Origin of the sequence: Kitasatospora sp. NPDC086791 (assembly GCF_040685975.1) — a bacterium.
GTDB lineage: Bacteria > Actinomycetota > Actinomycetes > Streptomycetales > Streptomycetaceae > Kitasatospora.
Map to the genome: position 1 here is coordinate 1 of NZ_JBFBOC010000038.1, position 54752 is coordinate 54752.

General features: G+C 70.7%; 57 protein-coding genes and 3 pseudogenes (1 of these 60 running past the window's edge). 33 read left to right on the plus strand and 27 right to left on the minus strand.

All coding sequences use genetic code 11. The features are described from left to right. From AB0Q99_RS30420 to AB0Q99_RS30435, 4 genes and pseudogenes are all read left to right on the plus strand, one after another. A pseudogene (locus tag AB0Q99_RS30420) lies at positions 1-279 on the plus strand (hypothetical protein); the annotation flags it as partial. Between the two features lie 574 nt (positions 280-853). Then, positions 854-1261: a hypothetical protein gene (locus AB0Q99_RS30425; RefSeq protein ID WP_363576806.1), complete on the plus strand. Its 408-nt coding sequence runs from the start codon at positions 854-856 to the stop codon at positions 1259-1261. Beyond that, positions 1258-1596 carry a hypothetical protein gene (locus tag AB0Q99_RS30430; RefSeq protein ID WP_363576808.1) on the plus strand — a complete coding sequence of 113 codons (339 nt, stop codon included), beginning with the start codon at positions 1258-1260 and terminating at the stop codon, positions 1594-1596. Before AB0Q99_RS30425 ends, AB0Q99_RS30430 begins: the two co-directional genes overlap by 4 nt. A 599-nt stretch (positions 1597-2195) precedes the next feature. Then, positions 2196-2396, plus strand: coding sequence for a hypothetical protein (locus AB0Q99_RS30435; protein WP_363576810.1), 201 nt, complete (start codon positions 2196-2198; stop codon positions 2394-2396). A 127-nt stretch (positions 2397-2523) separates the two neighbouring features. Here the strand turns inward: AB0Q99_RS30435 and AB0Q99_RS30440 are convergent, their stop codons facing one another. Continuing rightward, positions 2524-4545, minus strand: a complete 2022-nt coding sequence (locus AB0Q99_RS30440) for a hypothetical protein (protein WP_363576812.1) — start codon at positions 4543-4545, stop codon at positions 2524-2526. A gap of 399 nt (positions 4546-4944) precedes the next feature. Between AB0Q99_RS30440 and AB0Q99_RS30445 the strand changes: the two genes are divergently transcribed. Both AB0Q99_RS30445 and AB0Q99_RS30450 read left to right on the plus strand, forming a co-directional pair. Further along, positions 4945-6645, plus strand: coding sequence for a hypothetical protein (locus AB0Q99_RS30445; protein ID WP_363576814.1), 1701 nt, complete (start codon positions 4945-4947; stop codon positions 6643-6645). A gap of 131 nt (positions 6646-6776) precedes the next feature. Beyond that, positions 6777-8147 carry a hypothetical protein gene (locus tag AB0Q99_RS30450; protein WP_363576815.1) on the plus strand — a complete coding sequence of 457 codons (1371 nt, stop codon included), beginning with the start codon at positions 6777-6779 and terminating at the stop codon, positions 8145-8147. Between the two features lie 186 nt (positions 8148-8333). On the opposite strand, the gene AB0Q99_RS30455 is transcribed toward AB0Q99_RS30450, so the two are convergent. Continuing rightward, on the minus strand, positions 8334-9758 hold the full coding sequence (locus AB0Q99_RS30455) for a helix-turn-helix transcriptional regulator (protein WP_363576817.1): 1425 nt from the start codon (positions 9756-9758) through the stop codon (positions 8334-8336). 93 nt (positions 9759-9851) lie between these two features. On the opposite strand from AB0Q99_RS30455, the gene AB0Q99_RS30460 reads away from it, so the two are divergent. After that, a complete protein-coding gene (locus tag AB0Q99_RS30460) occupies positions 9852-10754 on the plus strand; it encodes a DNA ligase (RefSeq protein ID WP_363576819.1) in 903 nt (300 codons plus the stop codon). 290 nt (positions 10755-11044) lie between these two features. Beyond that, on the plus strand, positions 11045-11611 hold the full coding sequence (locus AB0Q99_RS30465; protein WP_363576821.1) for a hypothetical protein: 567 nt from the start codon (positions 11045-11047) through the stop codon (positions 11609-11611). 135 nt (positions 11612-11746) lie between these two features. Here AB0Q99_RS30465 and AB0Q99_RS30470 read toward each other — a convergent pair whose 3' ends face one another. The 4 genes from AB0Q99_RS30470 to AB0Q99_RS30485 form a co-directional block, all read right to left on the minus strand. Beyond that, positions 11747-12448, minus strand: coding sequence for a hypothetical protein (locus tag AB0Q99_RS30470; protein WP_363576823.1), 702 nt, complete (start codon positions 12446-12448; stop codon positions 11747-11749). Then, complete coding sequence (locus AB0Q99_RS30475) at positions 12441-13172, minus strand: hypothetical protein (protein WP_363576825.1); 732 nt, start codon at positions 13170-13172, stop codon at positions 12441-12443. The genes AB0Q99_RS30470 and AB0Q99_RS30475 overlap by 8 nt, the downstream gene beginning before the upstream one ends. After that, entirely contained in the window at positions 13162-14253 is a 1092-nt protein-coding gene (locus AB0Q99_RS30480) for a hypothetical protein (RefSeq protein ID WP_363576827.1), read from the minus strand. Before AB0Q99_RS30480 ends, AB0Q99_RS30475 begins: the two co-directional genes overlap by 11 nt. A 450-nt stretch (positions 14254-14703) precedes the next feature. Further along, a complete protein-coding gene (locus AB0Q99_RS30485; protein ID WP_363576828.1) occupies positions 14704-15159 on the minus strand; it encodes a hypothetical protein in 456 nt (151 codons plus the stop codon). 267 nt (positions 15160-15426) lie between these two features. Between AB0Q99_RS30485 and AB0Q99_RS30490 the strand changes: the two genes are divergently transcribed. Both AB0Q99_RS30490 and AB0Q99_RS30495 read left to right on the plus strand, forming a co-directional pair. Next, on the plus strand, positions 15427-15819 hold the full coding sequence (locus tag AB0Q99_RS30490; RefSeq protein WP_363576830.1) for a hypothetical protein: 393 nt from the start codon (positions 15427-15429) through the stop codon (positions 15817-15819). Positions 15820-15944: 125 nt separating this feature from the next. Next, entirely contained in the window at positions 15945-16226 is a 282-nt protein-coding gene (locus AB0Q99_RS30495; RefSeq protein WP_363576832.1) for an HU family DNA-binding protein, read from the plus strand. A 135-nt stretch (positions 16227-16361) separates the two neighbouring features. On the opposite strand, the gene AB0Q99_RS30500 is transcribed toward AB0Q99_RS30495, so the two are convergent. Then, positions 16362-16799: a hypothetical protein gene (locus AB0Q99_RS30500; protein WP_363576834.1), complete on the minus strand. Its 438-nt coding sequence runs from the start codon at positions 16797-16799 to the stop codon at positions 16362-16364. Between the two features lie 327 nt (positions 16800-17126). Between AB0Q99_RS30500 and AB0Q99_RS30505 the strand changes: the two genes are divergently transcribed. Continuing rightward, the gene (locus AB0Q99_RS30505) at positions 17127-17765 is read left to right on the plus strand and encodes a hypothetical protein (protein ID WP_363576836.1); all 639 of its coding nucleotides are present in this window, start codon (positions 17127-17129) and stop codon (positions 17763-17765) included. Positions 17766-17915: 150 nt separating this feature from the next. Beyond that, positions 17916-18155, plus strand: coding sequence for a hypothetical protein (locus AB0Q99_RS30510; RefSeq protein WP_363576838.1), 240 nt, complete (start codon positions 17916-17918; stop codon positions 18153-18155). On the opposite strand, the gene AB0Q99_RS30515 is transcribed toward AB0Q99_RS30510, so the two are convergent. The 6 genes from AB0Q99_RS30515 to AB0Q99_RS30540 form a co-directional block, all read right to left on the minus strand. Beyond that, complete coding sequence (locus tag AB0Q99_RS30515) at positions 18145-18390, minus strand: hypothetical protein (RefSeq protein ID WP_363576840.1); 246 nt, start codon at positions 18388-18390, stop codon at positions 18145-18147. The two genes, AB0Q99_RS30510 and AB0Q99_RS30515, sit on opposite strands and share 11 nt — an antisense overlap. 77 nt (positions 18391-18467) lie before the next feature. Then, positions 18468-19190: a DUF1524 domain-containing protein gene (locus AB0Q99_RS30520; protein WP_363576842.1), complete on the minus strand. Its 723-nt coding sequence runs from the start codon at positions 19188-19190 to the stop codon at positions 18468-18470. A gap of 491 nt (positions 19191-19681) precedes the next feature. Continuing rightward, positions 19682-20071, minus strand: coding sequence for a hypothetical protein (locus AB0Q99_RS30525; RefSeq protein WP_363576844.1), 390 nt, complete (start codon positions 20069-20071; stop codon positions 19682-19684). A 210-nt stretch (positions 20072-20281) separates the two neighbouring features. Further along, positions 20282-20809 carry an NUDIX hydrolase gene (locus AB0Q99_RS30530; protein WP_363576846.1) on the minus strand — a complete coding sequence of 176 codons (528 nt, stop codon included), beginning with the start codon at positions 20807-20809 and terminating at the stop codon, positions 20282-20284. Between the two features lie 65 nt (positions 20810-20874). Further along, complete coding sequence (locus AB0Q99_RS30535; RefSeq protein ID WP_363576848.1) at positions 20875-22266, minus strand: sporulation protein; 1392 nt, start codon at positions 22264-22266, stop codon at positions 20875-20877. 104 nt (positions 22267-22370) lie between these two features. Then, positions 22371-22589: a DUF2283 domain-containing protein gene (locus AB0Q99_RS30540; protein WP_363576849.1), complete on the minus strand. Its 219-nt coding sequence runs from the start codon at positions 22587-22589 to the stop codon at positions 22371-22373. Between the two features lie 122 nt (positions 22590-22711). On the opposite strand from AB0Q99_RS30540, the pseudogene AB0Q99_RS30545 reads away from it, so the two are divergent. Beyond that, positions 22712-23643, plus strand: a pseudogene (locus AB0Q99_RS30545) (IS5 family transposase). Between the two features lie 83 nt (positions 23644-23726). Here the strand turns inward: AB0Q99_RS30545 and AB0Q99_RS30550 are convergent. The 4 genes from AB0Q99_RS30550 to AB0Q99_RS30565 form a co-directional block, all read right to left on the minus strand. Continuing rightward, positions 23727-24494 carry a transposase gene (locus AB0Q99_RS30550; RefSeq protein ID WP_363576851.1) on the minus strand — a complete coding sequence of 256 codons (768 nt, stop codon included), beginning with the start codon at positions 24492-24494 and terminating at the stop codon, positions 23727-23729. Between the two features lie 7 nt (positions 24495-24501). Further along, a complete protein-coding gene (locus AB0Q99_RS30555) occupies positions 24502-24966 on the minus strand; it encodes a hypothetical protein (RefSeq protein ID WP_363576853.1) in 465 nt (154 codons plus the stop codon). A 304-nt stretch (positions 24967-25270) separates the two neighbouring features. Further along, entirely contained in the window at positions 25271-25486 is a 216-nt protein-coding gene (locus tag AB0Q99_RS30560; RefSeq protein ID WP_363576855.1) for a hypothetical protein, read from the minus strand. Positions 25487-25564: 78 nt separating this feature from the next. After that, positions 25565-26926 (minus strand): transcriptional regulator, encoded by a 1362-nt coding sequence (locus AB0Q99_RS30565; RefSeq protein WP_363576857.1) that lies wholly within the window; start codon positions 26924-26926, stop codon positions 25565-25567. A 486-nt stretch (positions 26927-27412) separates the two neighbouring features. Here AB0Q99_RS30565 and queC point away from each other — a divergent pair, with 486 nt between their 5' ends. The 14 genes from queC (at position 27413) to AB0Q99_RS30635 (ending at position 37991) form a co-directional block, all read left to right on the plus strand. After that, positions 27413-28114 carry a 7-cyano-7-deazaguanine synthase QueC gene (queC, locus tag AB0Q99_RS30570; RefSeq protein WP_363576859.1) on the plus strand — a complete coding sequence of 234 codons (702 nt, stop codon included), beginning with the start codon at positions 27413-27415 and terminating at the stop codon, positions 28112-28114. 5 nt (positions 28115-28119) lie between these two features. Then, positions 28120-28800 (plus strand): 6-carboxytetrahydropterin synthase, encoded by a 681-nt coding sequence (locus tag AB0Q99_RS30575; RefSeq protein WP_363576860.1) that lies wholly within the window; start codon positions 28120-28122, stop codon positions 28798-28800. After that, the gene (locus AB0Q99_RS30580; RefSeq protein ID WP_363576861.1) at positions 28797-29519 is read left to right on the plus strand and encodes a 7-carboxy-7-deazaguanine synthase QueE; all 723 of its coding nucleotides are present in this window, start codon (positions 28797-28799) and stop codon (positions 29517-29519) included. Before AB0Q99_RS30575 ends, AB0Q99_RS30580 begins: the two co-directional genes overlap by 4 nt. Continuing rightward, complete coding sequence (locus AB0Q99_RS30585; protein WP_363576863.1) at positions 29509-29952, plus strand: DUF6884 domain-containing protein; 444 nt, start codon at positions 29509-29511, stop codon at positions 29950-29952. Before AB0Q99_RS30580 ends, AB0Q99_RS30585 begins: the two co-directional genes overlap by 11 nt. A gap of 2 nt (positions 29953-29954) precedes the next feature. After that, complete coding sequence (locus AB0Q99_RS30590; RefSeq protein WP_363576865.1) at positions 29955-30506, plus strand: phosphoribosyltransferase domain-containing protein; 552 nt, start codon at positions 29955-29957, stop codon at positions 30504-30506. Continuing rightward, the gene (locus AB0Q99_RS30595) at positions 30503-31645 is read left to right on the plus strand and encodes a glycosyltransferase family 4 protein (RefSeq protein WP_363576867.1); all 1143 of its coding nucleotides are present in this window, start codon (positions 30503-30505) and stop codon (positions 31643-31645) included. Before AB0Q99_RS30590 ends, AB0Q99_RS30595 begins: the two co-directional genes overlap by 4 nt. A gap of 86 nt (positions 31646-31731) precedes the next feature. Then, the gene (locus tag AB0Q99_RS30600; RefSeq protein ID WP_363576869.1) at positions 31732-32421 is read left to right on the plus strand and encodes a PIG-L deacetylase family protein; all 690 of its coding nucleotides are present in this window, start codon (positions 31732-31734) and stop codon (positions 32419-32421) included. Next, entirely contained in the window at positions 32421-33155 is a 735-nt protein-coding gene (locus AB0Q99_RS30605) for a WbqC family protein (RefSeq protein ID WP_363576871.1), read from the plus strand. Before AB0Q99_RS30600 ends, AB0Q99_RS30605 begins: the two co-directional genes overlap by 1 nt. Continuing rightward, complete coding sequence (folE, locus tag AB0Q99_RS30610; protein WP_363576873.1) at positions 33152-33763, plus strand: GTP cyclohydrolase I; 612 nt, start codon at positions 33152-33154, stop codon at positions 33761-33763. Before AB0Q99_RS30605 ends, folE begins: the two co-directional genes overlap by 4 nt. Next, on the plus strand, positions 33760-34419 hold the full coding sequence (locus tag AB0Q99_RS30615) for a thymidylate kinase (RefSeq protein ID WP_363576875.1): 660 nt from the start codon (positions 33760-33762) through the stop codon (positions 34417-34419). The genes folE and AB0Q99_RS30615 overlap by 4 nt, the downstream gene beginning before the upstream one ends. Beyond that, positions 34416-35471, plus strand: a complete 1056-nt coding sequence (locus AB0Q99_RS30620; protein ID WP_363576876.1) for a radical SAM protein — start codon at positions 34416-34418, stop codon at positions 35469-35471. The genes AB0Q99_RS30615 and AB0Q99_RS30620 overlap by 4 nt, the downstream gene beginning before the upstream one ends. Beyond that, positions 35468-36589: a DegT/DnrJ/EryC1/StrS family aminotransferase gene (locus AB0Q99_RS30625; protein ID WP_363576878.1), complete on the plus strand. Its 1122-nt coding sequence runs from the start codon at positions 35468-35470 to the stop codon at positions 36587-36589. The genes AB0Q99_RS30620 and AB0Q99_RS30625 overlap by 4 nt, the downstream gene beginning before the upstream one ends. Continuing rightward, positions 36574-37260 carry a 3'-5' exonuclease gene (locus AB0Q99_RS30630; protein WP_363576880.1) on the plus strand — a complete coding sequence of 229 codons (687 nt, stop codon included), beginning with the start codon at positions 36574-36576 and terminating at the stop codon, positions 37258-37260. Before AB0Q99_RS30625 ends, AB0Q99_RS30630 begins: the two co-directional genes overlap by 16 nt. Positions 37261-37274: 14 nt before the next feature. Next, positions 37275-37991, plus strand: coding sequence for a thymidylate kinase (locus AB0Q99_RS30635; protein ID WP_363576882.1), 717 nt, complete (start codon positions 37275-37277; stop codon positions 37989-37991). Positions 37992-38059: 68 nt separating this feature from the next. Here AB0Q99_RS30635 and AB0Q99_RS30640 read toward each other — a convergent pair whose 3' ends face one another. Further along, the gene (locus tag AB0Q99_RS30640) at positions 38060-38572 is read right to left on the minus strand and encodes an NUDIX domain-containing protein (protein ID WP_363576884.1); all 513 of its coding nucleotides are present in this window, start codon (positions 38570-38572) and stop codon (positions 38060-38062) included. Positions 38573-38723: 151 nt separating this feature from the next. Between AB0Q99_RS30640 and AB0Q99_RS30645 the strand changes: the two genes are divergently transcribed. From AB0Q99_RS30645 to AB0Q99_RS30665, 5 genes are read left to right on the plus strand one after another with little or no spacing between them, the layout of a single operon-like run. After that, the gene (locus AB0Q99_RS30645; RefSeq protein WP_363576886.1) at positions 38724-39716 is read left to right on the plus strand and encodes a hypothetical protein; all 993 of its coding nucleotides are present in this window, start codon (positions 38724-38726) and stop codon (positions 39714-39716) included. Beyond that, positions 39713-41344 (plus strand): PEP/pyruvate-binding domain-containing protein, encoded by a 1632-nt coding sequence (locus tag AB0Q99_RS30650; RefSeq protein ID WP_363576888.1) that lies wholly within the window; start codon positions 39713-39715, stop codon positions 41342-41344. Before AB0Q99_RS30645 ends, AB0Q99_RS30650 begins: the two co-directional genes overlap by 4 nt. Next, on the plus strand, positions 41341-41991 hold the full coding sequence (locus tag AB0Q99_RS30655; RefSeq protein WP_363576890.1) for an HAD family phosphatase: 651 nt from the start codon (positions 41341-41343) through the stop codon (positions 41989-41991). Before AB0Q99_RS30650 ends, AB0Q99_RS30655 begins: the two co-directional genes overlap by 4 nt. Further along, the gene (locus AB0Q99_RS30660; RefSeq protein ID WP_363576891.1) at positions 41988-42869 is read left to right on the plus strand and encodes a class I SAM-dependent methyltransferase; all 882 of its coding nucleotides are present in this window, start codon (positions 41988-41990) and stop codon (positions 42867-42869) included. Before AB0Q99_RS30655 ends, AB0Q99_RS30660 begins: the two co-directional genes overlap by 4 nt. Positions 42870-42877: 8 nt before the next feature. Beyond that, on the plus strand, positions 42878-43696 hold the full coding sequence (locus tag AB0Q99_RS30665) for a hypothetical protein (protein ID WP_363576893.1): 819 nt from the start codon (positions 42878-42880) through the stop codon (positions 43694-43696). Between the two features lie 413 nt (positions 43697-44109). On the opposite strand, the gene AB0Q99_RS30670 is transcribed toward AB0Q99_RS30665, so the two are convergent. Together AB0Q99_RS30670 and AB0Q99_RS30675 are read right to left on the minus strand one after the other, a co-directional pair. Further along, positions 44110-44673 (minus strand): transcriptional regulator, encoded by a 564-nt coding sequence (locus AB0Q99_RS30670; protein ID WP_363576895.1) that lies wholly within the window; start codon positions 44671-44673, stop codon positions 44110-44112. Positions 44674-44687: 14 nt separating this feature from the next. Next, positions 44688-46955 (minus strand): DnaB-like helicase C-terminal domain-containing protein, encoded by a 2268-nt coding sequence (locus AB0Q99_RS30675; protein ID WP_363576896.1) that lies wholly within the window; start codon positions 46953-46955, stop codon positions 44688-44690. 239 nt (positions 46956-47194) lie between these two features. Between AB0Q99_RS30675 and AB0Q99_RS30680 the strand changes: the two genes are divergently transcribed. Further along, a complete protein-coding gene (locus AB0Q99_RS30680) occupies positions 47195-48136 on the plus strand; it encodes a hypothetical protein (RefSeq protein WP_363576898.1) in 942 nt (313 codons plus the stop codon). Between the two features lie 26 nt (positions 48137-48162). Here the strand turns inward: AB0Q99_RS30680 and AB0Q99_RS30685 are convergent. The 7 genes and pseudogenes from AB0Q99_RS30685 to AB0Q99_RS30715 all read right to left on the minus strand — a co-directional run. Next, positions 48163-48331 (minus strand): annotated as a pseudogene (locus AB0Q99_RS30685) (BRCT domain-containing protein); the annotation flags it as partial. A 21-nt stretch (positions 48332-48352) separates the two neighbouring features. Continuing rightward, on the minus strand, positions 48353-48655 hold the full coding sequence (locus tag AB0Q99_RS30690) for a hypothetical protein (RefSeq protein WP_363576900.1): 303 nt from the start codon (positions 48653-48655) through the stop codon (positions 48353-48355). 116 nt (positions 48656-48771) lie between these two features. Further along, positions 48772-49239, minus strand: coding sequence for a hypothetical protein (locus AB0Q99_RS30695; protein ID WP_363576902.1), 468 nt, complete (start codon positions 49237-49239; stop codon positions 48772-48774). Then, positions 49236-49637, minus strand: coding sequence for a hypothetical protein (locus AB0Q99_RS30700; RefSeq protein WP_363576904.1), 402 nt, complete (start codon positions 49635-49637; stop codon positions 49236-49238). Before AB0Q99_RS30700 ends, AB0Q99_RS30695 begins: the two co-directional genes overlap by 4 nt. Positions 49638-50044: 407 nt before the next feature. Then, the gene (gene lexA / locus AB0Q99_RS30705; protein ID WP_363576905.1) at positions 50045-50707 is read right to left on the minus strand and encodes a transcriptional repressor LexA; all 663 of its coding nucleotides are present in this window, start codon (positions 50705-50707) and stop codon (positions 50045-50047) included. 111 nt (positions 50708-50818) lie between these two features. Then, positions 50819-54100, minus strand: coding sequence for an error-prone DNA polymerase (locus AB0Q99_RS30710; RefSeq protein WP_363576907.1), 3282 nt, complete (start codon positions 54098-54100; stop codon positions 50819-50821). Positions 54101-54178: 78 nt separating this feature from the next. After that, positions 54179-54752, minus strand: partial view of a DNA polymerase Y family protein gene (locus AB0Q99_RS30715; RefSeq protein WP_363576909.1) — the end only. Its footprint extends 971 nt past the window's final position; 574 of the gene's 1545 nt are visible here — the last part of the coding sequence; its start codon lies off the right edge, out of view; the stop codon is at positions 54179-54181.

The following is a 54752-nucleotide window of genomic DNA, read 5'->3' on the forward strand; positions in this document are numbered from 1 at the left end:
CACCACCCACCACCCACCGGACCAACCACCACCCCCAAGCCGGCCGACCCGAGGTCGGCCACCACCACCCACCATGGACGACAACCCCGACCCCCAAACCCGGCCACCACCGACAACCACGACCAGGACCACCGCGACAACCCCGACCAACAACCCCAAGCCGAGACCCACCAACCACCAGCCCCGACCAAGCCGGACCACCAGGACCACCAGCACCAGGACGACAACCACCCACAGCACAATCGAGGAGTGGGCCTGCGCGGTCCTGGAGCGGCTTAGGACCATGCCGCCGACCAAGAGCCACCACCGGGTACTCATGAGCGCGAACAGGGCCCCCAGGGCCCGGTTCCGGCGGCAGCCGGAAGTTCGCGATCGGCGCGGTGACCTGGGGAACCACCCCTCGGTTGGTTGAATGACCATCAGCAACCGGGGTGGCGGGAGCGGCAAGTGGTGAGCCCGCGGCAGGCGGCCACCCCTCCGAGGTCGCTGAGCGAGGTTCAGGCCGGCGCGTGGGAGCGGAGATCGGGCGGAGCCCGATGCGAGGCCTGAGTTGTCCCCCGCGGTTACAACCCTGAAGAGCCAAACTGGAAAACCGCAGGTCAGGGCGCTGTGGATACGCACTCACAGCACCATTAATACGCATGGTCAGCTGTAGCACTGTTACTTATAGTAACAGTTCGACACGCTGACGACGGTTGTTGCTGGGAGTAACAGTGGTCTGCGAGGATCTGCGCAGCACTGTTACTCAGAGGAAAGGTGTGGACGGCGTATGCGGCCATTGGCACCCCGGACTCGTACGCTCGTCGACCCAAAGACTGGGGAAACGGTCGAGGTCACGGAGACGTTCGACGGGTTGATCCCGTACAACTTCAAGGGTCGGCGCTACACCGCCGTCGCCGACTACCTGATGGTCTTGATCCTGCGGAAGGACAACGGGCTCAAGCCCAGCGACCGGGACGTCCTGCTGCTTCACATCCATGGCTCGGACGACGACGGAGTTCTGAGGATGGTGCAGAAGGCCATCGCAGACGACCTGGGCATCAGCGTCCGGACGGTGTCGAGCTCGATGACCCGACTGAAGAAGTCGGAACTCCTTCTCAAGGCGGAGGAGCACGGGCGCGTGGTCTACTACAGAGTTACGGACCACCTCGCATCGCGCCTTGGCGGCAAGGGGCAGCGGGAGGCGGTCAAGCACCTGCGGTTCCCGGTGCTGCCGGGTCTCGAGGACTTCGACACGAAGAAGGGGAAGAAGTCGGCATGAGCCATTCTCGTGAACTCTTCGATGCTCCGTCGGTAGCGCCGGAAATTCTGCGCAAGGTGATGATCCTTCCTGCCCCGGAAATGAAGATCGTCCTGCACTTCCTCTCCACCAAGAAGACGTCGGACGGCACAGTCCTGCAATCTGGTCAGGCGATCGCCGGTGAAATCGGAATGAACCGAAGCCTGTACGCCCGCAAGATCAAGGACGTGCTTGAGGCCGGCTGGGTCGCCTTCGCCTCGCGAGAGCAGAACATCACCTACTACAGGCTGGGCCCGGAGGCCGGCGAGACGGAGACGGCCACCGTCATCCCCTTCCGGTCGCGAGCAGCCTCCTAACCCACCAGCACCGTGAAGCAGCGGTACGCGAGCCCGCGTACCGCTGCTGCTGTTTTGGGACCTACGCATCACTGTCTCTCGGAGTAACAGTGATGCGCAACGCACCCCGAGCCGGGGTGCCCCCCACCCGTCGCCAAGAGGTGCATATCACTGTTACTGAGAAACACAGTGATATGCACCGAGGGCTTGTTCCCCTCACTGTTCTTCTGGGAAACACTAGGTCTGACGTGGGGAAACGCTTGCTGTTCGCCTAGGGAGGGCGCGTTTGGGCCTCTCTCCCTGGGCCCAGCTCGCGACCAATGGGCCCACCGCGGACATGTCCTTGAGGCCAGGATCGCTGGCCGGCTTTGAGCGAAGGAGTCCGTCGTCGGGCGGTTGCTAGGTGAGGCTCCCCTCGATGCGTATCACTGTTTCTCGTAGTAACAGTGATACGCATCGGTCGCTGCCCGAACCGTCGACTGGCTGCACCAGCGCGGCCCGCCACGCCCCCACCTGATCGCGCCCCAGCGCGAACCGCCAGCAGCCGAGAACCGAGGCCGGTGCACGTGGCCGTGCAGATCACTGTTTCCAGGAGCAACAGCAGCGGTTCCGTCGGCCGCATGTGCCGACGCGTACGGCCGGTCGCACTGGTCCACCCGGGCAAGAAGCCGACGACGATCAAGGTCAGCCGCGACGGCAACCAGACCGCCGTCATCCCCGCAGCCCGGCACCACGCCGTCCTCACCATGATCGACAGCGGCCTCGAACTCGACCACCGCCTCCAGGACGGCCGACTCGTCACCACCCGGCGCCCCTCATAGGCCCTGCTTTCCGCCAGCCCCGAAGGGACTGGTGGGTGCTGGCCGGCTGGGGTGTGCACTGAGCGCAGTGCACACCCCAGCCGGCCAGTGCTACCGATGCGACCTGCACACCGCAAACGGCGACTGCTCAAGAGGAGCGCGGTACCTCGTTGGCCCACTGGCGCAGTCGGTCGACGTCCTCGGGGATGGCGGCTGCGAACTTCGCGATGGCGTCCGGAAGCTGGCGGGGGTCCCGGGCGAGCAGCTCGTCGAAGCCTGCCGCGCGCAGGGCCCGGACGCCGGCGGCGTGACGGTCGGCGAAGTCTGCCAGCTGGGGGTCGCGGTCGGCGGCCGCGAGGTAGCAGGCGGTGAAGGGGTCCAGGGCAGCGCGGTGGCGTGCCAGGTGGCGCCGGAACTCCGGGCTGTCCACGGACGCGGTGTTGGCGGCCTCGCCGCGGCGCGTGGCGGGGATCCCGCCGTATTCCATGAACCAGGAGGTGAGGGAGTTCATGTAGTGCTGGTCGGAGTCGTACTCCCTGGTGCCGGGCGTGAGGTGTCCGGCGGCGGCGCCCGGAGTCTCGCCGACCCGGTGGTCGATGAACGTGAGGACGCCAGCGAGCCCCGTGATGTCCAGGATGCGGGTGTAGGGGGCGGCCAGGATCAGCTCGGCTTCGAGTGGGTCTGCGTCGGGCTGAATGTCCTGGGGGTTGGCGAGGCGGTTGCCAGCCTCCGTCTTGAATGGGTCGGCGATCGTGGCAGTGATCCCCATGTACTCGGCTGCCAGCACGCTCGCGGCGACATGGTGGGTTTTCTCCTTGACGATCGCGTTGTCATCGGGGAGGCCCGCCCAGAGGAGGTGGATCTGGTAGTCGGCGTTCCTGTCGACTTCCGCGCGGATCGTTTCCTGTCCGCCGTTGAGCTGTGCCGTCCAGATTCCGCCTCCACGCCGCCAGTACCGCTCGGGTCCGGCGGGCCGGGTGGCGGCAGCCAAGGCCCAGTTCAGCATCTCCTGCAGGGCACTGTTGCCCCTGCTCCCGGCGGTTTCCGGGTCGCGCCGGTCCTCGGCCTCGGTGAAGTCGGGTGAGAGCTTGCCCAGCTCCTCAGTTTCGCTGAACCGATCGAGCAGGCTCTCCGTCTCCGGAAGCATCCAGATGGGCTTGTGGCCGGCGTCCAGAGGCGTGTCGCTGGCGACGGTGATGCACTGTCCGATCCAGCCGCCGCCGTCGTAGAGGGAGGCGTATGTCGGGTTCTCGAGCACCATCTTCGCGTGCTGCAGGGCGTGTTCGGCAGCACGGCGCGCCAACGAAGAGTCGGGGAAGCTGGCCAGGATGCACAGGGCGTGCGCCGGATCCTCGGGCGGTGCCGCCTCGCTGAACTGGGTGACCAGGCTCAGGACGCGGGCGTGCGGGCTGACGGGGCGCACCCGCCCGGTTGAAGCTGTCGGCCACAGCGGGAACGGGACGCCGGTGGAGATCCAGATGGGTGCGACGCTCGGCAAGGAGCGATCCGCCAGGTAGAGGTGACCGGCGTGCTCGTGGAGGGACAGGTCCACGGTGCGCACGTAGGTGCTCAGCTTGGTGAGTAGGTGGATGCGGCGCAGCGTGGCGGAGAGTTGATCGTTCAGCGGTTGCAGGCGCTCTGCCGGCCAGTGGACCTGGTGGTCGGTGCCGGGGGACAGCTCGCGGTCACGCTGCCGGGGGGTCGGACGGGGGACGGCGGCGGCCTGGTCGAGTGCCTTGTGCCAGTCCCGCTCGCTGCTGCGGGCCAGGACGATCCTGCCGCCGCTCTGGGTGAGGACCGTGTCCTTGCCGTCGCCTGTCCACTCCAGCCCGGGCACGCCGGTGGAGCCCTTGGTGGTGGCGAGTGCGGCCGCCCAGCGGGCGAGCTGGGTGCGTTCGACGTGGAGGACCAGTTCGTCGCGGCGGGGCGTCAACCGCTTGATGCCGTACGGGCCGCCGGTGGAGGAGGGCCAGTGGAAGCCGTACTCGCGGATCAGGGCGGCGAAGACGGCCGCCTCGACGGGCACCTGGCCGGGGGCGGGGTTCGGGATCAGCTCAGGGTTGTCGCGCAGTTCCTGGCGGGCCGTCTGATGGGTCTCGTTCGTCGCCCTGCGGCGAAGCTTGATCTGGTCGCCGAAGGTGGGGTTCTTGGGCCAGGAGTGGGCGTGCACAGTCTCTTCCTTCGCGCGCTGCCCGGCCAGCGCATCTAGGAGGACGCGCGGAGAAGATCAAGGGGTGGTGCCATGTGCAGGTGGTGCGGGGGCGTGGCGTTCTGCCTTCCCGATGTCGCGGTTTCCGGGGGCGACATCCCGGCAAGGCCGGTTGGACCAGCCGCAGGTCATGTTGCCAGAGATCGTTCGTGGAGAAAAGGGCATTCGCGGCGGTGGGCTCGCCCGTCGCGCGGGTCGGGGCCCGGCGTGCGGTTCATGGCGCTGGTACGCGCCGTGCGGCGGGTTCACTAGCCTGGTGGTCGTGATCCGAGGAAGGAACGGTTGGTGAGCGGGAGTTACCGCAGCGGAACGCCGGATCGGCAAGCTCTGGAGCAGGCTGGCGTTGCCCTGCCCGCGATCTTGTCGGCGACGGTGCCGCTCGCCCGGCGCGGCAGCGGGAAGTGGCACGTCGTCGTGCCTCCCAAGGTGCGTTGGAAGGCTTGCCAGCACGCCCGCGACCTGGTGGCGGCCATCGACATGCCGTTCCTGGACACTCAGGCCGACGTCTGCGCGAAGTGTTCCCCCATCGGCGCACTCCCCGACGCGGTGCGCGGCTTGTGGAAGGCGGCGACGGCGATCGTCTCGGCCGACGAACGGGCCCGCGCTCTGGCCGAGTCGACCGGGCCCCGGACGTGGCCCGGGTACGCCCGTGCTCTGGCCGCCGCCGCCCACCACGACGACGACACCGTCCGCGCGTTGCTCAAGCCGTGGCTCGACGACGCCGAGGTCGGCGACCAGGCGTGGACGGCGCTGCGGGCCTGGACCGCCTGCGTGGAGCGATCCAACCTGGCCCTCGCCGCCTACCAGGCCGCCGCGCCCGCCGCCGACACCACCGCCGCTGTCAGTCGGGCCTGCGACGCTGCGGAGCAGGACCGCTCCGTCTTCGCCGTCTCCAATGCCCTGGACTCCGCCCTCGGCCGGGAGCGACGCTACGACTACGACCACGTCTCCTTGTGGCCGCTGGTGCGCACCGCGTGGAGCGCGGCCCGCCGGCAAGGCCGCTCCCCGCGAGAGGCCCTGGACTTCACTATCACCGCGGCAGCGAAGACGTGGGCGCGGGCCCGGGTACGGGACGTCACTGTGCTGCCCGACCCGCCCCTCGTCCCGGCCGGCGACTTCCCGACTCCGGCCGCCTGGGCCGACGCGGTGTTGCAGGCCTGGTGGCGGCACACGGTCACCGCCTGGTGCGCTCTGCTCGAGAGCGCGTTGGCGCCGGGGACGATCGGGTCGGAGGAGCGGGTCCTGCTGCTTGTGCGGGACTGGCCGCTCACGCGGCGCGGTGACGAGGAACTCGCCTACCTAGCCCAGTTCGCGCAGGTCGGTCCGGCCGTCCCCGATCACCTGGCCGCCGACCCGCGCGACCCCTACCAGCACGAGCCCCGCTACGCCGTGGTGCTCTCCGTGCCTCGGTACGCAGCCGAGCACGCCCTGGAGCACGCCCGCCACCAACGCGGCCGAATCACGGCGAGCGCGGCCTGCGCCGACGAAGCCACCGCGTACACCCCGGGTGCCGAGCCGGGCCCGGCGGCCCGCGCCCTACTGCGCATCGCCTACCCCTACCTAGTGCTGGACGCGGCTGCTGACGGGCTCGCCGCCGAGCCCACCGCCGCCGTCCGGGCCGCTCGGGCGGCCGAGCGCGCCGTCCGCGGCAACCAGGAGCAGCTGCACTGGTCGGACAAACGCCGGGAAGAATCCCGGTGGGACTGGATTTCCGCGTTCACCGACGGTGCGTGGACGTGGGTACCCGACGACACCGACAACGGTCCAGCCCGCCAGCAACTGACCGACCTGCTCCCTCGCTGCCACGACTGGACACCGATGCGCCTGCACGTGGAGTCCGGCCCCGCCGACGCCGCCGCGCAGCACACCCTGTTCGGCCACCCCGAGGACTGGGATACCCGCCGCGGCATCCTGCGCTTCCGCCCGGTCGACGGACACCGCGCCCTTGCCGTGGCGCAGCACCGGATCATCGGCCTGAGCGGCGTACCCCACCGGCGCGGGGCCGGGCAGGCCGGACTCTGGGAGAACTACCGGCCGCCGACCGCCGGGCGAACGTGGTGACCGCCTCCGGACCGGTGCTATCCGGTGATGGGCCAGCCTGGCAGCTCGTGTAGCGGTCGGGCCGAGCCCGCCCGAGCCAGCTTGTACGGAAATCACTGCAGGACCCGGTTCTGGGCGGCCAGACTAGGGCGATGTCCCTGTTCGACGCCGCCCACTACGAGGCGGACGACATGCTTGCCCACCCCCGGCACCTCACCCTCCAGCCCGTCCTCGCCCACCTCATCCACCAGCTGCGCGCCTGCGACACCACCGAAGGAGGCGTCGCCTTCCAGAACGACCTGCGAGACCAGCTGCTGGCCGTGGAGAAGGACCGCGACGGCTTCAAGCGCGCCGCCGAACGAGTCCGCCGGGGAAAGGCGCCGCAGCCCGGTGCCCCCGAGCCGCAGTCCGGCCGCGACCCGGCTGATCTGGAGACGTGGCTCTTCGAGCAGGACGTGTGCGAGCGCCTTAGCCGGCAGCTGCGAACGGTGGGCGACGCCCTGGCGTGGCGGGTCTTCAACTTCCACCGGCCGTTCGTGCTCGCCCTCGCCCGCAACGACCCGCCCGGCCCGATGTACGGCAAGGCCGGGCTGCCAGCCGAGCTCGACTTCATCGACCGGGCCTGGAAGCAGGACGGCGCTTTCGCCCTACACCACGACCTGACCAACTGCCTGCGCATCGGCGACGCAACGGTCTTCGACAGCGAGAGCCCGCGCACCGTAGAGATCAAGACCAACCCGAAGAAGACGAAGCCGGTCCAGCTACGGCGCATCAACGAAGCTCGCGCCGCCGTCCTCCACGGCGGCCCCATGCCCGGTGGCCCGGCGGCCGAAGTCCTCTACGACCTCGACCTGCCGCTGAAGACCCACCTCGACATCCTGCGTACCGCGGCCAACCGCGCCCACACCGAGGGCATCGTCGCCACCGAGGTCCCCGGCAGCCGCGCGCTACTGGTCGTCGACCAGTACGCCTGCGACAAGCTCGGCCTGCGCAGCAAGGCCGGCCTGCAGAAGATCAACGAGGAGTTCGTGGCCGCCCTCAACCGCGCGAAGATCGGCCGTCGCGAGGACAACATCCACGCCACGACCATGGACTTCACCGCCCGGGACCCGCTGCGGGTTCCATGGGCGAGCTACCCGCTCGACCCGGTCATCTGCGCCCGCCTGATCGGCGACTACACCATGTTCACCGTGGAGACCAACGGCCCGGCCCTTGCCCGGCAGCTCCAGGCCAGCGGGATGGACGCCCGCTGGGTGAGGCCTCCCGGCAACGGCGACCTGGAGAGGGGTCAGGTAGTGATGGAGATCAGCGACTACCGCCCGCTGCGCGCCGTACTGACGGGCAACAGCCACGCGGCGGTCACCCGACGGCTACAGGTCCGCCGACTGGAGATCGACCGCTACCTGACCGAGCTGATCCGGCCCAGCACGTGGGCCGCGGGCATCCACCACCTGCTCACGATGCCGCAAACCATCCAGACCCCGTGGCCGCACTACCGCGACGAGGAGCAGGTCTGGCGCTGAGTCCGGGTGAAGCGGGTGATCTCCACCCCCGATCCGCCCTGCGGCGCCGTGCCGCAGGGCGTAGGGAGGTCACCAGTTGTGGTGGAAGGGGCCGAAGCCGTGCTCGGCCGCCAGGGCGTTCAGGTTGAACCCGTCGCGGAAGTTGAATCCCAAGTGCTCGGGGACCTGCTGCTTGATCCGCCCGGGTCAGCAGTGGGTGAGGATCCTGGCGGTGATGTCGGCCAGGGACGCGGGGTTGGGCGCAGCTGCGATGACGTCCGCGGCTTCGGCCGCGTCGACGTTCTCGGCCAGCAGGTAGACGGGGCAGTTTGACGACTCGGCCCGCAGATCCAGGGTGGCGACGATGTCGGCTGTCTGCTTCCGCTTGGGCGCGGTGGCCGCGGTCGGGCTGGTGATGGCGATCTGCCACTCGCGGCCGTGCTGGTCGCGCACACGCCGCCCGTCGCGCTCGGAAAGCTGCGCGCCGCCCTGCCCCGGCTTCGCCGCCGCTGCCTGTGCCCCGGCGAGAAGGCGGCGGTCGTGGACGAGGCTGGCGTGGTCCACGTAGAGCCTCGGCGGCGCCAGGGCCGCGGCCAGCTGACCGTCCAGCCACGCGTCGTAGAGCGGATCGACCGTCGCGTGCTCGCTGCGCCAGGCCACGAACGACGGGTGCTCCGCGAGCCGGTCGAACAGTGCCCGGGCCCGGTCTGCGAGCTCGCCGAGCTCGACGGCGAGGTAGCGCTCTCCAGCCAGGCCGACGGCGGTGGAGCCGCCGTTGCGGGCGAGGGCGGCGCAGCGTCGGCTGGCCTTCTCCACGTCGGCGCGGGCCTCCTCGATGCTGAGGCCCCCGCTCGATGCGAGCATTTCGGCTTCCTGGAGGCGGTCGGCCGCCCGCTGGCGACGGCGGGCCGCTTCCAGAGCCTGGTCCATGCGCGCGACGCGGTCGCGGCAGATCGCTTCCTGGGCCCTGAGACAGCACACGACGTGGGCCCAGAGGATGCGCGCGACCCGGGGCTCCTCGGCTGTGTCCTTGCGGCCCCGGCGCCGGGCGGCCCGGTCGGTGCCGTGGTGGATGATGCGGGCAAGGACCGCCGCGGCCTGGCTGGCGGCGACTCCCACCGAGAGCATCTGGTGGATCAGGTCCCGGTCCCGCTCGCTTCCGTAGCGCTCGTAGGTCAGCTGGAGCCGCTCCTCCGGGCGCAGGGCGTCCCGGGCCAGGTCCTGGATCTCGTAGAGATGAAGCAGCGCTTCGGATAGGCGAGGACCGTCGGGTTCGGAAGGTCCGAACCGGCCCGCCACTGGAGCGAGCTGGGCCGGCAGGCGGCACCTCAGGTTCAGGTCCGATACCTCGAATCGCAGCGGGTCATTGCGGAGCAGGCGCTCCACCGGGCCGAGGTCCCGCGGCTCGCGGCGCAGCGTGACTTCGAGGCGGTAGTCGGTGTTGGCGACGATGCGCTGCAGGTCCTCGAACGATGGTGCGCTCCGGCCGGTCTCGTAGCGGCTCAGGGCTGTCTGCCCGACGCCGCTGTCGCCGGCCAGGGCGGACTGGCTGAGGTCTCCAGTGCGGAGTCGGGCTTGCGTGATCAGCCAGCCGGCGGGGATGACCGCGTCCGGGCTCGGGTACCTGGCCATGCTTCCTCCAGCGTTATGCCATTTGAAACTAGCGCTATGCCAGTTTGGCATGGCGCTGGCTCTCATGTCAGGAATTTGGCGCACCCTGGGGATATGGCAGGGAAGATCTCGCGGGCGCCCGCTGTGGTCATCAGGCCGCCGTTCGAGCTGATGCGGCCGCGGCCCGCGGCCGTGCTGCCGCCGGAGGATGCGTTCCCGGGCGGGGTCTTGTACGAGGTGAAGCTGGACGGCGTCCGCTCAGCCGCCTGGCGTGGAGACGGCGACGTCCAGCTCTGGTCACGCCAGGGCAACCAGCTGTCCGACCGCTACCCCGAACTGCTTCCCGCCCTGCGGGCGGTCGTGAAGCCGGGCGTGACCCTGGATGGTGAGATCTGCGCCTGGTCCGGAGGTCGGATCGACTTCCGGCAGCTCCTGCGCTCCCCGGCCAGGCGCCGGGCGGAGGGCGTCGCCCTGAGCTACGTCGCGTGGGATGTGCTCTCGCGCCCGGGTGAAGATCTTCGCGATCTTCCACTCGCTGTACGGCGAGGAATCCTTGTGGGACTGCTGGCCGATGCAGGGGCTCAGGTTCAGCCGGTGATGGCCACCCAGGACAGGGAGCAGGCGCTGGCCTGGTTCGAGGGGCTCGTCCAAGCCGGTGTCGAGGGGGTGGTGGGCAAGGCGCTCGCCGGCCGGTATGCGCCTGCGACGCCGGCGCGCGTTTCGTGGGTGAAAGTGCGCCATCGGACGACGACGGACGGTCTGCTGCTCGGGGTGGCCGGCTCGGCCCGGAGACCGGACGCGGTGCTGGTCCAGCTTCCCGATGGGCGGCGCGAGCTCACGTCGCCGCGGCTCACCGCGGCGCAGGCCGGTCAGGTCGCCGAGGCCATCACCGGGCTCCTGCGGCCGCCCGAGTCCGGGGCGTGCTGGCTCACCGAGCCGTATCCCGTGGCCGAGGTCCTCGTGGGCACCGGGCGCCACGCCACGGTGCGCTTCGTCCGCATGAGGCCACCGGAGTAGGACCGGTCAGCCGTGGTCCAGGGCACCGCTGGCGACGCCCATCGTCCCGCCTCGGCGACGTCGCTCCGCCGCGTCCGAAGTTCCAACGAGGGTGCTCGTGAACCGGTTCGTGACGAACCGGCGCCGTCAACGACTGGCCGCTTCCCTGAGGGTGAATCACGGCAGAGCTGGCCGCCCCGATCCGGACCGGCGTCCGGCACCGTTACGTACGCCGCGCGATCAACCCGCCGCGACCAACCCGCCGCGACCAACCGGTCCGCCGCGCGGCCGGGTTGCGGCATCCTGCCTGCGTGACCACCACCCTGCACATCAGCCTTGCCCAGCTCCGCGCCGCCTGCGCCGCCATGGGCGTGGCCGTTCCGGCCGAGCTGGAGCGTGAGGACGAAGCCGTCCAGCGCGCGGCCCTCGCTGCTCACCTGCACCGGGCCACGGACTGTGTGACTGCCTCCATGGACATGGAGATTCAGGCCGAGGTCCGCGACGCGGCCGGCCGCAGGCCTGAGCTGTGGCCTGAGCCGGAGGACCACACCACCGCGGTGTTCCACCTTCTGGACCGGATCGACCCACACCTCGACGCCATGACCGTCGACCTGTCCGCACCGGGTGCCGTTGCCGTTCCCTGGCCGTTGGATGGCGAGCCCACGGTGAGGCTGGAGGGCTTCGCCTTGACCGCCGTCCGCATGCTCTACGCAATCGGCGACGCCCTCCGCTTCCGGGCGCAGCCGGAGGACCACGGCGACGGCCACCCCGCCGATCAGCTGATCGAGCGCATCCACGACGCCCTCAGAATCTCCAGCGCCACCCTCGCCCGCCGCGAGGCCGCTGCCGTGGGCGTGGACCTGGACGAGGAGCTGTAACCACCTGGCTTCCCAGCGCTCGGGGTGGAGCCTCCCGCCAGCCGTCCGCCAGGCCCCCGGACCGGGCGGGGAGCGAACCTTACCCAGTCCGGTGCCCGAGAGTGCGGGTGGGGCCCGCAGACCCCACCCGCATGCTCAGCTCGTCCCTTGGAGAGCTTCGGCCGCTGGCAACGGATCCTCGTCCTCGATGGACCACGAGAGGGTGATGTAGCGGCCGCCGTGACCGTTGTCGAAGATGTCGGCGCTGGCGCAGCGCACGGCGACGTCCGGCAGGCCGGCGACCCGGACCCGGCTAAGGACGGCGTCCTGGAGGGGGATGTAGGCGGGCGGCTCGGTGTCGCCGCCCAACTCCATCCATCCAGGCGCGCCGGGTTCCCACTTTCCCGGGGTCCTGCGCACCAGCGCGGCGTTGTAGAGAGTCACGCTCGACCCGTTGGGCAGGGTGACGATCGCCGGTTCACGCGGCTCGTAGCTGTTGGACCACCCGTCCTGGTAGAGCCACACGTCGACGGCGGCTCCGTCGAAGAGCGGGTTCTCGTCGCTGCCGCCGACCTGCCGGGGGAAGCCGGCCATCCGGGTGCGCATCCGGGCGACGATGTCGCGCCGCACCGCGATCCGCTGGGAGATCTGGGTGAGCGTCATCGTGTCCGACCGCTGGACTCCCGTGGCGGCCGGGGTGCGGGTGTCGACGTCCAGCCAGGTCCGCCCGTCGTCGTGGATCGGACGCGTGGTGGTGAAGTACTCGCTCAGCAGCGTGGTGAGGGTCTCGACGGTTCGGCTGGTACCGGCGACGCTCAGCCGGGCGATGCCGCGGGGCGGGGTGTCGTGGTCAGACATGGCGGTTCACCACGATGGTCGGGCCCAGCGTGTCCAGTCGGTCGTCCACCCTGGCGGTGGCCTCGTCCAGGCGGACCTTGTGGGGCTGCTCGGAGACGCGGCCGGTGCTGGTTCGGCAGGGGGCACCTTCACCGGCAGCGCACTTCGGGCTTCCGCAGATGATCGCCAGCGTCTCGGCGCGGATCGCCGCGGCGCGCTCGGCCGCACGCCGTGAGGACGCCGCCCGGGACTCGACGAAATGCACGCCGGCCATCGCCGCGGGGAACGTCGTCGTCTCCACCTCTTCGCGGAAGGCGGCGGCGAACGGGTTGCTGGCCGGCTTGGCGCGGTCGGCCAGCAGCTCCAGCTGCAGGTGGGTCGGAACGACGGCAGGACCACCGTACGTGCTCCGGTCACCGTGGGCTGCGGCAGCTCCCCAGGGAGCCCCGTCGGTGGGGAACGTCGTCGCCATGGCGATGTCGCCGGCCGCGATGGCGGTCAAGCGCTGGAACAGCGCGGCCTCCGCGGCGAGCTGCTTGGCGCGGCGACGCCACTCCTCGATCAGGCCTTCGAGCTCGACGGGCTCGGCCACCGTTTCGGCGGCATACGCGAGCTGGCGCAGAAGCACGCCGGCCGCGGAGAGGTGGCCGGTGATCTCTTCCAGGGTGATGCGCTTGCCGGCTCGCAGGTGAGCGGTGTCGGTCTGGTCGGTGCTGGTCTGCCGGGCAGCGGTGTCAGTGGACATCGGCACACAGCTCCTTGAAGAGGCCGTGCTGGAGGGCCTTCGGGTAGCCGGAGGAGCCGACGGCGGTGATGAACAGGAGGCGGGTGGTGCCAGCCAGGACCTCGGAGGGCAGCGCGGCCAGGGCGCGGTCGGCGGCCCGGGCGCCAGTGGCCATGAACGCTGCCATGGCCAGGTGGAAGGCCGTAGTGGAGGGGATGCGCTCGTCGGGGGCGGGCTGCTGGGCCAGGTAACGGGCGGCGGCCTCGTGCCCGACGCCGTAGTGCCCGCCGCAGAGCAGGAACTGCAGCAGGAGCAGTGCCGCTTTGCGCCAGGCGGCCGGGCCACGCTCGTCGAGCGTGTCGAAAACGTCCTCGGCGTGCTCGGTGATCCGGTCCTCGACCGTGCCGTCGATCGCGGCCTGCAGCAGCAGAGGCAGCGGGAACCCGGCGGCCAGGTCCTGCGCCGACATGACCATGAAGCCGCCCGCTGCGAACGGGTTGTCCGGTACCCGCGTCAGCTCCTCCTCCGGCCCGTCGGCCGCCCAGCTCAAGGCACCCAGATCGTCCTGGCCGTCAAGGTCGTACCCATCGGCGTCGGGGCGGGGCTGGTGGAGTTCGGCCATGCCGGCCCAGAGGGTGAGCGCGTCGTCGAGGACCTCGCCGAGATCCGCCTCGGACATCGCCTCGATCAGGGTGCGCACGCGGGAGCCGTCGGTGTCCCCATTGCCGATCATCTGCTGGTTGGCCTCCCACAGGCGCTGGGACGGCGCGGACAACGAGGCCAGGGCAGCGGCGGGCATCTTGGACAGCGCGGCGAGCGGCATGCCGGCGACCGCGGCGACGGCCAGGCGGTCGCCCGCCAGAATGGCCGGAGTGGCGGAGCGCTGGCACGGCTGGCAGCCGGCCATCGCGGCGCCGATCAGGGCTTCGATCGGCCGCATGTTGACCTGCCGGTCGACGCCCCACGGGCGGCCGTCGAGCATGCCGATCTCCGGGCCGAGGTGCTTGTGGCCGGTGCCGTTGGCGGCTGCGGTGTAGGACTGCCCGGTGGCGGCCGCGCGCTTGCGGGCCTTCTTCTTCTGGGAACGCCGGTTCTGCGGCATCGCGAATCCTTCGGCGCGCACGCGGCTAGGGGTGCGGTCCCGCGATTCCGGACCCCGGCGCGCGAAGACCTCAGCGAGCAGGGCGGGTGGACCAGGTGAGCTGACGACGTGTGCGGTGCGGGAGCACGCCCAGGACTTGGGCCACTCCTACCACCTTGGCCGCTGTGCCGCCCGTTCGCGGGCCGTACGGCGGGACTCCGGCCCTCACACCGGCCGTTCCGGCCCTCACACGGGCCGGTCCCGCCATCATAGTGGCCGAAGGGTCCGGCAAGTGGCGAACACGGCTGTCAGGCCGTCACGTCCTTAAGCGGACTTGGCCTCGCGAGGCCAGTGGGCTGATGGCGGTCAAGCCCCGGTCGGCTGCTGCCCGTTCCACGCGAAGGCGGGGCCGCAGCCGCGGTCTGCTACTGGTTGCCTGTCCTGCCGCCAGCGGGCGTTGCTTCGGACCCGTCATGCCCGCGGGTGCTGCGTCAGCCGTTGCTGGATCGAGTCCACCGCTACCCCACCGCCGGGGTGCTCCGCGAGCTTGCCCTCACCGACCAGTGTCGTGACCCGGGGCCGACTGACTCCCAGCATGGCGGCGGCGACGCTGTGCGAGACCGCGTCGGCGCCGGGGTGCCCGACGCTGAGCGCCGCGATCCGTCCGAGCTCGGTCCCCCACCAGGTGTCGGGAATCGGAGTCTCGTCGGGGAAGAAGACGTTCACAAGATCGGTCACAGCTCCGGCGACCTCGTGGTCGTCGCCGCCGCGCAGCTGGAGCGAGAGCGTCTTCGCTGCCTGTTCGAGGCGGAAGCGAAGCTCCATCGTGAACTTCAGGTCGGAGGGTCCGAGGACCGTCTCGATCCTGAGGGCCAGGGCCTCGAACTGCTCGATGATCTCGTGGGTCAGCGGGTCGTCGGGCGTCATCGGTCCTCCGTACTGAGGCAGGTCAACGCGGGTTACCGCTTGCCGGTAACCCCTTGACTGCACCATAGCAGGGGTTACCTGTTCTTGGTAACCCCTGCGCGGAGGGCCTGGCATCCGGGGGTAGCAGCCAGGCGGTCGCAGCTGCCCGCGGGCGACCTAGCCGCTGTCGGCCCTGGTCCGAATGGCGATCCGCACAGGAACCATTCCCGGCCGGCGTCGTTCGGCAGAGGCGATCCGCTCATGCCGATTCGAAGGGACGATCCGCACGTGATTGTGAAGGCCTCCGCCACCACAGCCGCTCTCGTTTTCCTCGCCGTGTCGATGGCCCCGCCCGCCGCCGCGGCGCAGCGCTCCTCCGATGCCTGCACCCACAACTTCTACGGCACCAACACCACGCGCCCGGACGTGTGCATCGAGATCCACGGGGAGGGCACCTGGGCCGAGCGGGTCGTCGCCCGCTGGGTCAACGGCAGTGGCCAGCTCGACCGCTGGGGCGTGCTGCACGAAGGGAACGGCCGTTCCGTCCACGGCGATGTCCGGGCCCACGACGCCGGCAGGGACCTGGTGGCCGAGTGGCGCGACATCCGCCTGGAGAAGGGGAAGGCCTGCGTCTCGTTCACCGGGCTCGAGAGCTGGGCGTGCCAGGAGGTCAAGCCGTAGCCCGCGCCCCGGACGAGCGGAAGCCGCCGCTCGTCGTAGTGGTGCGCCGCCGTCCTGCACCGGTATGTCCAGGGCGTCTGGCACCATACGGCAGAACCCAAGTTCCTTGATCGAAAGTGGGCATGATGAACCGAACCGAACTGGTCGCAGCTCTGGCCGACCGCGCCAACGTCTCGAAGAAGGACGCCGAAGCGGTCGTCTCGGCGTTCGCCGAGGTCGCCGGCGAGATCGTCATGAAAGGCGACGAGAAGCTCGTGATCCCCGGCTTCCTGACCCTGGAGCGTGTCCACCGCGCCGCCCGTCAGGCGCGCAACCCGCAGACCGGGGAGCCGATCGAGATCGCGGCCGGCTACGGCGTCAAGGCCACGGCCGGTTCCAAGCTCAAGGCCGCCGTCGCCGTCAAGTGAACCGCGCGGCCCGGGCACCATTGGGGCCCGGGCCATCGGGCCCAATTCCCCCTCTCTTCCCGCACCGGCACGTCGACCGTGGTCGACCGATCGCTCGGTCACGGCCGCGCTCGTTCGGGGTTCGCGCCCGCGCGGCTACGCCGAGTTGGTCTCCGAGCGCCAGGGCCGCCGGTTGGCCGCCATCCGCGCGATCTGAAGACCGAACACTCCCGAGACCGCTCCGCAGGGCGGGCCCACCCACTGCAGCACCGGGTTCGCCAGGTCGCCGAGATGGCCGTGCAGGTAGGCGAAGAACCCTCCGGCCGTGAGCGCGGCGAACAGGAGGCGCACGCCCCAGGTTGCGAAGCCGTTCGAGCCGATCCGGGCGGCTGCGGCCACGTTCCCGCCGACCACCACCACCGGCAGCAGCCACCAGAAAACGTTGTCCGCGTCGTAGCGCTGGGCCGCGTACCACGACGTCGTCGCCGCGTAGTACAGGTACAGGCCCGAGACGAGGATCCCGAGCAGGGCGATGCCCGTCCACTCGAACCAATCATCGCCACGCGCCGCAATGCGACTGTCACTATTCGTCATGATGGCCAGGATGTCAGCCCCAAGTCCGCGCTGGAACCGGGTTTGCAACACCCAGGGCACGCGTGACCGCCCCGGCCCGGTGCCATCGGGCCCTCCAGGGGTCAGCCGCAAAGAATCTTGGAAATCCACGTGGGGTGCCCGGCCGTGGGCCACATACAAGCGGGCACACCGCGGGACCTACAGCTCGGCGTGATGCGGGAGTTGGTCGTTCATGCGGAGATTGGGCCGTGCCGCCGGACCTAGGCTGATGGCCCCGCAGGTTGACGGACGCGAGTTTCTGCCACTGAAGACCGACCGCGAGGACGGGACGCGACGTAGGTTGTCACGATGACCGAATTCCTGCCGCCCGGCGGCATCGTGCTCGATGCGGACGAACTGGATGCCCGGTGGGCGGATGCATGGCGGCCGGAACAGGTCGTGGAGCGGTTGGGCGGGGTCCGTGCGCCCTGGTGTATTGCGGCAGGTTGGGCGCTGGACCTGTTCCGAGGAGAACAGTCGCGCCCGCACGGCGATCTGGAGGTCGCGGTGCCCGCGGCGGGGTTCCCGGAGGTCCGGAACCGTTTCCCCGGGTACGCGTTCGACGCGGTGGGTTCGGGGCGGGTCTGGCCGGCGGCGAGGGCTGAGGCCCTGGCAGCCACCCACCAGACCTGGCTGCGGGATCCGGCGAGCGGTCAGTTCCTGCTCGATGTCTTCCGCGAACCGCACGAGGGCGGGACCTGGATCTGTCGGCGGAACGAGAGTCTGCGGCTGTCGTACGACTCGATCATCGAGCGGACAGCAGACGGGATCCCCTACCTGATGCCGGAACTGGTGCTGCTGTTCAAAGCGAAGGCGGCGCGGCCCAAGGATCAGGCGGACTTCGACGGTGCGCTGCCGCTGCTGAGCCGAGCGCGGCGTAACGTCCTCAGCGGGTGGCTGGAGCGCGTGCACCCCGGTCACCCGTGGCTGGCAGAGCTGGCGGAATAGCGCCTCCCGGTGCCGGACAAACCTCACCGGCAGAACCTCGCGTCGGCCTGGAAGCAGCGGTCGACCGAACCTGCCGGCAATGGGTGAATCGGCTCCGGGCTCTTCCCCGTCCCGCTATCGTGAGCTGGTCAGCAAGCAGGAGGAGGAGCGATGTCTTGGGTATCCGGTGATCACCTCCGGCGCAGGCGCCACCACTCACTGATCGCCCCCGGGCTGCGTGCGCCGCTGCTGGTGCTCGCCGGGGCAAGCTCGACCGTGGGCTCCCTGATCGCCGTCGACCACCTGCTGCACGGCACCACCCGGACCGTCGCACAGGGCCTGATCCCGGCCGGCTTCTTCTGTCTGACGATGGCCGTCGCCGTCGCCTTCCGCCGCTACTTCACCGCGTAGGCGGGGCGGGCGGGACCAGACCCTGCGCCGTCGCTTCGGCACCGCGGCGGATGGCGGCCGTCATCGCCTCGTGCACCGCCTGCGCGGATCCCCGGTCCAGGGCCGGTACGGGGCTCCCTTCCACGGCGTACCACTCGGCAGCGCCGTCGTACTGGACGCTCAGGATCGCGAAGCGCCCGTCCCAGGCCGTCCGCAGGGTCAGGTCGCCCGTGATGACGCCGACCTCCACGGTCATCACGCCGCCTGGCCCGGCGGTAATGCCGGTTGTCACCAGGGGTGCGCCGTCGCTGGCCGGGCCGGGCCCGCCGCCGCTCACGAGCCGGCCGGGCAGGTGTCGATCATCTGCCCGAAAGCCGTCCTCTGCGCCTCGGTGACGGTGAGCTTGTAGAACGCCAGGACATTCACCTGGGCCTTCGCGTACGGGCACCAGGCGTCCTTGACCGGGGGCTTCCATGCGTCGGCCATCTGGTCGCCCTTCGACCGGTTCGACGCGGACGACACGGGAGCAAGCTGAGGCCGTGTAAGGTCATTCGCGAGCGCGCTTCGTTGATCGTCGGTCCAGGAATCGGCCCCAGCCCGCCAGGCCGCTGCCAAGGGCACTACGTGGTCAATGTCGATCTTGGTCGCGTCGTTGATCACAAGACCGTCGTAGACCGATGTCCAACTCCCCGACGTGGCACGGCACTTCGCATCGGTCGATACGGACTGCCCATCGCGCTTCAGGATGACCTCGCGGGTATCACAACCCTGGCCTTGCATGTTCCAGTGCGGGAACCGGTCACGGCTGTACCCCGTCATCGGCCGCGGCTGGGCAACCGTCAGGGCAGCGAGCTGCGCCCTGGCCTCGTCCGCCGACGAGGGCTGAGGCCCAGGCCATACCACGGTGCCCGCAGCGACGGAGGTCGCGGACGGGGCAGGCTTCGCCGCCGTGCCGGGCGCAGTCGGATGCGAGCACCCGCCGAGCGACGAGACCGCGAGGACCACCGCGCTCGCGCCGACCGCGGCGCCCCGGAATGCCTGAGGCAGGATACGCACGGCGACAGCCTGCCCACCTCTGCACCTCGTCATCAAACCGGCGCGCCGCGCGTGGTCGGAGCCGTGAATCGACAGTCTGGACAAGGCTGTCAGCCTGTCGGCATTGCGGAGCCTGGGAAGCGGACGCGGTACGGGTGCCGGTACTCGGCCTCGCCACTGATGAGGAGCCCGGAGGGGTCCACGAGGCCGGCGGCCCGGGCAATACGCACGTTGGAGGTTCGCCGTGTTCGGTCAGCGGGTGCGCCGGTGCTCCAGCCAGTCCAGCAGCAACTTCAGGGTCAGGTCGTCCAGGGGGCGAACGCGGCCGGCGATGGTCAGCCGCCGGTTGCCGATGTCGACGTCATCGAGCATGAGGGTGCCGATCTGGGCGACTCGCGCGGCGTGGACTGCGGCAAGCCGACGGCGGGTGTGGGGCGGGCGGCGGCCGAAGCCACCGCGAGACGGTCAGGACACGGGCTGCCGACCCTGATTGTCGAGGTGACAGCGAGCGGTCAGGAGTCAGGGTCGACTTCGGGGTGCGTGACCCGCACGGGCTTGCCCAGCGACCGGGCGTAGGCGATTTCGGCTCGGGTGCTGTCTCCGATGTAGTCGCCGACTACAAGCACCTCATCAGCGAGCCGGATCTTCGCCCGGTGCAGATCGTCGAGTCGAACTTTCAGCGCCTCGGCCTCGCCAGGATCAGACCAAAGTTCGTGTGGCGACTTCATGTCACAGCCCGGTTTGACGACAATATGCCCAGCTTTGGTCTCCCGCAGATCGGCCTCGTTCATCTCGGTCATGAAACGGGTGGAGCCGCAGATCACGACGATACGCGGGAGATTCAACAGCTTCTTCGCATCGGCGAGCTTCTCCTCGGGGGTGAGCAGTTGCGGGTATGACACTGGTTCCTCCTGGGGGTGCGCTCCAAGGGATGCCTGCGGAGACGAGAACAAGGGTGTCCAAGATCGTTTTGTGATAGGGCCCGACAAGCGTGTCCATCAACTTGCGGGCAACGGCCCCGACGTCCTCACCACCGATCACACTCACTTCCCGCCAGCCATCACGGACACTCCCATCCCCAGTTCCCCCGACGCTGGGACATGTCTGGTCGTCTACAGCAGGCCGAGGTGGTCGAGTCCGCGGTAGGCGAGCTCGACGTCGGTCATCAGGCCGGCCCGCATGACCTTCTTGAACTCATCGAGTCCAATCAGCTCAACGGTGACGAACTCCATCTCTTCGAGCTCCTGTTCGGCGACGCGGACGCAGTTGCGGGCGACGAAGCCGTGGCGCTTGGCGGTCGATCCGGCGTCGTCCCAGCAGGAGCCCGCAGGCTCGATGTCGCCCTTGTAGCCGGTTTCCTCCAGGAGTTCACGCTGGGCCGTCTCGGCAGGGTCCTCACCTTCCTCGACGAACCCGCCAGGCATCTCGTACAGCGTCGCGTCCGGGCCGGGCCGGTACTGCCTGGCGATGATGACCCGGTTGTCAGGCGTCAGGGCGAGCACCGCGGCGGCCGAGGGCTCCCGACGGATCAGCTTGTCCCGAACGGTGCCGTCCGGCAGACGGTAGGTCACCTTGTCGAGGGACCTGCCTGCCACCTCAAAGATGGTGGTGCGGCCTTCCTCGGTCCATCGCTCGCTCATCGTCTTCGCCTTTCGGTGATTCCTGCGCGTGGGCGCGAATGGTGGTTGGAGTAGTACCTGTGATGTCAGGCAATCGGGCGCAGCACACGGCGGCTCTGGTGGGTGAACTCGCGTACGGCGGGGTCGTTCGCCCACGGTTGGAGGTCCTTCACGACCCGCCTGAGGTAGTCCTGTGCCCTGGTGGATTCGACGCCTCCGAGGATGCCGAGTGCTTGCTGGCCGACGGCGAGCCCTTGGTCGAGGTTGCCCATCTGCAGGTGGGCGCTGGCGGTGACGGCCTGGCGGATTCCGGTGGCTCGGGTGTACTGGTCGGATGGCATCGCGTCCGCCTGCGAGCTCCAGGCGAGCGCGGCCTTCGGGTTTTTCAGGTCGCGCTCGATCTCGGTGGCGTCTGAGGAGAGCCGGGTGTGGCTGTAGTACTCCAGCCATGCCGGGTCGCGGCCGTCGTCGCGGATGGAGTCCAGGAGATCCTCGGCTTCGCGTAGTGCCCAGGCGGCGCTGGCGCTGTCGCCGGCCTTGCCGTGGGCGCGGGCCTGGGCCAGCTTGGCGAAGCTCAGGACGCGGGGTGCCGCGACGTCCTTGGCGCGGTTGTAGGCGCCCTCGGCCATGTCGATGGCTTCGTCGGCAAATCCGCGGATCAGTGCCTGGAGTGCCATGGTGGTCAGGACGTAGCACCCGGTCTCGACGTCTCCGCCAGCCTTGGCCATGCGCAGGGCCTGAATGAAGTGGCGCTGCGCGATGCCGTGCTGGCCGATGTCGAAGGCGCTCCAGCCGGCCAGGCGCGAGAGCTCGGCGGTGACCGCGAAGAGCTGGCGGCCGACCGGCTCGCTGAACGTGCTGTTGAGCAGCGGGGCTGCGCGCTGGTCAAGGCAGGCGTTGACGGAGCTCAGCTTCCAGTTCCCGCCGCCGTAGCGGGCGTCCCATTTGCGGGCTTCCTCGGCGGTCTCGCGGAGTTCGTCGATGTCCGCCTGGCCGACCCGGCGACCGCCGCGGGCGGTGCGGACCTCGTCGTCGGGGCTGGAGAGCCAGCGGATCGTGGGGTCGGTGAAGCTGCCGATGGCGAATGACGCTGCGCCGTTGATGAGGGTTCGGCGGTTCACGGTGCTCCAGTACTCGGCGGCGGCGCGCAGGGCGACGGCTGGATCCCTCGGGAAGGCGAGTCCCGTGTCGGCGGGTACCGCTGTGCGGGCGGCCATGCCGATGTCGGCCAGGCTCACTCTCCGTCCGATGCGGTCGCTGAGGAGCGTAGCGATGAGCTCAGGGATCGGAGGCTTGGGAACCATCCCCTTCTCGGTCCAGTTCGTCCAGCTCCTGTAGGTGTAACTGCGGGGCTGGCCGGCCTGTTCACACAGCTTGTTCAGGCGATGGGCCAGCGACTTCTTGGACGAGCCGGACTCCTCGACTATTCGGGCGAGAGCTGTGTTCGGCTTCCTGTCCCGGGGTTCCGCGATCCCCACGTGAGTACCCACTTTCGGATGATCACCCTTGGTGCTGCCACATTGACGGAACGTCAGAGCCTAGGAGCTGTCCGGCCGATCATGAGCGGAGCCAGGGGTAAGGCTCACCCGATTTGCTCGGCGATTGCCAGGAGGTCGGGGTGCAACCGGTCTATAGAGAGCTCAACGCCCAACAGTCGGCCGTTCGTGTCGAAGTCGAGCACCGCAGCCATGTCATCGCCAGCGATCGCTTGTCGTACTGCTTCACCAGGAGCGATGGTGTCGACCAAGTAGATGTAGGCCATGCCTGCCTTGGCGTCATACGTAACCCGCGTTCTCTTCATCCCCGCCCCTCGATCGCACCAGATGCCCCACCAGGCTATCGGCCACAAGATCGCTGGGGCAGGCGCCAGGTTTCGCTTGGTCGATCATGTGACCATCACCCGACCCGGTCGTTGAATCGGGCATGGGGCGGGGTGATCTGACGGATGCCGAGTGGGAACGGCTGCGGCCGTTCCTCCCGGTCAGTAACAGGCGTTGTGGGCGGTGGCGGGATCATCGGCAGGTGATCGATGGGATCCTGCACCGGGTGCGGACCGGTGTGCACTGGCGGGACCTGCCCGAGCGGTTCGGGCCGTGGAAGACGGTCTACGAACGCCACCGGCTATGGTCCGCGGACGGCACTTGGGAGCGCCTGCTCCAGCAGGTTCAGGCCGAGGCGGACGCGGCCGGCGACATCGACTGGGACATCTCGGTCGACTCCACCGCCGTGCGAGCGCACCAGCACGCGGCCGGCGCCCGCACCGACCCACCGCCGACCCTCGCGTCAAAGGGGGTTGGGCCGGCAGAACACCAGGACGAGACGCCGTGGCAGAGCCTCGCCGCCCGCCTGGCGGAGGTGGTGCTGGAGGTGAGGGCCTGGGCCGCTCGCGCGGCGGGTTCACCACCAAGGTCCACCTGAGCGCGGACGGCCGCTGCCGCCCGCTGTCCCTGGTCGTCACCGCCGGGCAGCGGGCGGACTGCACGCAGTTCGAAGCGGTGCTGGAGAAAATCCGCGTCCCGCGGACCGGTCCGGGCAGGCCCCGCAAGACGCCCGACAGTGTGGCCTGCGACAAGGCGTACAGCAACGGGCCGTGCCGCGCCTACCTGCGCAGACGCGGCATCCGCCACACGATCCCGGAAAAGACGGACAGTCGGGCCGCACGTCTGCGCAAGGGCTCACACGGCGGACGGCCACCCGGCTTCGACGAGGAACGGTACAAGAAACGCAACACCGTCGAACGGGCCATCAACAAGCTCAAGCACGCCCGAGCCGTCGCCACCCGATACGACAAGCGCGGCTACGTCTACCTCGGCACCGTCACCGCAGCAGCACTCGTCATCTGGCTCCGCTCATGATCGGCCGGACAGCTCCTAAGGGCTGTCCCGTTATTGATCTTCGGGCGTCTCGGGCGCGGGCCGATGCTCGGTGACCGCCCGCCTCACGCGGCCTGGAGAAGGTTGTGCAGGCGGGCGACGCCGAGCATGGCGTGGTGGACGCCGTTGCCTTTGAGGCGGCAGTCGCGAAGGATCTTCCAGGTCTTCATCCGGGCGAAGACGTGCTCGACACGGGCGCGGACCTGCTTGTGTTCGCGGTTGTGGTCGGCCTGCCACTCGGTGAGCTCGCCGCCGCGTGGCCGGCGGTGCGGGATGACCAGGCCGGTGCCCGGATATCCGCCGTCGGCGATGGTCGTCGTCCGGCCAACGGCTACCTTCGCGCCGGATTCCTCCCAGGCCTTGCAGTCGTTGCGGTTGCCCGGCAGGGGCTTGCCGACCGCGACGATCAGCTGGGTGTGGGCGTCGATGACGACCTGGTGGTTGGTGGAGTAGCGGTAGTTCTTCGACTGCTCGGCGATCGTGTGGTCGCGGGTGGGGACCAGGGTGCCGTCGACGATCAGCACGGTGCCCTTGCGGAACCGGCGCCGCGGATTGAGCGCGAGCAGGGGCCCGATGTGGTCGATGATCCGGCCGGCCGCCGACTTCGACACCCCGAACAGCAGCGCGAGCTGCCGCAGTGTCAGGTTCGTGCGCCAGTAGGCAGCGACCAGCAGGACACGGTCCTCCAACGGCAACGACCATGGGCGCCCTGGCCGGGGCCGATCGGCCCCCTCTCGGCGCAACATCGTGATCAGCTTGCCGAAGTCCTTCGGCCTCAACCCGCTGAACGGGCTTATCCAGGAGCGTTCCGACGCGGTGATCACCTGAGCCACGACAAGATCATGACACCGAGGTGCTTGGACCTCCGGACCGGTCGAGGGCGGTGATGCGGAGGTCGCCGGCCCAACTCTCGCAACGGACCGTCCCCGAGACGAAGTCCAGCTCAAGCGCGGTGCGTCCCGTGAGCGGCTCCCACTCCTCCCGGGCGGCGAGCACGGTGTCGCCGAGGTGACGAGCGAAGGGAGTTTCGTCGGCGTCGAGCTGGACGTCGATCCGACCCCAGTCGCCCATGTCATAGCCCTCGTAGGGCTCGGCTTGGTCAACCACCAGGCACCAGTCCGTTCCGCTCATCACGTGGGTAGAGACGCCGTGATCATCGACCAGCCACAGCTCAACCGGCGTGGCGTCCCTCCGGGCCTCGTACACATGCCAGGACGCCGCCAGGCGGACCAGCCGGCGGCCGACCAGCGACCGCGGATCTACTCCGGGGCCGTGAGCTGGGCATACAGGCTTCGAGGACTCCACACCCAGGACCGTACCGCGACTTGCGTCCCGGCTCATCTGCCTTTACGGGACAGCCCTTAGGGCAGGGGGTGTACATCCGGAGGCCGTTTCGTGGACCGTGACCCCCCTCTGTGACCCTCCCCCTGGCTGGCGCGAACCGGTTCGCTGGGCGCAGGCGACGGAGCCGGTCGAGGTGACCTCGGCCGGCCCTGGTAGCCCCTTGCATCGGCGGGGGCGCCGTGCGTCAGGTGCCGTCGGGGAGGGAGGAGTCGTGACGGTTGTGTCCTTGCCGGGCGGGAGGTGCCGTCCCGGTGCGGGGTCCGCCTCAGGTGGCCAGGGCTTGGGCCAGGTGGTCGGCGGCCCGGCCGTTGAGGGCGAGCTGGAGATCAGTGGCTCGGGAGCGCACCAGGCCGCTGCGGTGCAGGAGCGGCAGTTCGGTCCAGACTCTGGCCGCAAGGTCTGCGGCAGCGCCGTGGTTGCCCTCGATCCGGCGGCAGGCCGCCGCCGTCGCCGCTGCACCGAGGAGTCGCCGCCGGTTCACGCCATCTTCCCTTCACTGCAGAGGTCGGCCTGGTCGGTGGTGGCGATCCGTCCCCGCAGAAGCGCTCGCTCGGCGCGTTCAGCACGTCATCTCGAGGAATTCGCGTACCGGGGCGGCGTTGCTGTGCGCGGCCAACTTGGACCGCAGGCTTTCGAGAGTGCTCGATCCACGGGCGGAAGTCACTCCGCCCATGTTCTCCACCGCTTGATGCGCCGCCACCACCGCGCCAGCCAGGTCGTTCAGGTCGATGCGGGCATCGGCCTGCCGAGCGAGGTAGATGGCGTAGCCGCGGGGGAAGGCATCGCCGTTATAGGCCTCGCTCGAGTGGGCGGTCGTCGCGGCATCGAAGTGCCGAAGGGCCTGCGCGGGATTCTTGAGGTTGAGGGCCGAGGACCCGATCAGTTGGTATGCCTCTCCCAGATTGAACCAGTAGATGCAGTCAGGGTCGTCGGCGATGTCACCGGCCTGGCCGTAGGCATCGAGCGCGGCATTGGCGGCGCGGTCGGCGGCACGGCGGTCTCCGGCGTGGGCGTGGGCGCGGCAGGCGCGCGCGTGCAGCATGGCGGTCATCCGGGCCGAACCGGCCCTGGGTGCGGCGGCGAGCGCGGCTTCGATCAGAGTGATCGCGCCTTGCGGGTCGCCGGTCGAGTAGTGCTGGATCGCCCAGAAGGACAGCGTGTTGATGCCGACGACGGGGTCTCCGGAGCTGGCGGCGGCCCGCATCGCGGTGGCGAAGTGGCGCTCGGCCTGTGCGTGACGGCCGCTGTCGTAGGCGGTCCAGCCTGCCGAACGGGAGGCCTCGGCAGCCGCGGCGTACAGCCGGCGTCCGACGGCCTCGGTGTAGGAGCAGGCCTTGAGCCGGGTCCTAATCATCTTGAGTTCCTGCACGGCCGCGCCGTACACCTCGCCAGATCCGACTTGATCGTCGAGGCGGCGCAGCGCGGCCAGGCGTTGCTCAAAGTAGTCGGCAGTCTCGGCACCGACCCGACGGCCTCGTTCGGCGTCGGTGGCCTCAGCGCTGGGCGCGGTGGCCCAGTTCGCGGTCATGGCCGACAGCCCGACTGCTGTGGTGATGAGGAAGTTCCTGCGGTCCACGGGCGCTCCCACCTTCTCCAGTGTCTTGACGGTACCCGCGGTGGTCCACGGGGAATCGAAGTACAGGTGGTCGTCTCCTTCGGTGACCACCAGGCGCAGCCATTCCGGCCATCCCAGGTCAATGACGTCCTCGGGCGAGATGCCTTCCAAGTCGGCCATAGCGATCTGGGTCTCAAGCTCCGGTTCGGCGCCTCGCTTCCAGCGGGAAAACTTCGTCTTCCCGGCAGCCATCCCTCCGTAGCCAAGCCGTTTGTGACGCTCAGCCACCCGCGTCAGATAGCCCTCCGCGGTGCAGCGGCGCCGAGCGAGCAGGTACTCAAGGCGTCGAGCCGTCGGGCTCTGCATGGCGGACCTCCCGGGAAGCGGACAGCACCAGTGTGGCGGCCGGGAGGTACCTGGCGGGAGGGTCTGCGCGCGGGGACAACTGGAGACAACTGGAGGCCTCGGAGGGCCACGCCCACCTGCTTCCGAATGTCGGCCGGTCCCGGTTACCTGGTCCGGTGCGGAACCGACGGGGCGTCACCTGCGCCGCGCCGTCATCCCGATCCGGCCGCCGGCTTCGGCCGATGCCGCAGGGGCGCGCGGCCGTCAGCGGCTTCCGGTCTGCCTCGAATCGGTGTGGGGCCTCTTCCCACCGCCGGTACAGGCGCCCGTCCGGTCATCTGGGCGAACCGGTCGAGTTTCAAGAGGAGACCGCAGTTGTTGGAATCCGGCGAAATCATCGCCGCCCGCGCCCGACGCGGGGCGCGGCTCGCAGACCTGGCTGGTCACACCGGACATCGTGCCCGCTCACTTCGCCATCGCTTCATTCCTTCCTCAGAAAGGTGCCCGATGCCGCTCTCGGTTCCCCGTCACGCCGCCGTGATCTTCTCTGGCGGCCTCGACTCCAGCACCGCCGCCTACCAGCTGGCCGCCGACGGCACCCGCCTCACGCTCCTGTCGATCGACTACGGGCAGCAGCACCGAACCGAACTCGACCACGCCGTCACCATCGCGGCGCAGTTGGAGGCCCGCCACCATGTTGTGGATCTGCGCTCGCTCGGTGCGCTGCTGGAGGGCAGCGCGCTGACCGACCGGAACGTGGACGTCCCGGACGGGCACTACGCTCACGAGACGATGCGCTCGACCGTGGTCCCGCACCGCAATGCGCTGTTGCTCGACATCGCCGTGTCGGTCGCACTCAGCGAAGGCGCCACCGCTGTGGTGTTCGGTGCCCATGCTGGCGACCACCCGATCTACCCGGACTGCCGGCCGCAGTTCCTCGCCGCTTTCCAGCAGATGGTCGCCGTTGCGAACGAGGGGCACCTTCCTCCGGGATTCGCGGTTTTCGCGCCGTTCCTGCATCTGACCAAGGCGGACATCGTGCGGATCGGAGCAGGCCTCGGAGTCCCGTTCGAGCTGACCTGGTCGTGCTATAGGGGCGGCACGGTGCACTGCGGCACCTGTGGCACCTGCGTGGAGCGCCGTGAGGCGTTCTGCCTGGCGGGCGTCGCCGACCCGACCGAGTACGCCGCCGCGTGGGCGGGTGCGTGATTGCCGTGGGCGTCTACACGATCGGCAAGCGGATGCGGTTCGAGGCCACCCGGCGCATCGACGGCGTGGTGGATGGCAACTCGATGACGGCCCAGGTCCTGCTGTCGGCGGACCGGCTCACCGACGTCGGGTTCGTGACCGACTTTGGGGACCTCGCCCCGTTACAGGAACACGTCGATCAGGCCCTCGACCACCGGGATCTCTCCGACGTTCTGGCGGACGCAAGCGACGAGGGCATCAGCCGGTACCTGTTCGACTGGGCCGCCGTCCACCTTCCGGCGGTAGCACGCAGGCGGCTGGCAGCGGTACAGCTGCTGACGGGCCGTCCCGTCACACCGGTTCGGCCCGTCGCCGTGCACTTCTCGGCCACCCACTGGCTGGAAGGCCTGAGCACAGGTCACAAGTGCGGGCGCCGCCACGGTCACGCCTACGTCGTCACCCTCCCCGGTCCCATGGGCGACCTGCTGCCGATTCCGTCCGAGCTGGCCGATCATGTCCACTCGACGCTGCACCGCCAGCTCCTCAACCGGGTCCTGGACCTCAATCCGACGTCCGAACAGCTCGCGGCGCACCTGGCCGGCTGGCTCGCCGACAAGGGGCTCACCGGGCCCGACGGGGCACCGCTTGCGGTCCGGGTGTCCGAGACCGAGAGCACCTGGGCCGAGTACCGCCAGGAGGCACTGTGACGACTCTGCGCACTGATCCGCACCCCAAGCGGCCGCCGCGGCTGCGCATCACGGAGATGTTCCGCGACACCGTCCAGGGCGAGGGGCCTTCGACCGGCCGGCGGGCCGCCTTCATCCGCTGTTGCGGCTGCAACCTGACGTGCGGCTGGTGTGACACGCCGGAGACCTGGGACAGCTCCCGGTTCGACCTGGCCGCGGAGTCGTCGTGGTGGGCGGTCGATGACCTCGCCGAGTGGGCGCTGGAGGGGACCGAGCCGATCATCGTGATCACTGGCGGCGAGCCGCTGTTGCAGCCGGGCGTCGTACCGCTGGCCGAGCGGCTGGTCGAGGACGGCCGTGAGGTCGAGTTCGAGACCAATGGCACCCTTGCCCCGCCGAGGCGCCTGGTCGACGCCGGCGTGTACTGGAACGTTTCGCCGAAGCTCAGCGGCGCCCACGTCGCCAAGGAGAGACGGATCGTCCCGGAGACGCTGCGCGCGTTCGCCGCACTGGAGCGAGCCCGCTTCAAGTTCGCGGTGACCGCGCTCACGGAGCTGGACGAGATCGCGGCCCTGGAAACCGAGTTCGGCCTGGACCCGGTGTGGGTGATGCCGGAGGGCACCACCCGGGAGGCCGTCCGGACCGGGCTGCAGAAGCTCGCGCAGCCCGTGATCGCCCGCGGCTGGAACCTCGGCACCCGCCTGCACATCGAGATCTGGGGGAACCGCCGTGGCAAGTAGCACCGGCACGACAGCACTCGTCGTCGTAGGCTGCTCCGCCCGCAAGAGTCCGTCCGAGCGGCCCATGGCCGCACTGGACCTGTACCAGGGCTGGTGCCTCCCGCACCTGCGGGCGCGTCTGCGGGGCCGCGGCGAGCTGCGGCAGCGGACGCTGATCCTCTCGGCCCGCCACGGGCTGCTGAAAGCCGACAACCCGATCCTGCCCTACGACCAGCCCCTCACCCCCGACCGGGCCGCCGCCCTCGAGACCGAGGTGCGCGCCGGACTCGCCGACCACCTCCGGGCGCTCCCGGCGGCCGAGGCGCTGCTCCTCCTCGAACCCGTCTACCTGGCACTCCTCGGCTACCCGCCGGTGCCGCTGGTGCACATCGTCACGGACCCCGTGCGGCATTGGTCGGCCGCCGAGGGCGTTCTCGACGCCTGGGGGTGGTGACGATGACGCCGACCGCCGGCCGCGTCTTCAACGGCCGCGCAACGTGGTTCCTGACCGAGGAGGCGTTCACCGTGGCCGCGGCCCTCATCGCCGAGCAGGAACGTCCGCGACAGCCGGACGTGGTGATCGGCCTGGCCCGAGGGGGTGTGCCGCTCGCCCGCCGTGTGGCCGAGCTGCTCCAGGTGCCCGTCGCCGAGGTGAACGCCCGCCACAACAGCACCGATGACCTCGCCGTGCCCGCGAGCGGCCAGGTCATCCTCGACGAGCCGGCGCTGCTGGAGGCGGTCGCCGGAACCCGCCGGGTCCTCGTCACCGACGACATCTGCGGCTCGGGCGCCACCCTGCACGCCGTGCGCGACCTCCTGCTCTGGCACACCGAGGCCGAGCTGCGCACCGCCGCGCTGTGCCGCAACGCCAGCGCCGCCTTCCCTGTCGACACCTGGGTGTACGGCGTCGGCGACTGGGTCGTTTTCCCCTGGGAGACGGCCCCGCCGCCCGACCACGCCCTGCTTCCCGTCCCCGCCCGGCTCTTCACCACACCGGAGGTACCGTGACCACCACTGCCCGCCCCGGGCCGGTCCGCACGATCGCGTTCGTCCTGTTCAGCTACCGTCCCGACGAGCCCGCTGGCTATGAGCGGACCGTCGGCGCGCTGGCCGCCGGATGCCGCGAGCTGGGCATCAACCCGCTGATCGTCACCGCCGGCCCGGCCGAGCCCGGCGACGGCGACTACCCGGAGATGGTCCGGCTCTCCTCCCTCGCGCTGCCCCGCCCGATCATGAAGCCGGGCATCCTCGCCGCCCTCGAGAAACCCGAGCCGGTCCGCGCCGAGCTGCGCGAGCTCCTCATCCGCCACGAGGCCGACCTGGTCGTGTGGGTGGACGCCCTGTACGGCCTCGGCTACCTGGACGCCGCCCCCACGGGCGTGCCCAGCGTCCTACAGGTCCACAAGGTCCGCGCCGACACCTACTTCGACCAGGCGATCGCCGCCGCCGGAGCGGTCCTGCCGATCAGCCCGTACATGGTCGAGGAAGCCCGCGCGCACGGCTACGACACCAGCGCCTGGACGATCGTCCCCAACCCGCTGATGGAAGCCATCGCCCCGGTACCCGTCCTGGCGCGTGAGAAGCTGCGGCACGACGGTCCGGTGCGGATCGTCTCGCGCGCCGAGCCCTACAAGGGCCTGGCCGAGCTGCTGTCCGCGATCCCCGCCGACTGGCAGCGCCCGGTCGAACTCGTGCTGGCCGAGGCCGGGTTCGAGTACTGGCCCGGCATGCAGCAGGACGTCGTCAACGCTGTGCGCGCCGCGGCCTCCAAGCGGCCCGACGTCGTCGCGGTCCTGGACCCGCTGCCGTGGGGCGAGGTCCAGCAGTTCTTCGCCGGCGCCGCTGCTACCGTGATCGCCTCCTACGAGCCCGAGACTTTCTGCAACACCGCCGCGGAGGCGATGTCGAACGGCACGCCCGTCGTCGGGTTCGGGATCGGCAACCTCCCGCATCTCGTCGGCGACGCAGGCGTCATGGTCCCGCTGGCGCAGGGCTACGAAGCGCTCTGGCAGGAGACGGGCCGGCTCCTGGACGACCCCGACCGTTACCGCGAGGTCTCGACGAACGCCCCTCGCCGCACCGAGCAGCACGCCCCGGCGGACGTCGTGCGGGCCCTGATCGCCGCCGCCCACGCCACCACCTGCTGAGCCACGCCACCCACGGATGCGCAGTGCAGCCGCACCCTCCGGGCGCTGCCCCGTTCCCCTTCCACGGAAAGAGGAGGGCCACCACCATGGTCTTCGGATTGACCCGCGGCGACCGCGTCCTGGTCGTCGCACCCCACCCTGACGACGAGACCCTCGGCGCGGGCGGCACAATCGCCCGGCTCGCCGAGGCCGGTATCGAGGTACACGTCCTCGCGGTCACCTGCCACTCCCAGCCCGGCGCCGGCGCCGAGGCCCGCCGCGACGAACTCGCCCAGGCCTGCGAGGCCCTGGGCGTGCACAGCCACCACATCGCCTGGACGGGCACCGCTGCAGCCCGCGGCCCCGGCGCCCACCAGGCCGCCCTCGTCCACCTGATCGAAGCCGGTGAGCACCTGTCGATCGCCAGCCTGCGCCCGCACGCCCTTCTCATCCCCGCCGACGGATCCTTCCACCAGGACCACAGGGCCGTTCACGACGCCGGACGCGCCGCCGCCCGGCCCTGCGGCGGCGCGCGTTCGTGCCCGCCGATCGTGCTCGGCTACGCCGGGCCGGAGGACGCCGCGTGGGGCCGCGGCTCCCAGGCCCGCACCGTGGCCGTCGACACCAGCAGCACGTGGCCGACGAAGGCGAAAGCGCTGGGCTGCTACCAGAGCCAGATGCACCCCGCCCCGCACCCGCGCAGCATCGAAGCCATCGCTGCGCGCGACACCGCCGAGGGCAGCACGTTCGGCTTCGCGAAGGCCGAGACGTTCACCGCCTATCGGATGGCGTGCTGATGGGCGCCCCGCGCACGGTGCTGGCCGCCCACCAGCCGGCCTACCTGCCATGGTGCGGGTTCTTCTCCCGCCTCCTGAACGTAGGCGAGTACACGGCCCTCGACCACGTCCAGTTCTCCGAGCGCGGCTGGCAGCACCGCAACCAGGTACGCGGCCCCGGCCAGCCGGTACTGCTCACCGTGCCAGTACGCCGGTCCTTCGGCCAGCCACTGACCGAGGCGCGCACCACCGACGGGCCGTGGCCGCGCCGCCACTGGCGCACCCTGACCGAGACCTACCGCCGGGCCCCATTCTGGACGCTGTACGCGGAGCACCTGCACGCGGTCTACGAGCAGCCGTGGACCCACCTGACCGACCTGAACCTCACCCTGACCCGGCTGTTCCTCGACGTCCTCGGCCTGGAGACCCGCGTGGTGCGCAGCAGCGAACTCTCCCCCCAGGGCACCGGCACCGAGATGCTGGTGGACCTGTGCCGGCTGCGGGGCGCCGACACGCTGCTGGTGGGCACCGGGGCGCTCGGCTACCTCAATGCCGCCCTGCTGCGCGAGCACGGCATCCAGGTGGAGATCGCCAGCTACACCCACCCCCGGTACGGTGCGGATCAGCGTGGCTGGGCCCCGAACCTGTCCGTCCTGGACCTCCTTATGCACGAGGGCCCGCGTGCCCGGGGCGTTCTCGCCGCCGGGGCACGGACCCGGGTGTGGGAGCCGACCCTGGAAGCGGTGACCCTGTGAGCGTCGACCTCGTCCCCCAGCCCGCCGCGGCGAGCCGGTCCTTCGACCACGCGCGCGTTCAGCGGCTGATCGGTGAACTCCTTGAAGCCTTCGGCGAGGATCCGGGCCGGCCGGGCCTGCGGGAGACCCCGCGTCGCGTCGCCGACGCCTGGCGGGAGCGGCTGTGCTACGACCCGGGCCGCACCGGCACGGTCTTCGACCACGAGACGGTGACCGTCGGCGGAAGCGAGCTGGTAATCGTCAACAGCATCGTCCTCAGCTCGACGTGCGAACACCACCTGCATTCCATGCGCCTGGTGGCGACCGTCGGCTACCGTCCCGCCGGTTGCGTCGTGGGCCTGTCGAAGATCCCCCGTATCGCCGAGCTCCACGCCCACCGGCTCCAGCTCCAGGAACGCATCGCCCGCGGCATCGCCGACGACCTGATGGACGTCGCGCAGACCAAGGACGTCGGCGTCATCATCCACGGCGAGCACCGGTGCATGACCCAGCGCGGCGTGCGTGCCGACCAGGCCCGCACCACCAGCGTCCTGCTCCACGGGTGCTTCGAGGAAGACCCGCAGTCGCAGGCGTGGCTGCGCGAGGCGGCGCAGCAGGTGGCCTCATGACCGCCGCCCAGAGGTGGGTCACGCTCGAGGGCACCAACGCCGTCGGCAAGACCCGCCTCGCCGCCCAAGCCGCGGCCGTCCTGGGGCCGGACTGCGTCGTCCTGACCGAACTGCCCGACACCGATCCGGACACGCTGCCCGGCCAGGTCGTCGCCGCGCTGGCCGGCGAGCACGATCCGTTCCTGCGCACCGGGCACCCGCTGACCGAGACGTTCGCACTGCTGGCGCTCGCCGTCAGGCGCCGCGAGCAGCCGCACGGTGCGAGCGTGATCATCGAGGACCGCGGGAGCGACAGCGTCGCCGTCTACCAGGCCCTAGTCGTCGCCGACGCCACCGGCACCGAGCCCTACCCGATCCTGCGTCAGCTCCTGGCCGTCGCCGACCGGTGGCGCCCGCGCGCCGACGTCACCCTCTTGCTGCGGGGTGACCCTGCCGTGTGCCAGACGCGATGGCAGCAGCGGGCTGGACGCCCGCTCACCGCCGACGAGACGGACTACCTGTACAGGGCCGCGGCCCTGTACGACCGCCTCGCCGATGACGACCCGGGCCGCTACCTGGTCGTCGACCTCGACAAGACCACCGACCAGGGGGCACTCGGCATCCTCACCGCCGCCTGCCGCCCGGCACCCGCTGCCACTGCCGGAGGCGCCCCGTGAAACGCCGCATCGTGACCCGACACCCGGTCACCCTGCTCTGGTCGCTGCGCAGCCTCTGCCCGCTGGCCTGCGACTACTGCTACTTCGGTCTGGTCGCCGACCACCAGATCGCCCCGCCCACCAAGGCCGGCCAGCTCTCGCACATCTCCCGCAACGACATGAACCGCAAGGAGGTCCTCGCATTCGCGCGGACCCTGGCGGGCTCCGCCGTGGGCCGGGTGTTCCTCGCCGGCGGCGAGCCGCTCGCCTGGCCGGGCGTCCTCGACGTCATCCAGGTCATCAAGGCGGCCGGAATCGAGGTCGTCGCGTGTACCAACGGCCTGCCGCTGGCGAAAGCCGAGATCCAGGACGCGCTCTTCGACTTGGGCGTGGACGCGATCTCGGTGTCCCTGGACTCCACCGACCCGGCCGTCAACGACGCCCGCCGGCCCGACCGGTTCGGCCGCGGAACCTGGCACGCCGCCGTCGACGGCATCCGCGCCGTCATCGCCCAACGCGCAGCCGGTCCGGCGCCGAGAGTCGGCATCTACAGCGTCCTCACCCGCCGCACCATCGACGACATGCCCGCCATGGGCCGCCTGACCGCCGACCTGGGCTGCGACTACTACGTCCCCCAGCCCATCACCCTCGCCGACGACCACAAACTCCACGCCGAGCTGTCGCTGCGCCCCGACGACGAGCCGCGGCTGCGAGCGGCGTTCGACGCGCTCTACCGCGAGCACCCCGAACTCGTCCTGCCCGCATCCACCTATCCGCAGCAGGTCCTCGACACCCTGCCCCGCACGACCTCCCCGGTCGCCACCTGCTTCGGCGGGCACACACTGCACTTCATCCAGCCCGACGGCGCCATCTGGGACTGCGTCTCCCCCTACCGCATCGACGCCACCGCGCCGGCCGCGCGCCGCAGCATCCGCGGCGCCAGCGCCGCCGACCTGTTCCCCGCACCCACGGGCCACGCCCCGGGCTGCCCGCTGTTCTCCCACGAGTGCGTCAACATGTGGCCGCTCATGGACTTCGACCGCGTCACCGAGCCGTCCGGGAGCCCCCGATGACCACCACGACCAATCCTCAGCCGGCCGGGGGCCTGGGCCCGGCCGAACGGCTCGCCGCCCTGCTGCGCGACATGCCCGACCCCACCGCCGCGGGCGGCAACGCACGCCGCCTCGAGGAGCAGCTCGCCGCCGCGTTCCGCTCCCGGTACGCCGTCGCGGTCTCCTCCGGCACCGCCGCCCTGCACACCGCACTCGCCGGCTACGGCATCGGCCCGGGCGACGAGGTCCTCGTCCCGGGCGCCACGGTCGTCATGACCGTCGCCGCCGTCCTCATGACCGGCGCCACCCCCGTCCTCGTCGACTCCACCCCCGGCCTCGACCTCGACTTCGACGATCTGGCGGCCAAGACCACTACCCGCAGCCGCGCGATCATCCCCGTTCACCTGGCCGGGCGCCCCTGCGACCTCACCCGCCTCGCCGAGTTCGCCGCCGGTGCCGGCCTGCGCGTGATCGAGGACGCCTGCCAGGCCCAGGGCAGCCGGCTCGACGGCCGCCTACTCGGCACGTTCGGCGACGCCGGCTGCTTCTCCCTGAAGGACGGCAAGATCGCGTGGTCCGGCGAAGGCGGCTATATCGTCACCGATGACGGCGACTTCGCCGCCCGCGCCCGCTCCTTCGCCACGCACGGGTTCCTGCCCGCCCCCGGCCGGCCCGCCGGAAGCCGGCTCGGCCACAACTACCGCCTGGCCGAACCCCTCGCGGTGATCGCCTCCGCCAACCTGGAACGCTTCGACGACCTCCTGGAGCAGCGCCGCCAGCAGACGCTCCTCCTCACACGCCTGGTGGCCGACGCGCCGGGCCTGCAGACCGTGCAGCCGGGGCCGCGCGAGCAGTGGAACCACTACGGCCCGCTCTTTCGGCTGACGCTGGCACGACCCCGCGACTTCTGCCGCCGCCTCGCCGACCTCGGCGTCGCCAACAGCACCGGCACCTACGGCCTCACCACCGCCGACCGGCTTCCCGCCCTCGCCGACCACCGCCTCCCCCCGTGCCCGACGGCCCGTCAGAATTGCGATGTGACCCTGGCCGTCGTCGTCCACGGCGGACACAGCGACGAGCAGCTGCGCGCCATGGCCCGCACCATCAACGAGGAGGCACACCGGTGGCCCACGACCTGACCATCACCGACCCCGGGATGCTGGCGACGGCGTTCGTGACGATCGACTTCGAGACCCTCACCCCCGCCGGACGCAGGCCCGAACCGACCGAGGTCGCCGCTCAGGTCCGCCGTGTGACGCAGGACGGCACCTGGAGCGAGACGGCGCGCTTCGACGCGCTGATCCGCCCGCCCGCCGACGTGCCCGTCACCGACTTCGACATGCGCCAGACCGGCATCACCCCCGCCATGCTCGCCACCGCGCGCACCGCCGACGACGTTCTCGCCGACCTGGAGCAAGGCCTGGCCCAGCACACCCCGTACATCCTCGTCGCCCACAACGCCCCCTACGAGGCCGGGCTCATCCACGACCGCGCCGCCGTCTGCCCCGCCCTGGCGCGCACCGCACTCCTGGACACCGTCCGCCTGGCCCGCACCGCCTACCCCGAACTGCGCCACCACCGCCTGGACGACCTGCTGCGCCACCACCGTCTGCCCACCCCGCCCGGCCGGCACCGCGCCATGCCCGACGTCGAGGTGACCAGCGAGATCTTCGCCCGCGTGCTGGCCGACGGCGCCCGGGCCGGGCACTGGAGCACCCTCGCCGACCTTCGCAAGATCGCCGGCATCACCCCCAAGGCCGTCCTCGACGACGAGGAAGCCGCCAAGCCCCAGCAGGACTCCCTGTTCTGAAGGAGCAATCCCCCGTGCCCATCACCAAAGCCCGGCCCGCGGGCGTCCTCGTGTCCACCGAGGGGCTCAGCGGCGTCGGCAAGAGCCACCTCACCGCGCTCGCCGCCCGGCTGCTCGACGCCGACCTGCTGTGCGTGGAGGAGTTCTCCCGCCGCCGCCACCGCCGCGACGACCTCGGCAGCCGCATCATCACCGCCATGGTGGACGCCGCCGCGGGCGACCACTTCCTGCGCGCCGGCCTGCCCGCCAGCGAGACTCTGCTCCTGCTCGCCGTGCAGATGCACACGTGGGAGACGACCTGGCATGCCCTCGCCGCCGGGACCACCGTCATCGAGGGCCGCAGCCTGCACTCCGTCGCCGTCTACCAGGCCGTCGTCCTCCACCCCGACGACGACCGGGCCGCCCTCAACTGCGCCCGCCGCATCCTCGCCGAGGCCGCCGCCTGGCGGCCCCTGCCCGACCTCGTCATCCTCCTCACCGACGACCCCGGCCAGGCCCTGACCCGCGCCGAGCAGCGCGACCGGCGCCCCTTCACCCCCGACGAGCTCGCCGTTCACCACCGCAGCGCCCGCCTGTTCGAGGCGCTCGCCGCCGACGACCCTCACCACGTCCGCGTCCTGGACCGCCGTGCCCAGCCCGACCCGGAGGCCGGGGCCGAGCTCATGGCCGACTGGATCCGCCGCGCCCGCCCTCGACAACGGCACCCCGGCCTCGAGGAGCACCGCGCCTGAGCGCGATCACGTCGGCCCGCGGCGCACCGGCCCCATCCAGCTCGGCCGCACGCACCCGGCCACCGGCACTACACGGCGAGGGAGGCGACGTGCCCGAATAGCTCCTTGGCGAAGACCCGCAGATCGTCGGCCACCTCCGGATCCTGGGCGACTTCGGCCTCACCGAGCCAGCGCACCTCGTGCGCCGGTTCCTGCACTGGACCGTCGCCTTCGGCCAGGGCCAGGAAAAGGTGATCGACGTGCACGTGCGGCGCGCGGGTGTGGTTGTCGGGCGACACCGGGAACTCCACCACCCACCACGGCACCGGAACCCCGACGTGCGGCGCGCCCGGCGGCAGCGCCGCACCCGGCCCCGGCACCAGGCGGGTGGCCCACCCGGTCTCCTCCAGGTTCTCCCGAACCGCCGCCTCAGCAGGGTGCTCGAAGTCCTCAACATGCCCGCCGGCAAGCATCAGGCACTCCAGTCGCGGATGCCAGACCAGGCCCAGCCGCCACCCCTGCGGCGTACGCCGGAAGACGAAGCTGCTCGCCGTGGATTCCTTGACCGTCGTCTGCATCGTCCGCACCAGTCCTGTCGCCATCAGCCTCCGGCGCCCGCTGCCACGGCCGCCGCCCAGCCCCAGAGCCTCCCACAACCCCCCGGTCACACAGGCCACTTCACGCCACTGCCTCCCCCGAACGAGCACCCTTCTTTCCGCCGGCGCGCACCCGGCCCACCCGCTGAGGACCCGCATGCACCCGCACTCGAACGGCACCGTCGTCCAGGACTATGAACTCAGCCGCCCCGAAGCCACCCTGCTGGAACGCGACCTCTACACCTCCTCCCTCATCACCTGGCCCACCGTGCTCATCGGCGACCCCACCCCCTTCGGCATGCTGCGCCGGCCCGGCATCGTCGACATCCCCGTCACCGACCACGACCGCCTCGTCGCCGCCCTCGCCGCCTACCTGGACGACCCGGCCAACGCGCGCACCCTCGTCGACAGGGCCCTCGACCGTGAGCGGCGCTCCGGGCACGCCCTCGCCGCCGCCGACCAGGCCCTCGACCGGCACGACGAACCGGCTGCCGCGCAGGCCCTCTCCGACGCCACGAGCGCCTTCCTGCAGGTGATGTCCACCCACATCGTCAACTGGCTCCTCCCGGAACAGCACTGGGAGGACACGTTCACCCGCCTACTGGCTGATCGGCGGGCGGCCCGCGAATGCCTGCTTGCCCTGGCTACCCCCGGCGAGACCGGCCATCTCCTCGACGCTCACCAGACCGCGCTGCGCGCGGCGGCCGCCGTCCGGGAAGGCCAGCCGCTCCACCTGGCCGCGGCCGAGATCGCGGCCCGCTCCGGCACTCTCTACGGCGCCGGCTCCCCGGCGGCGGCCGCCATGCCCCTCGAAGACCCCGCTAACGCCGCCGACCTGATCCAGGACCTCCTCCAGCGGCCCGGCCACCACACCCAGATCGCCGCGATCACCACCGCCCGCAGCCGGGCGCTCCTGCTGCGCGACGCGTGGGAGGCCGCCGCGCTCCTCGCCGCCGCCGGAAGTGACCACGACGTCCGCACGGTCCGCGCAACCACGCTGGTCCTCGGCTGGGCCGCCGGAAGTGAGGAGCGCCGCAAGGTCCTGCGCCACCGGTACCTCGCAGCCGCCCGCCGCTGGTGCCACCTCACCGGACAGGACCCCACCCGCATCACCACCATGGACCTCCTCGCCCCCGGAGTCACCCAATGACCGCCAACCACGTACCCCTGACGCTCCACCAGGCCGACGACCCCGAGAAGGCAGGCGGCAAGGTCTGCGCCCTCACGCGCCTCCACCGAGCCGGGCTCCCCGTCCCCGACAGCCTCGTGATCCCCGCGGGCATCGCCGACGAGAAGCTGCCCGAAGCCGCCGCCGTCATCCTGCGGTGGGCCGAGACCCGGGCGCCGCACGGACTCATCGCCAGGTCCTCGGCTATCAACGAGGACGGCCGTCACCACTCCTTCGCCGGCCTCTACCTCTCCCGCTTCACGCCCGCCCACCACCCTCTGCTCCTGACCGCCCTGCACGCCGTGCGGGCCTCCGCCCGCAGCGCCACCGCGGCCGCCTACGCTCGGCAGCGCGTCGCCGGGTACAACCCGCGCATGGCCGTCCTCGTCCAGCCCGCCCTGCGCCCGGCCCTCTCCGGCGTCGTCGCGGCCGAAGTCGCCGGCGGCGAGTGCACTACCTGGAGGATCGAGGCGGTCCGCGGGCTCGCCGAACCGCTCGTCAGCGGGAAGCAAAGAGGCGAAGTCCACTGCGGCAGCGGTGACGACCGCCAGCCGGTGATCGCCGCAGACCAGCAGACGGTCCTGCTGCCCGCCACACCCATGGAACTGCTCGCGCCGCCCGGTGAGTGGCTGGTCCTCGACACCCTCACCGGCCCCGTCCCGGCGAAGGTGCGGAGCTCCGGGCAAGGCCTGGTGACGCTGCACCTCCCGCACGAGCTGACGGGCATCGCGGTCCTGCCCGCCGACCACCGTGCTGCGCTGCTCCAGTACGCCGCCCGGGCCGCCGCCGCTCTCGGCGTCGAGCGGGTCGACGTCGAGTGGACGATCAGTTCCAGCGGCACGATCACGATCGTCCAAGCGCGTCCACTCACGGTGCCACTGGCGGCGCTGGCGCCGTGTTCGGGTCCGGCCGGCCCGGAGGACGGCTGGCGCGGACACCCGGCGGTCGCGGGCGTCGCCGTGGGACCGGCCGTCCACCTCGCCGACGACGCCCCGCCCCGGGGCTCGGTGGTGATCTGCGAGGCCCTCGGCCCCGAGGCCGCCGGCGCGCTGCTCAACAGCCCGGCCGCGATCGTGGCCACCAGCGGCGGGCCCCTGTCCCATACCGCCATCCTCGCCCGCGAGCTGGGCACTCCCTGCGTCACCAACGTCCGCGAGGTCCAGAGCGTCGCCCCGGGCACCATGCTGCGAGTCGACGGCAGCGAGGGCACCGTCCGTCCGACAGCCGGGCTGCCAGCCCAGCGCACCGCTCCCTTGCCCTCGCCGGCAAGCAGTGGCGTCGTCACTACCCGGCTGCCCGCGACGATCCCGCACGACGGCCGGTCCGCCACGATCGTCCTCCACGATCCACACGCCGGCTCCGTGACGGACCTCCTCACCCAGATCCGCGCGAAAACGGCGCCCGGCACCATCGGCGTCCTCCTGCTCAACGAACACGGCCGCCCCCCGACCGACACCGCGCCCGAATTCGATACCGTCGACCTGCCCGGCATCGGCTGGCTGCTGTGGCCCGCCGGCAGCAGCCCCGTGCCGGAGCGCCTGGTGGTCCTGGGCCCCGACGGAACCGTGATCCACCAACGCGGCACGGCATGGGCGGGAGGTACCCGGTGAACGGGCCCGACCATCTGCGGGGGATCCGCGGCGTCGTCCTGGACTGGGACCGCACCATGGTCGACAACGGCCGATCCCAGCACCAGTCGCTCGTGCACGCCCTCGCCCCCTACGGCCTGACGGTCACTGCCGACTGGTACGCCGACCATGCCGGCCTGCCGATCCGCGAGACCCTGCGCCTGCTCGCCAGCGACCGGGACCTGCCCATCGAAGACGTCGTCGCCAAGAGCCGGGCCTACCTGCTGCGCGAGTCCGCGCCCGACCCCATCCCGGCCACGCTCGCCCTCGTCCGCCAGGCCCGAGCCCGCAGGCTGCGGCTGGCCATCGCCTCCAGCGCCGAGGCCGTCCTCGTCCACGCCGGGATCCGCCATCTCGGCCTCACCGGGGTGTTCACCGCCGTGGTGACCGCCGAGTCCGTCACCCGGCCGAAGCCCGCCCCGGACCCCTATCTCGAAGCGGCCCGCCGGCTCGACCTGCCGCCCGCACACTGCCTCGCGGTGGACGACGCCCCCGAGGGAATCCACGCCGCACTGACCGCCGGCATGCGCGTCCTCGCCGTCCGCGACGGCGCCCTCCACCCCGTACCCGCAGCCGCTCCCCACCACCCCACGTACACCGCCACCCCAACGGAGAAGCCGACCACATGACACCGGACCGCGATCGCGCACCCGCCCCGGCGGCACCCGGCCCCCAGCAGGGCTACGACCGGCCGGAGCGGATCTTCGCCGGAACCGCCGGCTACTACGCCGCATCACGGCCCGCCTACCCGGACACCCTCATCGACCGCATTGAGGCGTTCACCCGGCAGTTCCCCAGCGGCCGCGTCCTGGACCTGGGCACCGGCCCGGGCACGATCGCACTCGCCCTCGCAGCACGCGGCATCCCCGTCACAGCCGTCGACCCGTCGACCGACATGCTGGACGAAGGACGACGCCAGGCCGACCGGCGCGGCATCACGGGCATCGAGTGGACCGAGGGAAGCTCCTACGACCTGCCCAGCGTCGAGCCGGTATGCCTGACCACAATCGGTGATGCCCTCCACTGGATGATCCCGCGTGCCGCGGCCTTGGCTTCGATCGACCACCTGACCGTCCAGGGCGGCGCCGTCGCGATCCTCTCCCGCCGCTGGCAAGGCGACCCGAAACTGCCCTGGGAGCCCGTCCTGCGCCGCGTGCGCGAGCGCCACATCGGCACCGATCTGGCCGCCGGCGCCTCGGGAGAGCCGAGCCGCCGCGAAAGTGGCAGCCACGAGGAGATCCTGAGCAACTCCCCCTTCCCGCACACCGTCAAAGTGTCGGCCGACTACACCCTGCGTCTCACCGTCGACCAGGTCGTGGCCTGGCAGCTGTCCCACGCACAGACCTCGGTTGCCGCACTCGGTGACCGTCGCGAAGCCTACGAAGCCGACCTCCGCAGCGACCTCCTGTCCTGGGAGCCCACGGGGATTCTGCAGGCGCCAAGCCGCGCCCACCTCGTGCTGGCCTCACGCACGCCATGGCCGTCGTGTCCCGCGGGGGCACGATGACGAAGGCCGTGTCAACCAAGCGGTCCTGGTCGAACCTTCCCGGCCCCGAACTGGCAGCAGTCCTGGAACACACGGGCGAGATCCGGCGTGCCACCGCGGTGTCCGAGGGCATGAACTCCGCCGTCGCGTGCGTGGTCGAGGCCGAAGCCGGCACGTTCTTCGTCAAGGCCACCACAAAGGACCACCCATACGCGCGACTCGCCACCGAGGCCGCCGTCAATCCCTATGTCGTTCCGCTCTCACCGAGAATGCGCTGGCGTATCGACACCGACCGATGGGACGTCCTCGGCTTCGACTACGCCCCCGGTCGGCCGGCCGACCTCAGCCCGGACTCACCAGATCTGCCCATGGTGGCCGCAGCCGTCACCCGACTCGGCTCGATCCGGATCCCTCCCCGATTGCTCCGCCCCGTCCAGGAGCTCTTCTTCGGCACCACCGACGTCCCCGAACTGGCCTCCCTGGAAGGCAACTCTGTCACCCACGGCGATCTCAACCCACACAACTTTCGCATCGCCGACACTGCCCGGATTGTCGACTGGGCCTCACCTACGCTCGCCGCACCCTGGGTTGAGCTGGCCTTCTTGATCATCAGACTCATCGATGCCGGCCACACCCCGAAATCCGCAAACGCCTGGGCACGGCAGTTCGCATGCTGGAGAGAAGCCCCGCCAAACGCAGTGGCCGTCCACGCCCGCATGATCGCCGAACAGTGGCACAGAACAGTAAAAGCCACAGACAGAGCTTGGTCGCGGTCCATGTCCAAAGCCGCAGACCAGTGGGTGCGGCACGTGCTGGGAGGAGAGGCAGCCGGCGTCGGGGGCTGGTAGGGGCTGGTGAAGCTCGGCCTGGCGCCCGCGCAGGACGACGTCCCCGAGCGAAGATTCCCGGTCACGCTGACCGCCGGGATGCGCGTCCCCATGACACCAAGCCGCGACCGCGTACCCGTGCTGACGGACCCGGCGAACACCAGTGCAGGAACGGGAGCTACTTGGCAAAGGTCCCGATTCGGCGCAAAGCCGGGGGTGGCTCAGGCAACAACTCGTTGCCTCACGGCGACCGGCTGGCGAACACGGCTGCGCCCGCGAGCGATCGTCGGCGCAGATGCGAGTCCGATCAGGCGAGCAGGCAGGTGCGAAGGGCATCCAGATCGGCTGCCGTCAGCGATTCGCTCCGGAGACGGTCGGCGGGTCGGGTGGTGCCTCCCTAATCGCACCACCCGACCCGCTTGCCGCTGGACGAGCTACCGAAATCCGAATCCGACGTGTGTGACGTACGTATAGGCGTCGTAGTCGGAGCCGAGCTGGTTGAGGACCTCATCCCAGATGACGTCGAGGGCAGGCTCGTCGCCCTGCATCCACGCCTCGACGAAGTCGTCCCAGATACCGCGCACGGTGATCTGCCGAACCTCGATCGCGCGGCGGTGCTTCTGCTCCACGTGACTCTGGTCGACCGGGTAGATCTCGATCCGGTTGCCAGCCCCAGCGTTGTCGAGCTTCGCCTTGAACCGCGGCGCAGAGTTACGCCGCTTCAGGTCCCAGTACGCTGCATCGATCTTCGCCAGGTTTCCCGCCCGCGGCGTCGTCTTCTGATCAACCCAGTTCTTGATCGTGTCCGGCTTGACGGTGATTCCGGCGCGCGCCATCGCCTCGGCGCCCCCCTTCTTCTCCATCAGGTACTTCAGGCGCGCTGCGAGGCCGCGGCTGCTGGTGACCGGTGACTTGATGCCGCTCACCAGCGTGTCGAGGTGCCGAGCCATCGCAATGCCACCGGGAATCCCGGTGGCCTTGTACTTGCCGAGGTCCATCCACCGTCCGGCCATTACCTACCTCCCCTCCTCGTCTTCATGACCTGCGGAATGGTGTACTCCTCCTTGACCTTGACCTGGGTGACCCCCCTCCCCTCGGCGAAGACATCGCGCCAGGGCCCGATGACGTGCAACTCGTCGGTCCCCTTCATCGCGACCAGTTGCAGGCCTTCCTGATCGGCCTTCAACGCCTTGAGGTACAGGTTGAAGAAGGCCTGAGAACGCAGGTTGTGCTGCCAGGCGGGGTTCGTGATTTGGTTGTTGGCGTTGCTCAGGCCGGCCGTCGAGACGAACTTCGAGTACATGGCCTTGACGTACTCGAAGGTGATGTCATCGCCTTCGTCGATGGCCTGCTGACGAGCGAGGGTCAGGGCGATCCGGACGTACTCGAGCATGTGCTCGGACGTATGGGCGATCCAGGCCTCGTGAACCCGGGGCGCCTGGCAGAGGCCCTTGGCAGCCAGCCTGCGCAGCAGCCGGAGGGTCGTGGAGGTGATCCACACCTTCCCGCTCTCCTCGCGGTTGCCCATTGGGTTCGGCAGGTGAGGGTGCAGCCACTCGGTGGGGGTGATCAGCACGGCGCCGCCCATCTTGGCGGTGTCGCAGTCGCCGCTCGTGTCGTGCTTGAGCTGGCCGATCGGCAGGTGGCATTTCAGCGCGCTCAGGTAGGCCCCGTTCATGTCGAGCCTGGTCACCACCTGCTCAGGGCCGGCTCCGTACATGAGGTCGTGGTTCTCCCAGTGCGGGCGGCCTTCCCAGATGAGGTCGGCGGTGCCGCGCTGCTGCCGCTGGAAGATCTCCAGCAGGGGCGGGTGGGCCGTGTGCTCGTAGCGCGCCTCCACCCGGGAGACCCGAAACAGCTCCATGAAGTCCGGGATGGCCTTCTTGTCCAGGCCTGCGATCGCCTGGGCGATGTCTCCTCCGCTGCGCTCCAGCTCCTCTTCCCGCCTTCGGGCGATCATCCCCAGGAGGTCGTTCACGATGGCGTCCTTGCCCCGGCCCGTGGACAGCTTCTTGGACGCTGCGGTCGTCACGGGCTCTGGCTTCTCGACGGCGGGGGCCGCCGCGGTCACGTCGGGCTGGGCCGGTACGGGAGGCTCGGCAGCTACTCGGACCGCCGGGAGCGCTACAACGTCCGAGACGGTAGCGACGGCCGGCGATGCCGGGGCCGGGGCAGCCGCTGCGGCGGCAGCGACGGGACGATCGACCAGACGAGCGTGCACGGCCTCAAGCCGCAGCGGCACGGCGATGGGCAGGTCCAGGTCGACTTCGGTTGCGGTGAGTTCGACCAGGTCGTCGGTGCGGGTCAGGGTGACGACGATGTCCGCTCCCATCCGGCGTGCGGCCTGGTGGTCTGCGGAGTCGAGGGCGGCCAGGATCGGTACCTGATGTTGGTGAGCGAGGTGGGCGAGATCCTGCACGGCGTGAGGGACCGCCGGGCCGGAGAGGGGCAGGCGAGGGCTGGGTTCGGTCTGGAGACGGTCGACGACCACGAGGGCCAGGTTCTCAACGGCGGGGATGACTTCCGCGACGGCCGCGGCGTCCAGCCCGTCCCCGTCGTCGATGTGCAGGGGTGCTTGGGCCAGTTGTTCCTGGACGGCGGCGACGGCGCGGCGCTCGTCGTCGGTGAGGTTCCCTGCACGAAGGCGGGGGTAGTCGACGGCGGATCGTGCCGCGAGTAGCCGGGTCGTGATGTCGGTGCGCAGCGGTCCGGAGGCTGCGTAGTAGACCGGGGCGCCCGTGTCGAGCGCCACGCTCGCGGCGGCGGACAGGACCAGGAGGCTGGTGCCCGTCCCGGGGGCACCGACAACGAGGGTCAGGCGTCCAGGGCGCAGGAGTTCTGCGGCCGCGTCAACGCCCGCGATGCCGACGCGCAGCCGGCCGGACGGCTTGTCGGCGGCGTCGCTCAGAATCTCGGCTGCGGTCTGTCCCGCGGTGGTAAGCACACGTCGGGTCGTCGGCCGGCTGGGGCTGTCGGCTGCGACCAGAAGTGCAGCCGGCTGACGGTTCCTCGTGATGACGTAGACCGGCGACCCGGGAGCGACTTCGGCAACGAGGGCTCCGAGCTTGGCACGCGCAGAGGTGGCGTTGATGTGCGGCAGCGCTGAGAGGTCGGCCTCCGGATCCACCGGTGCGAGCCGGGCGAAATGGTCATCGACGCGGATGATCGTCGGCTCCCCGGCCTGTGCCTTGACGAGCAGCGCGTAGATGTCCTTACGGGCGTCTTCGACGCCGATCGCACGCGCGGCCGCTTGCAGATGGCGGTGGTTGGCGTCAATCATCTGCACCCTCCTTAAGGCGTAAGGACACCTTACGCCTATTCGACGCCAAATGGCCATTCACGTAAGGATGATTCGGAGATGAGTCACTTGACGTGCGTATTTGTAGCCCTTGCAGCGAAGGTGGCGCGAGTCCTGGGAGGCGGGATGGCGTGTCCGTGCCGTGACAAGGAGTCACTGCATGCCCGGCGCCGGAGTAGCCTTCTGGCTGCGGCGGTCGTTCGATCGCCCACGGCGCAGGGATGAAGATGCTGGAGCTCTGGAACAAGGGCCGCGAGATGCGGGCACTGCGCGCGCTCGACGCAGCGACCGCCCTGCTCACCGTGGGCACCGGCGCAGCGGGCAAGGCCGTCTTGCAGCGCCTCCTCGTCGTGGTCTTCGAGTGCGGGGCCGGCGGGAGCAACATCGCCATCGAGCTGGAACGGGCCGGAGAAGCCCTCGCCGGCCTCCCGGCGGACTCCCCGCAGCCCGAGCCCGCCGCGCGGGCGTGGCTGGCGGAGGCTCACCGGCAGCGCGCCGTAGACCGTGCACTCGCCGAGGAGGCCGACCCCCAGCAGGCGGTCGAGGTGCTGCTCCCCCACCGTGCCTGGAGCCTGCACCAGCTCGACCCGTTGGCCCGCCGGATCCGGCTCGTGCACACGGCCACCGGCCGCACCGCTGCCGACGTCTGCCGCGCGGCGCACCTGGAAGGCCACTTGCTGGCGCGGTGGGGGAATGGGCGGGGAAGCCCGGATGCCAAGCAGCGTCGGGCGCTGGCTCGGGCTCTCGGCCTTGCTGCTGGCTGGCTCGGTGTTCAGCACGATCCCGTGCCGGACTCAGGCCTCTACGTCGCCGAGGGGCAGTGCCCGTGCGGGGCTGGCGCTCGGCGCTTCGCGGCCGGCTCGCTGGACGGTCGGCAGGTTCCGGGCGCCTGGGCGAGCCTGGGGCTGTGGTGCACGGGGTGCGGGCAACCGTACGTCGCCGACCCTGACGGCAGGCTGTATCCGGTGCCCGTTATCACCGGCGGTGGTGTTCTCGAGTTCGGGGCGGTCGCCGACGGTGTCCGGCCGGACGGCGCGTGCGGACCGGAGCTGAGCCGGCCATGGCCGCACGCGCACTGGTATTCCCCCGCCGGGCTCCAGCGCCGGGGTGCCCTGCAGATTCCGCCGCTCTACCGGAGCGCACCGTCGCGTCCGCCGAACTGAGGTCCGATGGCCGACCTCACGGGGACTCAGAGGAGATGGTCGGTGACCAGGTCGGCAAACTCCTCCGGAGCAGCGATCCGGACACCCAGCCCCTCGGCCTTGGCCTTCTTGGAGCCCGCCTTAGTCTCCGGCGACCAGCAGGGTGGTGCGCTTGGACACCGACGAGGAGGCCTTGCCGCCGGCCCGCTCGATCAGGCAGGGCGCCTGGGCGCCGGTTCAGGGCTTGAGGATGGAGTGCAGCGTCAGGTACCGGTCGGCAAGGGTCGCGTAGACCGCGTCGATGTTCTCCCCCTCCGCTTCGCACCAGCGGCGCAGCGCGCATCTGAGGATCATTCGGGTCTCTGGGCCTCGCTTCGACCCGGGGCGCAGCCCGGCCCGGACCTCTTCCCGTCCGGCGTCGACGTACTCGGCCGGGACGATGCCGCGTTCCACGGCGAGGTCGATCGCGTACTCGTGGGGGTAGCGGAAGGCTTCGAAGCGCGGCCCGGGCAGAGCGCGGATGGTGTCGATGATGGCCATGCGCTCACCCTGCCACGGCGGTTCACCGCCGCGGGCGAGGGCCGTGGGGGCTCACCGTCTTCTGCTCCGGGTGGGGGAGTGACCGGCCGGGAGCCCTTCCATGTTCGCGTGGGCGGTCAGTCCTGTGGTCGCCTCGGTGCGGCTGGGAGTGCGCGGACGCGCATCCGCCACTCCCGGATGACGCAGAACGGGAGGAAGGAGTGCCCGGTCAGCAGCAGCCCGACCAGGACCGGGGCTGCCCAGTTCCGGTCCCCGGTGAACGCGGGATCGCTGTGGAGTGCCGTCGTGGTGCCAGCCAGCACAAGGAGAAGGAGAGCGGCGATCCACGCGCCCAGTCGAAACGTCACCTTCACGGGGGACACGGTGAAGACTGCCGCCATGACCGCAGCGGTGAACATCATTGCGACGGTGCCGCTGGCGGAGATGACATCGAGGCCGTGCTGGTGCATGCCAGCGACCATCGCGGGTGTGAATCCCGCCCAGGTGACGATGGAGGTGGCGGCCAGGACGAGACTTCCGATTCTGATGGAGCGCAGGAGCGAGCGCCGGCCGGTGCTGGGGGCCGCGGGTTCAAGGGCGGTCACGAGGTTGCTCCGCTCTCCTTGGCGGCGGCCAGCTTGGCCTCTTCGGCGGCCGAGACAAGGACCGTATAGGGAACCAGGTAGGACCAGAAGAGGTTGAGGCTGCCGAACATCACGGGGATCTGCCATCCACCGTGGCCGGGATGGCCGACCGGGAATCCGATGACGCTGTATCCCACGGAGAGAGCGGCCAGTAGGAGCACCAGCACCGTCTTGCCGCCGGGCATGCGGCGACCGCGTGACTCCGCTTTTGCGATGGTGCCCGCTCCCACGTACCCGGCCATGGGTAGGAACAGCGCGGCCACCCAGGCGAGCGGGAGGGGATACTGCCCGTCGCTCCTGAGACCGGCCGCGACGTAGGGCGCTGTGATGGCCCACCAACCGATGGCGGCAGCCGCCATGACGGCGTGCCCGCCAGTCAGTCTGCGGCTCGTGGTGGTTCGGATCCTCAAGTCGCCTCCAAGGAGATGTGGTGCGGCTCCCGCTGCGGGCCAGTCTGGCGCACCTCTGGAATCGCCGGGGGAGGATTCTGCGGGTGAGTGCGGGCTTGACACGGTGAACGGGCTCCGGGCCGCGTCGGCGACCGGAGTCGGCGCGTGACGAGGCTGCCGGCGAGGTCATGGCGGCGACACGGGGTGCTCGACCGTCATCTGAGGCATCGGGGCCTGGTCTATTGCGAATCGGTACACCCAGAAGCAAGGGGGCCAGTGGCACGTCGGCTTCGAAACCCGCGTCGGGTAGCTGCGCCGCCCCGAACAGGTGATGCCCGCTACCGGGGTCCGCCCTGACGGATCCGGGTTCCGGCGGCTCACAGGCTGCGGAGCACTGCCACGACCTTTCCAAGGACGGTGGCGTTGTCGCCTGGGATGGGCCGGTAGGCGGCGTTGGCGGGCAGCAGCCAGATCCGGCCGTCGGCGCGCTTGAGGCGCTTGACGGTGGCTTCGCCGTCGATCATCGCCGCCACGATGTCCCCGTTCTCCGCGACCGCTTGGCGGCGAACGGTGACGTAATCGCCATCGAGAAGGCCGGCATCCACCATGGAGTCCCCTGTCACGGTGAGGGCGAAGAGCTCGCCTTCGCCGACGATGCGCCGGGGCAGCTCGAAGTGGTCTTCGGCACTCTGATCGGCCAGGACCGGCTGGCCGGCGGCGATCCGGCCGAGCAGCGGCACGCTCACGCCGGTAGTGGCGGGCGCGACTATCCGCGCGGCGGTGGGCAGGCGGTAGGCGCGGGGACGGTGCGGATCCTGCTCGATGTGCCCGAGGTCCTGGAGACGGCGGAGCTGGTGGCTGACCGAGCTGGTGCTGGACAGGCCGACGGCCTTGCCGATCTCCCGCATGGCCGGCGGGTATCCGTGTTCCTCGAGGAACGATCCGGTGAACTCGATGATGGCTCGCTGGCGGTCGGTGAGACCGTCTCCGCCGACGACTCGGCTGCGGCTGCGATCGGTGGCAGTGCTGGGGTCGGCCATGGCGCGCCCTTTCGCGTGATCTTGGACGTGGACTCTAACCCGCGGCGCCGACAGCGGGTAGCGGGTTTGCGGCGGTGACCTGCATCGTTGACGCGCAGGCGGGCGGGCGGCTCATCGGAAGTCGCGGCTTCGCGCACCGGGCGCGAGCGTCAGGGGACCCAGGCGGGTGGCAACAAGGTTGGCCGCGCCGTCGCGGCGCTCCACCGTCCCGTAGACCAGCAGCCCCGCACTCTGGAGGGCGATCTTGCGGCTGCGTTCGAGGACATGGGGCTGGACGACGACGTTGACCAGGCCGGTCTCGTCCTCCAGGGACAGGAAGAGCACGCCGCCGGCCGTCGGCGGGCGCTGGCGGTGGGTCACCAGGCCGCCGACCGCGACGAGCCGGTTCCCCGCGCTCTGCTTGAACACCGCGGCGGTCAGGGCGCCGCACCGGTCCAGGTGCGGGCGGGCGTGCTGGACGGGGTGGGCGCTGGCGGAGCTGCCGGTGGCCCACAGGTCGGCGATGGTCTCCTCGACGGCGGTCAGCGGCGCGAGGTCGGGCGCCGTCAGCGCGGGTGCGGTGCCGGGGAGCATTCCGGCGTCGGTGCGGGCGAGCAGGCCGGCAGACCATAGGGCCTGGCGCCGGTTCAGCCCAAGGCTGCGGAACGCGCCAGCGGTGGCTAGTGCCTCCAGGACGGGCTCGGACAGTCCGGTGCGCCGGGCGAAGTCGTCCAGGTTCGCATAGGGCTGGCCAGCCGCAACCGCGTCGGCCTGCTCGGTGCCCAGACCGCGCACGGAGGCCAGACCGAGCCGGATCGCAACCTGAGCGCCGGAGGCCGCTGCGCCTGCGTCACCGGCCGGGGCTAGTGGTTCAAGAGTGGGCTCGGCGCGGCTGTGGTTGATGTCCACGGGCAGCACGGTGACGCCGCGGCGGCGGACATCCTGGATCAGGGTGAGCGGGGAGTAGAAGCCCATCGGCTGGTTGGCCAGAAGCGCGCAGGTGAAGGCCGCCGGGTAGTGGTACTTGAGCCAGGCGCTCGCGTACACCAGCAGGGCGAAGCTGGCCGCGTGCGACTCGGGGAAGCCGTAGTTGGAGAAGGCCTCGATCTTGCCGTAGATGTCCTCGGCGACCTCGGGCGGGATGCCGCGCTCGGCCATCCCAGCGAGCAGCCGCTCGCGCAGCTCGGCGACCCGCTCGTGCGAGCGCTTGGAGCCCATCGCCTGCCTCAGTCGGTCCGCCTCGGCGGGGGTGAACCCCGCGCAGTCGATCGCCAGCTGCATCATCTGCTCCTGGAACAGCGGCACGCCCAGGGTCTTGGCGAGAGCGCGCTCCATCAGCGGGTGCGCGATCACCGCCTTCTCGCGGCCGTTGCGGCGGGCGATGTAGGGGTGCACGGAGCCGCCCTGGATCGGACCGGGCCGGATCAGGGCGACCTGCACCACCAGGTCGTAGAACGTCCTCGGGCGCAGTCGCGGCAGCGCAGAGGCCTGCGCTCTCGACTCGACCTGGAACGTCCCGACGACGTCCGCCCGGCAGAGCATCTCGTACACGTCCGGGTCGTCAGGCGGGATGGTGGCGAGGTCGAGTCGGCGCCCGTGGTGCTCGGCGATCAGGTCGCAGGCGTCGTGCAGGGCGGACAGCATGCCAAGGCCGAGAAGGTCGATTTTCACGAGGCCCGGGACGGAGGCGACCGATTCCTTGTCCCACTGGAGCACGCTGCGCCCGGGCATCGTGGCCCACTCGGTTGGGCAGGTCTCGCTGATCGGCCGCCTGGTCAGCACCATGCCGCCCGAGTGGATGCCCAGGTGGCGCGGCAGGCCGAGCAGCTGGCCGGCGAGCTCGCGCACGTCCGCCGGTACCGGGCCGTCGGGCGGTGGCATCTCCCAGCCCACCTCCCGCGCGTACCGGTCCAGGTCGCCCACCGGGTGGCCGAGCGCCCGGCCGGCATCGCGGATTGCGAGCTTCGGGCGGTAGGTGATCACGTTCGCGACCTGCGCGGCGTGGGCGCGGCCGTAGCGCTCGTAGACGTACTGGATCACCTCCTCGCGGCGGCGGCTCTCGATGTCCAGGTCGATGTCCGGAGGGCCGTCCCGCTCTGGCGACAGGAAGCGCTCGAAGAGCAGGCCGAAGCGGATCGGGTCGACCGCGGTGATGCCCAGGGCGTAGCAGACCGCCGAGTTCGCGGCGGACCCGCGCCCCTGGCACCAGATCCCGATGGCTCTGGCGTGGTCGACGATGTCGTGGACGATCAGGAAGTAACCCGCCATGTCGAGATCCTCGATCACGCGGAGCTCGTAGTCGATCTGCTGGTGGGCGCGCCGGTCCTCGCTCCCGAACCGGTCGGCGGCCGCGCGGTGGGTCAGCTCGCACAGCCAGCTGGCCTCGGTGTGGCCCTCGGGCACGGGGAAGCCCGGCAGCTGGGGGCGGATGTCGCGGAAGTCGAAGGCGAGCTCCCGGCCGAGGTCGACGGTGGTCTGCTGGACGCCCGGCCACGGCGCGAGGCGGGCGGCCATCTCCGCCGGGGAGCGCAGGTACGCGGTGCCCGCCGCGGCCAGGTAGGGCTCAGCGTCCGCGAGGGAGCGGTTCTGGCGCAACGCGGCGAGGGTCTGGGCGAGGCGGAGCTGGGCCGGGGAGGCGTGGTGGGCGGCGGTGGTGGCGATCGTGGTGAGGCCGGTGCGGGCAGCGAGGGCTGCCAGGGTGTCGTTGCGCTCGTCGTCGCCGGGCATCTGGTGGTCGGTCAGCTCGACGAAGACGTTGCCGGGTCCGTAGCGGTCGGCCAGCTCCCGCAGTTCCCGTTCGGCGGCCGCCTCTCCCCCGCTCTCCAGGGCTCGGCGTACCGCGCCCTTGCGGCAGCCGGTCAGCACGGCCCAGTGGCCGCCGTGCGCGTTTGCCAGGGCGTCGCGGTCGTAGCGGGGCTGGCGCTTGGCGGCGCCGGCCAGGTGCGCGTCGCCGATCACCTTGGCCAGGCGGCGGTAGCCCTCCGCGCCGCGGGCCAGGACCAGCAGGTGTTCGCCGTCCTGCTTCGGGATGCCGGTGGGCGCGGTGGTGGCGTCCAGCGTCAGCTCGGCGCCGAACACGGTGCGGATGCCGGTGCGCCGGGCCTCGGCGGCCAGCACCGCGGCGGCGTAGAGGCCGTCGTGGTCGGTGACGGCCAGGGTCTCGATGCCCAGCCGGGCGGCTTCGTCGACCAGGTCGGCGGGGTCGCTGGCGCCGTCGAGGAAGGAGTAGGAGGTGTGGACGTGCAGCTCGGCCCAGCCGGTCCCCGCCGGCATCGGTCGCGGCGGCGTGCGCGACGGCTCGGGGCCGGGCCGGGTGGGGAACGGCACAACGGTCCGGTCAGCGTCCGGCGGGCCGCCCGCAAGCTGGCGGTGCAGCTCGCGCCACGGGGTCTCGCGGTTGCTGTCGAAGGGCACGGGTGGTCCTGGTGGTACTCGAAGGTGGCGTCGGGGCCGACCCGGGAAGGGGGTCGGCGGCCGCACGGGGCTCGGATGTCAGCTGTCGTAGGCGCCCTCGAGGCGCCAGCGGCCGCCCTCGACGGCGAGCAGTAAAGCGCCACCGCCCTCGACGGTGACCTGCATCCGGGCCACGCGGGAGCCGTCGTCGGCCCACCACCGCTCGGTGGCCGGCCACGGCCCCGCCCAGCCGCTCACCGCCAACTCCCGGCCCTCGACGACAAGGAACACCGGGGCGGACACCAGCTCGGCCCGCGCAGTGACCTGCACCTCGCGGCCCTCGGCGTCCCGCAACCGCACCTGCTCCGCCGTGGCCGGCACCCTCACCGGCGACGGGGCCGGCAGCCGCCCGGGCCACGGACCCTCGGCCCGCTGCTCCTGATGCGCGTCCCCCCACGGAGTACGGACCACCTGCTCCCCCGGCCCGCGCCCGCCAGCCAGCTGCGCCGTCACCACCGCGGTGTGCCCGAGGATGGCCTGCACCCGGGCGGCGGCGCGCTCCATCCGCTCGAGCGACTCCCTGTCTCCGTCCAGCAGCGACAGCTGCCGGCCCGGGTCCGCGAACAGACCGTCCGGCACGAGCCGCAGCGCCACGACTCCGCCGGCCCGTTCG

Excerpts from the sequence above, each read along its gene's own strand:
- AB0Q99_RS30430 (WP_363576808.1), top strand. The coding sequence starts at position 1,258 with ATGAGCCATTCTCGTGAACTCTTCGATGCTCCGTCGGTAGCGCCGGAA.
- AB0Q99_RS30435 (WP_363576810.1), top strand. The coding sequence starts at position 2,196 with ATGTGCCGACGCGTACGGCCGGTCGCACTGGTCCACCCGGGCAAGAAG.
- AB0Q99_RS30450 (WP_363576815.1), top strand. The coding sequence starts at position 6,777 with ATGTCCCTGTTCGACGCCGCCCACTACGAGGCGGACGACATGCTTGCC.
- AB0Q99_RS30455 (WP_363576817.1), bottom strand. The coding sequence starts at position 9,758 with ATGGCCAGGTACCCGAGCCCGGACGCGGTCATCCCCGCCGGCTGGCTG.
- AB0Q99_RS30460 (WP_363576819.1), top strand. The coding sequence starts at position 9,852 with ATGGCAGGGAAGATCTCGCGGGCGCCCGCTGTGGTCATCAGGCCGCCG.
- AB0Q99_RS30470 (WP_363576823.1), bottom strand. The coding sequence starts at position 12,448 with ATGTCTGACCACGACACCCCGCCCCGCGGCATCGCCCGGCTGAGCGTC.
- AB0Q99_RS30475 (WP_363576825.1), bottom strand. The coding sequence starts at position 13,172 with ATGTCCACTGACACCGCTGCCCGGCAGACCAGCACCGACCAGACCGAC.
- AB0Q99_RS30480 (WP_363576827.1), bottom strand. The coding sequence starts at position 14,253 with ATGCCGCAGAACCGGCGTTCCCAGAAGAAGAAGGCCCGCAAGCGCGCG.
- AB0Q99_RS30485 (WP_363576828.1), bottom strand. The coding sequence starts at position 15,159 with ATGACGCCCGACGACCCGCTGACCCACGAGATCATCGAGCAGTTCGAG.
- AB0Q99_RS30495 (WP_363576832.1), top strand. The coding sequence starts at position 15,945 with ATGAACCGAACCGAACTGGTCGCAGCTCTGGCCGACCGCGCCAACGTC.
- AB0Q99_RS30500 (WP_363576834.1), bottom strand. The coding sequence starts at position 16,799 with ATGACGAATAGTGACAGTCGCATTGCGGCGCGTGGCGATGATTGGTTC.
- AB0Q99_RS30505 (WP_363576836.1), top strand. The coding sequence starts at position 17,127 with ATGACCGAATTCCTGCCGCCCGGCGGCATCGTGCTCGATGCGGACGAA.
- AB0Q99_RS30510 (WP_363576838.1), top strand. The coding sequence starts at position 17,916 with ATGTCTTGGGTATCCGGTGATCACCTCCGGCGCAGGCGCCACCACTCA.
- AB0Q99_RS30515 (WP_363576840.1), bottom strand. The coding sequence starts at position 18,390 with ATGACCGTGGAGGTCGGCGTCATCACGGGCGACCTGACCCTGCGGACG.
- AB0Q99_RS30530 (WP_363576846.1), bottom strand. The coding sequence starts at position 20,809 with ATGAGCGAGCGATGGACCGAGGAAGGCCGCACCACCATCTTTGAGGTG.
- AB0Q99_RS30540 (WP_363576849.1), bottom strand. The coding sequence starts at position 22,589 with ATGAAGAGAACGCGGGTTACGTATGACGCCAAGGCAGGCATGGCCTAC.
- AB0Q99_RS30565 (WP_363576857.1), bottom strand. The coding sequence starts at position 26,926 with ATGCAGAGCCCGACGGCTCGACGCCTTGAGTACCTGCTCGCTCGGCGC.
- queC (WP_363576859.1), top strand. The coding sequence starts at position 27,413 with ATGCCGCTCTCGGTTCCCCGTCACGCCGCCGTGATCTTCTCTGGCGGC.
- AB0Q99_RS30590 (WP_363576865.1), top strand. The coding sequence starts at position 29,955 with ATGACGCCGACCGCCGGCCGCGTCTTCAACGGCCGCGCAACGTGGTTC.
- AB0Q99_RS30600 (WP_363576869.1), top strand. The coding sequence starts at position 31,732 with ATGGTCTTCGGATTGACCCGCGGCGACCGCGTCCTGGTCGTCGCACCC.
- AB0Q99_RS30605 (WP_363576871.1), top strand. The coding sequence starts at position 32,421 with ATGGGCGCCCCGCGCACGGTGCTGGCCGCCCACCAGCCGGCCTACCTG.
- AB0Q99_RS30615 (WP_363576875.1), top strand. The coding sequence starts at position 33,760 with ATGACCGCCGCCCAGAGGTGGGTCACGCTCGAGGGCACCAACGCCGTC.
- AB0Q99_RS30625 (WP_363576878.1), top strand. The coding sequence starts at position 35,468 with ATGACCACCACGACCAATCCTCAGCCGGCCGGGGGCCTGGGCCCGGCC.
- AB0Q99_RS30640 (WP_363576884.1), bottom strand. The coding sequence starts at position 38,572 with ATGGCGACAGGACTGGTGCGGACGATGCAGACGACGGTCAAGGAATCC.
- AB0Q99_RS30645 (WP_363576886.1), top strand. The coding sequence starts at position 38,724 with ATGCACCCGCACTCGAACGGCACCGTCGTCCAGGACTATGAACTCAGC.
- AB0Q99_RS30650 (WP_363576888.1), top strand. The coding sequence starts at position 39,713 with ATGACCGCCAACCACGTACCCCTGACGCTCCACCAGGCCGACGACCCC.
- AB0Q99_RS30660 (WP_363576891.1), top strand. The coding sequence starts at position 41,988 with ATGACACCGGACCGCGATCGCGCACCCGCCCCGGCGGCACCCGGCCCC.
- AB0Q99_RS30670 (WP_363576895.1), bottom strand. The coding sequence starts at position 44,673 with ATGGACCTCGGCAAGTACAAGGCCACCGGGATTCCCGGTGGCATTGCG.
- AB0Q99_RS30675 (WP_363576896.1), bottom strand. The coding sequence starts at position 46,955 with ATGATTGACGCCAACCACCGCCATCTGCAAGCGGCCGCGCGTGCGATC.
- AB0Q99_RS30680 (WP_363576898.1), top strand. The coding sequence starts at position 47,195 with ATGAAGATGCTGGAGCTCTGGAACAAGGGCCGCGAGATGCGGGCACTG.
- AB0Q99_RS30690 (WP_363576900.1), bottom strand. The coding sequence starts at position 48,655 with ATGGCCATCATCGACACCATCCGCGCTCTGCCCGGGCCGCGCTTCGAA.
- AB0Q99_RS30700 (WP_363576904.1), bottom strand. The coding sequence starts at position 49,637 with ATGGCGGCTGCCGCCATCGGTTGGTGGGCCATCACAGCGCCCTACGTC.
- lexA (WP_363576905.1), bottom strand. The coding sequence starts at position 50,707 with ATGGCCGACCCCAGCACTGCCACCGATCGCAGCCGCAGCCGAGTCGTC.